At 46.3% G+C, this 57,671-nt stretch carries 53 protein-coding genes (2 of these 53 running past the window's edge); 36 read left to right on the forward strand and 17 right to left on the reverse strand.

What is annotated here, in order from left to right; all coding sequences use genetic code 11:
- The 6 genes from FCL48_RS08515 to FCL48_RS08540 form a co-directional block, all read right to left on the reverse strand.
- Window positions 1-92 carry the 5' end (the start) of an L-lactate permease gene (locus tag FCL48_RS08515; protein WP_136871840.1) on the reverse strand. Its footprint begins 1,600 nt before the window's first position, so only the first 92 of its 1,692 coding nucleotides appear in the window; its start codon is at window positions 90-92; the stop codon falls past the left edge of the window.
- Between the two features lie 440 nt (window positions 93-532).
- A complete protein-coding gene (locus FCL48_RS08520) occupies window positions 533-1,954 on the reverse strand; it encodes a transferase (RefSeq protein WP_136871841.1) in 1,422 nt (473 codons plus the stop codon).
- Between the two features lie 86 nt (window positions 1,955-2,040).
- Window positions 2,041-2,598: a CBS domain-containing protein gene (locus FCL48_RS08525; protein ID WP_169309140.1), complete on the reverse strand. Its 558-nt coding sequence runs from the start codon at window positions 2,596-2,598 to the stop codon at window positions 2,041-2,043.
- Window positions 2,599-2,880: 282 nt separating this feature from the next.
- Window positions 2,881-3,267, reverse strand: a complete 387-nt coding sequence (locus FCL48_RS08530; RefSeq protein ID WP_136871843.1) for a DUF423 domain-containing protein — start codon at window positions 3,265-3,267, stop codon at window positions 2,881-2,883.
- A 167-nt stretch (window positions 3,268-3,434) separates the two neighbouring features.
- Window positions 3,435-3,689: a hypothetical protein gene (locus FCL48_RS08535; protein WP_136871844.1), complete on the reverse strand. Its 255-nt coding sequence runs from the start codon at window positions 3,687-3,689 to the stop codon at window positions 3,435-3,437.
- Window positions 3,690-3,735: 46 nt separating this feature from the next.
- A complete protein-coding gene (locus FCL48_RS08540) occupies window positions 3,736-6,885 on the reverse strand; it encodes an NAD-glutamate dehydrogenase domain-containing protein (RefSeq protein ID WP_136871845.1) in 3,150 nt (1,049 codons plus the stop codon).
- Between the two features lie 1,101 nt (window positions 6,886-7,986).
- Here FCL48_RS08540 and FCL48_RS08550 point away from each other — a divergent pair.
- The 7 genes from FCL48_RS08550 to FCL48_RS08580 all read left to right on the forward strand — a co-directional run bounded on the left by FCL48_RS08550 (window position 7,987) and on the right by FCL48_RS08580 (window position 19,262).
- Window positions 7,987-9,840 carry a long-chain fatty acid--CoA ligase gene (locus FCL48_RS08550; RefSeq protein ID WP_136871847.1) on the forward strand — a complete coding sequence of 618 codons (1,854 nt, stop codon included), beginning with the start codon at window positions 7,987-7,989 and terminating at the stop codon, window positions 9,838-9,840.
- Window position 9,841: 1 nt separating this feature from the next.
- Window positions 9,842-12,229: a 3-hydroxyacyl-CoA dehydrogenase/enoyl-CoA hydratase family protein gene (locus FCL48_RS08555; RefSeq protein ID WP_136871848.1), complete on the forward strand. Its 2,388-nt coding sequence runs from the start codon at window positions 9,842-9,844 to the stop codon at window positions 12,227-12,229.
- Window positions 12,230-12,352: 123 nt separating this feature from the next.
- Complete coding sequence (locus tag FCL48_RS08560; RefSeq protein WP_136871849.1) at window positions 12,353-13,525, forward strand: thiolase family protein; 1,173 nt, start codon at window positions 12,353-12,355, stop codon at window positions 13,523-13,525.
- 19 nt (window positions 13,526-13,544) lie between these two features.
- Window positions 13,545-15,323 carry an acyl-CoA dehydrogenase family protein gene (locus tag FCL48_RS08565; RefSeq protein ID WP_136871850.1) on the forward strand — a complete coding sequence of 593 codons (1,779 nt, stop codon included), beginning with the start codon at window positions 13,545-13,547 and terminating at the stop codon, window positions 15,321-15,323.
- A gap of 37 nt (window positions 15,324-15,360) precedes the next feature.
- On the forward strand, window positions 15,361-16,308 hold the full coding sequence (locus FCL48_RS08570) for an MBL fold metallo-hydrolase (RefSeq protein ID WP_136871851.1): 948 nt from the start codon (window positions 15,361-15,363) through the stop codon (window positions 16,306-16,308).
- Between the two features lie 59 nt (window positions 16,309-16,367).
- Entirely contained in the window at window positions 16,368-18,068 is a 1,701-nt protein-coding gene (locus FCL48_RS08575) for an acyl-CoA dehydrogenase (RefSeq protein ID WP_136871852.1), read from the forward strand.
- A 15-nt stretch (window positions 18,069-18,083) separates the two neighbouring features.
- A complete protein-coding gene (locus FCL48_RS08580; protein ID WP_136871853.1) occupies window positions 18,084-19,262 on the forward strand; it encodes a 4Fe-4S dicluster-binding protein in 1,179 nt (392 codons plus the stop codon).
- 100 nt (window positions 19,263-19,362) lie between these two features.
- Here the strand turns inward: FCL48_RS08580 and FCL48_RS08585 are convergent, their stop codons facing one another.
- Window positions 19,363-20,115: a hypothetical protein gene (locus FCL48_RS08585; RefSeq protein ID WP_136871854.1), complete on the reverse strand. Its 753-nt coding sequence runs from the start codon at window positions 20,113-20,115 to the stop codon at window positions 19,363-19,365.
- Window positions 20,116-20,383: 268 nt separating this feature from the next.
- Between FCL48_RS08585 and FCL48_RS08590 the strand changes: the two genes are divergently transcribed.
- Entirely contained in the window at window positions 20,384-20,593 is a 210-nt protein-coding gene (locus tag FCL48_RS08590) for a hypothetical protein (RefSeq protein ID WP_136871855.1), read from the forward strand.
- A 37-nt stretch (window positions 20,594-20,630) separates the two neighbouring features.
- Window positions 20,631-21,461, forward strand: a complete 831-nt coding sequence (locus FCL48_RS08595) for a uridine kinase (RefSeq protein ID WP_136871856.1) — start codon at window positions 20,631-20,633, stop codon at window positions 21,459-21,461.
- A gap of 118 nt (window positions 21,462-21,579) precedes the next feature.
- Here the strand turns inward: FCL48_RS08595 and FCL48_RS08600 are convergent, their stop codons facing one another.
- Complete coding sequence (locus FCL48_RS08600; RefSeq protein WP_136871857.1) at window positions 21,580-21,987, reverse strand: MerR family transcriptional regulator; 408 nt, start codon at window positions 21,985-21,987, stop codon at window positions 21,580-21,582.
- A 239-nt stretch (window positions 21,988-22,226) separates the two neighbouring features.
- Between FCL48_RS08600 and FCL48_RS08605 the strand changes: the two genes are divergently transcribed.
- The 7 genes from FCL48_RS08605 (at window position 22,227) to FCL48_RS08635 (ending at window position 29,544) form a co-directional block, all read left to right on the forward strand.
- Window positions 22,227-23,372 (forward strand): acyl-CoA dehydrogenase, encoded by a 1,146-nt coding sequence (locus tag FCL48_RS08605; RefSeq protein ID WP_136871858.1) that lies wholly within the window; start codon window positions 22,227-22,229, stop codon window positions 23,370-23,372.
- Between the two features lie 50 nt (window positions 23,373-23,422).
- Window positions 23,423-25,405, forward strand: a complete 1,983-nt coding sequence (locus FCL48_RS08610; RefSeq protein WP_136871859.1) for a heterodisulfide reductase-related iron-sulfur binding cluster — start codon at window positions 23,423-23,425, stop codon at window positions 25,403-25,405.
- A 49-nt stretch (window positions 25,406-25,454) separates the two neighbouring features.
- On the forward strand, window positions 25,455-26,228 hold the full coding sequence (locus FCL48_RS08615) for an electron transfer flavoprotein subunit beta/FixA family protein (RefSeq protein WP_136871860.1): 774 nt from the start codon (window positions 25,455-25,457) through the stop codon (window positions 26,226-26,228).
- An 11-nt stretch (window positions 26,229-26,239) separates the two neighbouring features.
- Entirely contained in the window at window positions 26,240-27,157 is a 918-nt protein-coding gene (locus FCL48_RS08620; RefSeq protein WP_136871861.1) for an electron transfer flavoprotein subunit alpha/FixB family protein, read from the forward strand.
- A gap of 13 nt (window positions 27,158-27,170) precedes the next feature.
- Window positions 27,171-27,482 carry a hypothetical protein gene (locus tag FCL48_RS08625; RefSeq protein ID WP_136871862.1) on the forward strand — a complete coding sequence of 104 codons (312 nt, stop codon included), beginning with the start codon at window positions 27,171-27,173 and terminating at the stop codon, window positions 27,480-27,482.
- A 115-nt stretch (window positions 27,483-27,597) separates the two neighbouring features.
- A complete protein-coding gene (locus tag FCL48_RS08630; RefSeq protein WP_136871863.1) occupies window positions 27,598-28,017 on the forward strand; it encodes a thioesterase family protein in 420 nt (139 codons plus the stop codon).
- 309 nt (window positions 28,018-28,326) lie between these two features.
- Window positions 28,327-29,544, forward strand: coding sequence for an OmpP1/FadL family transporter (locus FCL48_RS08635; RefSeq protein WP_136871864.1), 1,218 nt, complete (start codon window positions 28,327-28,329; stop codon window positions 29,542-29,544).
- 71 nt (window positions 29,545-29,615) lie between these two features.
- On the opposite strand, the gene FCL48_RS08640 is transcribed toward FCL48_RS08635, so the two are convergent.
- Window positions 29,616-30,485 carry a radical SAM protein gene (locus FCL48_RS08640; protein WP_136871865.1) on the reverse strand — a complete coding sequence of 290 codons (870 nt, stop codon included), beginning with the start codon at window positions 30,483-30,485 and terminating at the stop codon, window positions 29,616-29,618.
- Between the two features lie 135 nt (window positions 30,486-30,620).
- Here FCL48_RS08640 and FCL48_RS08645 point away from each other — a divergent pair, with 135 nt between their 5' ends.
- The 3 genes from FCL48_RS08645 (at window position 30,621) to FCL48_RS08655 (ending at window position 35,110) form a co-directional block, all read left to right on the forward strand.
- On the forward strand, window positions 30,621-32,642 hold the full coding sequence (locus FCL48_RS08645; protein WP_136871866.1) for an NADPH-dependent 2,4-dienoyl-CoA reductase: 2,022 nt from the start codon (window positions 30,621-30,623) through the stop codon (window positions 32,640-32,642).
- Between the two features lie 318 nt (window positions 32,643-32,960).
- On the forward strand, window positions 32,961-34,238 hold the full coding sequence (locus tag FCL48_RS08650; protein WP_136871867.1) for a double-cubane-cluster-containing anaerobic reductase: 1,278 nt from the start codon (window positions 32,961-32,963) through the stop codon (window positions 34,236-34,238).
- 110 nt (window positions 34,239-34,348) lie between these two features.
- Window positions 34,349-35,110: an acyl-CoA dehydratase activase gene (locus FCL48_RS08655; protein WP_136871868.1), complete on the forward strand. Its 762-nt coding sequence runs from the start codon at window positions 34,349-34,351 to the stop codon at window positions 35,108-35,110.
- A gap of 3 nt (window positions 35,111-35,113) precedes the next feature.
- Here the strand turns inward: FCL48_RS08655 and FCL48_RS08660 are convergent, their stop codons facing one another.
- Complete coding sequence (locus FCL48_RS08660; protein ID WP_136871869.1) at window positions 35,114-35,872, reverse strand: ThiF family adenylyltransferase; 759 nt, start codon at window positions 35,870-35,872, stop codon at window positions 35,114-35,116.
- A 134-nt stretch (window positions 35,873-36,006) separates the two neighbouring features.
- On the opposite strand from FCL48_RS08660, the gene FCL48_RS08665 reads away from it, so the two are divergent.
- Both FCL48_RS08665 and FCL48_RS08670 read left to right on the forward strand, forming a co-directional pair.
- The gene (locus FCL48_RS08665; RefSeq protein WP_136871870.1) at window positions 36,007-36,399 is read left to right on the forward strand and encodes a YkgJ family cysteine cluster protein; all 393 of its coding nucleotides are present in this window, start codon (window positions 36,007-36,009) and stop codon (window positions 36,397-36,399) included.
- A gap of 345 nt (window positions 36,400-36,744) precedes the next feature.
- Window positions 36,745-37,350: a PEP-CTERM sorting domain-containing protein gene (locus tag FCL48_RS08670; protein ID WP_136871871.1), complete on the forward strand. Its 606-nt coding sequence runs from the start codon at window positions 36,745-36,747 to the stop codon at window positions 37,348-37,350.
- Window positions 37,351-37,433: 83 nt separating this feature from the next.
- Here FCL48_RS08670 and FCL48_RS08675 read toward each other — a convergent pair whose 3' ends face one another.
- The 3 genes from FCL48_RS08675 to FCL48_RS08685 all read right to left on the reverse strand — a co-directional run bounded on the left by FCL48_RS08675 (window position 37,434) and on the right by FCL48_RS08685 (window position 39,901).
- Complete coding sequence (locus FCL48_RS08675; protein WP_136871872.1) at window positions 37,434-37,946, reverse strand: YgjV family protein; 513 nt, start codon at window positions 37,944-37,946, stop codon at window positions 37,434-37,436.
- A gap of 48 nt (window positions 37,947-37,994) precedes the next feature.
- A complete protein-coding gene (locus FCL48_RS08680; RefSeq protein ID WP_136871873.1) occupies window positions 37,995-39,128 on the reverse strand; it encodes a hypothetical protein in 1,134 nt (377 codons plus the stop codon).
- Between the two features lie 197 nt (window positions 39,129-39,325).
- Window positions 39,326-39,901, reverse strand: a complete 576-nt coding sequence (locus FCL48_RS08685) for a helix-turn-helix domain-containing protein (protein ID WP_169309141.1) — start codon at window positions 39,899-39,901, stop codon at window positions 39,326-39,328.
- Between the two features lie 253 nt (window positions 39,902-40,154).
- Here FCL48_RS08685 and FCL48_RS08690 point away from each other — a divergent pair, with 253 nt between their 5' ends.
- From FCL48_RS08690 to FCL48_RS08755, 14 genes are all read left to right on the forward strand, one after another.
- Window positions 40,155-40,928 carry an ABC transporter ATP-binding protein gene (locus tag FCL48_RS08690; RefSeq protein ID WP_136871875.1) on the forward strand — a complete coding sequence of 258 codons (774 nt, stop codon included), beginning with the start codon at window positions 40,155-40,157 and terminating at the stop codon, window positions 40,926-40,928.
- 51 nt (window positions 40,929-40,979) lie between these two features.
- On the forward strand, window positions 40,980-41,759 hold the full coding sequence (locus tag FCL48_RS08695) for an ABC transporter substrate-binding protein (RefSeq protein ID WP_136871876.1): 780 nt from the start codon (window positions 40,980-40,982) through the stop codon (window positions 41,757-41,759).
- 81 nt (window positions 41,760-41,840) lie between these two features.
- Window positions 41,841-42,530: an ABC transporter permease gene (locus FCL48_RS08700; protein ID WP_136871877.1), complete on the forward strand. Its 690-nt coding sequence runs from the start codon at window positions 41,841-41,843 to the stop codon at window positions 42,528-42,530.
- A gap of 3 nt (window positions 42,531-42,533) precedes the next feature.
- Window positions 42,534-43,268, forward strand: a complete 735-nt coding sequence (locus FCL48_RS08705; RefSeq protein ID WP_136871878.1) for an ABC transporter permease — start codon at window positions 42,534-42,536, stop codon at window positions 43,266-43,268.
- A complete protein-coding gene (locus FCL48_RS08710) occupies window positions 43,249-44,403 on the forward strand; it encodes a succinylglutamate desuccinylase/aspartoacylase family protein (protein ID WP_169309142.1) in 1,155 nt (384 codons plus the stop codon). Before FCL48_RS08705 ends, FCL48_RS08710 begins: the two co-directional genes overlap by 20 nt.
- A gap of 33 nt (window positions 44,404-44,436) precedes the next feature.
- Complete coding sequence (locus FCL48_RS08715) at window positions 44,437-44,808, forward strand: YkgJ family cysteine cluster protein (protein WP_136871880.1); 372 nt, start codon at window positions 44,437-44,439, stop codon at window positions 44,806-44,808.
- 146 nt (window positions 44,809-44,954) lie between these two features.
- Entirely contained in the window at window positions 44,955-45,995 is a 1,041-nt protein-coding gene (locus tag FCL48_RS08720) for a low specificity L-threonine aldolase (RefSeq protein ID WP_136871881.1), read from the forward strand.
- A gap of 297 nt (window positions 45,996-46,292) precedes the next feature.
- Window positions 46,293-47,018, forward strand: coding sequence for a hypothetical protein (locus tag FCL48_RS08725; RefSeq protein ID WP_136871882.1), 726 nt, complete (start codon window positions 46,293-46,295; stop codon window positions 47,016-47,018).
- A 95-nt stretch (window positions 47,019-47,113) separates the two neighbouring features.
- Entirely contained in the window at window positions 47,114-47,332 is a 219-nt protein-coding gene (locus FCL48_RS08730; RefSeq protein ID WP_136871883.1) for a DUF1653 domain-containing protein, read from the forward strand.
- A 122-nt stretch (window positions 47,333-47,454) separates the two neighbouring features.
- Window positions 47,455-47,619 carry a YqaE/Pmp3 family membrane protein gene (locus FCL48_RS08735; RefSeq protein WP_136871884.1) on the forward strand — a complete coding sequence of 55 codons (165 nt, stop codon included), beginning with the start codon at window positions 47,455-47,457 and terminating at the stop codon, window positions 47,617-47,619.
- A 248-nt stretch (window positions 47,620-47,867) separates the two neighbouring features.
- Complete coding sequence (locus FCL48_RS08740) at window positions 47,868-48,218, forward strand: DMT family protein (RefSeq protein WP_136871885.1); 351 nt, start codon at window positions 47,868-47,870, stop codon at window positions 48,216-48,218.
- A gap of 251 nt (window positions 48,219-48,469) precedes the next feature.
- The gene (sugE, locus tag FCL48_RS08745) at window positions 48,470-48,790 is read left to right on the forward strand and encodes a quaternary ammonium compound efflux SMR transporter SugE (protein WP_136871886.1); all 321 of its coding nucleotides are present in this window, start codon (window positions 48,470-48,472) and stop codon (window positions 48,788-48,790) included.
- Between the two features lie 368 nt (window positions 48,791-49,158).
- Entirely contained in the window at window positions 49,159-50,388 is a 1,230-nt protein-coding gene (locus FCL48_RS08750; RefSeq protein ID WP_136871887.1) for an FprA family A-type flavoprotein, read from the forward strand.
- Window positions 50,389-50,729: 341 nt separating this feature from the next.
- Entirely contained in the window at window positions 50,730-51,323 is a 594-nt protein-coding gene (locus tag FCL48_RS08755; protein ID WP_136871888.1) for a DUF3786 domain-containing protein, read from the forward strand.
- 113 nt (window positions 51,324-51,436) lie between these two features.
- Here the strand turns inward: FCL48_RS08755 and FCL48_RS08760 are convergent, their stop codons facing one another.
- On the reverse strand, window positions 51,437-52,039 hold the full coding sequence (locus tag FCL48_RS08760) for a MarC family protein (RefSeq protein ID WP_136871889.1): 603 nt from the start codon (window positions 52,037-52,039) through the stop codon (window positions 51,437-51,439).
- 240 nt (window positions 52,040-52,279) lie between these two features.
- Window positions 52,280-53,137, reverse strand: a complete 858-nt coding sequence (locus FCL48_RS08765; protein ID WP_169309143.1) for a HesA/MoeB/ThiF family protein — start codon at window positions 53,135-53,137, stop codon at window positions 52,280-52,282.
- 242 nt (window positions 53,138-53,379) lie between these two features.
- Here FCL48_RS08765 and FCL48_RS08770 point away from each other — a divergent pair, with 242 nt between their 5' ends.
- Window positions 53,380-54,252: a hypothetical protein gene (locus FCL48_RS08770; RefSeq protein ID WP_136871891.1), complete on the forward strand. Its 873-nt coding sequence runs from the start codon at window positions 53,380-53,382 to the stop codon at window positions 54,250-54,252.
- Between the two features lie 253 nt (window positions 54,253-54,505).
- Here FCL48_RS08770 and acnA read toward each other — a convergent pair whose 3' ends face one another.
- Window positions 54,506-57,163 (reverse strand): aconitate hydratase AcnA, encoded by a 2,658-nt coding sequence (gene acnA, locus FCL48_RS08775; protein ID WP_136871892.1) that lies wholly within the window; start codon window positions 57,161-57,163, stop codon window positions 54,506-54,508.
- Window positions 57,164-57,298: 135 nt separating this feature from the next.
- Window positions 57,299-57,671: the 3' portion of a DUF3124 domain-containing protein gene (locus FCL48_RS08780; RefSeq protein WP_136871893.1), read on the reverse strand. It continues 107 nt past the right edge of the window; 373 of the gene's 480 nt are visible here — the last part of the coding sequence; its start codon lies off the right edge, out of view; it ends in the stop codon at window positions 57,299-57,301.

Genomic DNA, 57,671 nt, shown 5'->3' on the forward strand with positions numbered 1-57,671 from the left:
GCACGTCTCGCTGGCCAGTTAAGACCGACGAGTAAGATTGCAGCAACAAGTATCGGTGTTGCCGCCAGAAGAGCTTGAATGGACGTTGGCATATTTTCCTCTTTAAATGTGTTGTGGTGAATCGTCGTTCCTCTGATTTTCCCTGTACATCTCAGCCAGAACTGTACTCACCCATGATTGAAATAAAGGTGCTACCTGCGGACCAATTAAATTGTAAATAACAATAAATTGACATTGGTCTGGAGGGTATTATATGCGGCTATGCCTTGTCAAGCGGTTTTTTGGTATGCAAAAATACATAAAATCAAGGTTTAGCAGGAGCTCTGGCTTGCTGACCATCTAAGTTCCTGCGATTCTTTTTGAATTTTGAGGTAATTGGTAGTACCAATTTTTGATGGTGGTTTTTTTTATTGGGAAAATTAATTGTGCAGAAAAAGAGGACGACTGTCCGAAGTGGGATGGAGCCCATGTCCAATCGTATCTGTTGAAGACTTCAGATGAGGTTGAACATGGGCTGAGGAAAGAGATTATTCTATGGAAGGATTCTTATATTGGGGTACATTCCCATCGATTCTCCGAACTGAAAGGGTTGGATAGTGTTAAGAGAAAGTTTCTGGTTTCTCTGGGCATGGCCGTTGTTTTCCCCGTTGTCGTAGAAGGCGCCGTTGACTTCGAGAATGTGGTGGATTCTGTCTTTCATTGCTTTAACCAGTGCTGCCCCGCTACCTTCAAAATGCATTCGTCCTTTTGTCAGAGGACCTCTATGGGCGGCCAGTTGCTCAAGAGAAAGGCTGTTACTTTCAAGGTCTTTACTGTTTTTGATGAGGCCCCAGACAATATGATTGGCCGGGATGTTGAGAGGTTTATCGCAGTCGATAATGGTATGCGGCATGATAATGCTCTCTTCTCCCACATTAATTCTGGCCTGGGGCTTGCCGAGAACAAAACTGTTAAAGCCGGTGAAAACACCTTTTTGAAGGTCTGTTTCCAAAATCTTTGAGCCGTGGGCAGAAACGTTGTATCCATGTAAAGTGGAATTGACGATGAAACAGTTTTCCTGAGCATTCGCACCCTTGCCAAGGCTTGAATTCTCGATGTAAGCCCGTTGGGAAATAAGGACATTCTCGGCAATCTTAAAATTTGGCAGAATGACAGCATAACGATCAAGTGAAGAGGTTTTTGGAACGATGTCCATCTCTTCGAGATTAACAAAATCGAAAACCCGTTGGAATTTTTCTTCCCGATCGTCGATAAAGTCGATCAATTTACCGAGAGGAACTTTGTCTGAAGAAAGAGTGATGTACTCTTCCAGCTGGTCTTTTGGATATTTGTAGAGGAAGTTGAATTTGCCTGGGCTGTGCAACCAGATGGTGCCGGGGTCGATGTTGAGATGGGATATTTCAACGGCCTGGATATAGGAATATGAGCCGATGGCACAATCGCGCATGGTCGTGAGGTCAACGGTTGCGAAAGGACCAAGGAAACAGCCATCGGATGGTGCGCCGTGGATATTGGCATAATCCATGGAGAGTGTGTCTTTAATGAAAAAACGATCCGGTGTTTCCAGGTCATGGGAGTAGTTGTGTACCAAGGTTTTGATCAGGGCGCTGTCATGTATGTCGATGAGCTCATCTTTTCCAAGGGTAATGGAAAAGCCGTTGGATTGGAAAACATGTCCTTTACGTTTTAGCTCGTCCCCCCTGATGTCACTTTTGTACAAAATTGAATTGCTGACTTTACATTTACCGAGAAAATAGCTGCCGGCCAGAGCGGAATGTTCGAAATGAAGGTCGAGAGGATGGTCCATTGTGATGCCATAGAAGGCATAAAAATTTTTCATCTGATCAATGGCAATCAGATGCTGGGCATAGGGACTGATATCGAATTTTAACTCACGGAGATTGATGTTCACTCTTTGAACTATTCTTTGATAGAGTTTTATAAGTTCATTCATGGGAAACCCTTACGGTAATGGATGGAAGTACAATGGTGTCGTATCTGTACAGTTTTCGTTTTTGACTTGAAAAATCCCATAGCAGACTAAAGTTTCAGTGCTGTCAGTTCACCAAAAACTGCAGTGAAAACGTCGGCGACCCTTAGAATACCCGTGATCCTATCTCCGTTTGTCACAAGCAGTGACAGATGTTTGCCTGAGACAATTTTATGAATGGCCTGATCGATACTACCATTTTCGTCGATATATTCTCCCGGTGAATGGTCTTGCATAAACTCTTCAACTTTTTTATTCGCAGCAGCTGTAAGCGTTTCTGTGTTAATGATTTTACTTTTTTCTCTGTAGACTGTTCTGAGTTGAACGAGGTAATCCTCGCTGAATTTAAACTTTTTTATATCTTCAATATCATGAAGAAAATCAAAATCAGGCTCAATAGCTTTTAAAGCTCTGATCTGGGTGATTTTCCCAACCACATTACCGCTTTTGTCTAAAACGAGGACTGCGCGATGCTGGTACTTGCTTTCTGTGTACATTCCCTGGGCTACTTCCAGGGCCTGTATCGCCTCAATAAGAGGTGTTCCTATCTCTACTGTGGCGTATTCAGAGATGGGAACCATGAGATCTTTCGCAAGATGTTGGTGCATATTGCCTCCTGTCATTCAAAATTTTAAACTGGCAGAACTGCAGTATTATTACATTTAATCTGTAATTGTTATTGTATTGTTGACGGTTTGTCAAAGATTTCCTCGAATTCTGGTTTCCCGGAATTTCAGAAAAGAGGGAGAGAGGCTTGAGTTCTTCCCACTCAAAAGCGGATTGACGCAGGTAAGCCAAGGCTTGTTATCTGTTTCTGCAGCGCTGGGGAATGAGCACCTTGAGGTGAATTGGGTTCTTGTTTTAAGAAAAAGCAACCAAGCTGTAGGATGTTAACTGGCAGGAGAACATGCGAAAAAGCCAGAGACAATCACTAGGGTCCAGCCGAGCATAAGGAAAAATCCTCCCAGCGGGGTGATAAAACCAAAAGGCGCAATGGAGATACAGCTTTTGATCAATACCGAGCCCTGGAAAAGAAGGGTACCTGTGATGAATGCCCAGCCTGCTCTTTGAAATTTTGCATCAGGAAAGAGCTGGTAGAGTATGGCAACGGCGATGAGTGCCAGTCCGTGAAGCACGAGATAATCTGCGGCGAGGTTAAAGTTATCGAGTTTGCCCCGTTCAAAAAGAAATGCTTTGATTGCGTGAGAACTGAGAGATCTTGTAACGATACCAATCAGGGCAAAAACACCTCCTGAGGTGATAAGAAGACGAACCATGGAATTACCTTTTGTTGTTAATTTGTTAAAATTGGTAAAAACACATTGGGTGTCAGTAACAGCCGCAGTGAAATTAAATTCTTAAGCTATCTGTATAACAGCAAAACGGTACAGTAAAGATCGTATCTGACGGATGGGCAGGCTGGCCTGCCCATCAGTCAGACCTTTCAGAAGGGTGCACTCATCTGTGCTGCGTTGAGTGAGGAAAGTCCGGCGGGGGTAATGAGTGAGTAGTTTCCGTCCATGTCACTCTGGATGTGACCGTCCTGGTCCATTCGCAGCAGGAGTAATCTGGTCTCTTTGAGCCCGAGCTCCGCACTGTCTGCAATGGTCTTGATGTCCACAACCTGTGGCTGTGGATTTGTCAGGTTGGCACTAAGGATACTGAGTATTTTCAGTTTGTATTCTTTCATCATCTTCATTGTACACCTCGTCTGTATAAAGAATCTCTGTTGGTCGCTATATGCATTATTGGTTTGGAAGTACTGTCAGGAGCGTCTTTTCCATGTCTGCATCAAATCGCTTTAGAAAATCTTCCCAAGTCGTGCCAAATTTATAATATGCCATGGAGGCCATTTTTTTGCTGAGAATGGCATTGCGATAGGGAATGAGTTCCGGGGTACCAAGATGGTCGGCGATGTATTGAATGCCAAGTTTGTTGGTGAGGACGGGTGGTATGTAATCTTCTAAGATCCGTCTCTGGAGGTCTGTATTGTCCGTCAGCACCTCTATCTTCTCTTCCAACCTGGCCTGAAGGTCAAAGATCAGCTCACTTGTGCTCTCGGAGAGAACAAAGAGCGGGGTTTCCGGGTTGGCCTCATGGAGATGGAGGAGTAAACGGGTTTCCTGTTTTGCGTAGCGGCCAACCAGCATCATGATATCTTTAATGAGGCCCCACTGGGTATCGTGGTCCTCAAGGAGTTCGGTTTCATAGCTGTCACCAAAAAGAAAACCGGTGAGGACTTCTGCAATTGAACTGCTGAAAACCCCGCCTTTATTGGCGCTGCTGTCTTTGATCTGTTTGATGCTGCTGTGGCTGGCGATGTATCTCCTTGCACTGTCATCAAAGAAGACATTGGCTCCCTCAACGATGAATTTCAGTTCGCTGAAGTTGGCGACAAAGCCTTTGACATTGCCTCTGTTGATGGTGTCTTTGAACCCGCCGCAGGGAATGAAAGCTTCAATATTTGCCTGTTGCAGGTATTTCCTGTTTTCCGGGTCGGTGAGAAAGGTCCTGTGGAACAGAGCACAGTCTTCCACGATTCGACCATCGGGAAGGAGTACATTTTTTCCGGAAAGGGGAACCTGGAAACCATTCTCTCCAAGTTGAGCCGCAGGATAGCCCAGGCTGTTCTGACGAGGCTTGGCATTGCGCATAAAACTGATTTTGCGCAGCTCTTTCTTGTCCAGACCATCGGGATCAAAAAGAATGGATCCCCCGTCTATGATCAGGCAGATTTTCCCTTTATAACACTGGATTTCATTTGCACCAAGATCTCCATCCGGGCCACCTGTTATCATCAGGTTAAGAGATGTTTCATCTCTTTGATAATACTCTATAAGAGCTCTGAAAGATGACATGATAGAGGTGGTCGTCATGCCGCTGATTTCTATTTTTTCGCCGATGTTTCTGTAAATTTCTTCCATGTCCCGGGTGATCAAGGAAGGACCGGTTTCATTGAGCAGCTCAACCCCTTTATTGCCAAGATCATAAAGGCCAAAGGCCTGGCCAGAGTCGAGCAGACCATAGGTGTCGTGGGGGATGCCAAAGCTTTTCCCTGTGGTCAGGGTCCGCCAGTGTGAGTAGCCCCGTTCTTTTGCCCGCAGAGAGACACTATCCATCAGCTGGGCTGTACCTTCATCGGGACCAAAGAACACCATTTCTGGTTTTCCGTAATAGTCTACAATGCAATTTTCCGGCAGAAGCATGAGATCCATAATCCCTTCTGTGTAATCGTAAAGAGCTTCATTTGCGGATTTTGCGAAATATGGGTGGGGAATGACCACACCTTTCGAGCCGCTTTCACAGATATCTTTGTGTTTGATGCGCTGTGCTTTGGGACCGAGGGCGTAGTTTAACAGGACGGCGCCGTCAACTTCACTGTCGTAGTTGGATCTCGATATTCTGAGCAGCCGCAAACCTCCACGGGCAATATCAGCTGCCCGCATGTGGGTGCCGCAACCATAATGTCCATTGACGAAGAAGATGGCATACACAAATTGACTGAAAACCAGTGGATCCAGAATACGGTTGTCAAACCTGAAGGAAAAAGAGCGTTTTTCTTCACAGTAAAAGTTCGTCTTCCAGGTACAGGAAACCAGTTTGAACATAAAGCGAAAAATATCGTAGCCGATCTGGTAATCGATGAATCTGCTACGAATGATTTTGTCAAAATCCTGCCATCCCTGGTCTATCTGCTGGTCGGTGAGATGGTCTTTTCTTGCTGGGTTAAAGCGCTTTTCAAATAAAGAGTAGAGTTCCTTGATACAGTCAGGATTTCTGAGGACGGCCTGCTCTATTTTACCGGCTTCGTATGTCGATTTATTTGAGTCCTGGATACGCTTGGCAAAGGCGTCCTGATGGTCTTTTTCCACAAGATGGGTCAGGATATCGCGGTCGGTTGCATTTTCACTCTCCTTGAAAATAAAAAGGTGGGTGAAGTCGATGGCATTTACGGCAAAGAGCATTTCTTTAAAGCTCAGGACTCCGGCGAGGTACATGTCCATCACAGGGCCGACTGGGCAGGAGAGAAAATCCTTGAGATCGGTTACAAGGGCGCTTTCATCGCGTCTGGTCAACTCTCCACGAAGATAGAGGGAGCAGAGGGAGGTCGGATTTCCTGTTTGTCCGGCATAGGGTTCCCAATAGGCACGGACAAGGGTGTAACCACGGTCCAGAAGAATTTTCCGCAGAACAGGTAGCTGTGGTGACTCAAAATCTGATTTAAACATCAGTCTGGTCTCACCACTTTGGGGGAGATTGTACACCTGAACCAGAGGGGTCCGGGCCGCTTCGGTCTGCTGTAAAAACTTTTCGTATCGTCTTCTCGTTGGTTCGGGCGTGACGCTGTAGTCTCCTGCCAGGGCGAACAGAAAGGGAGATTGGGCAAAATCTTCCTGATTAAAATCTGCGACTGTCTCAGGCCGTATGATGTATGTGTAATAGCCATTTTCAGGGCTGTAGTAATATTCTCTTCTGTGTCCTGCGAGCAGTTCCTCAAGAACCGCCTCCATATTGTCGCGTGTCTCTTCGGTTGCAATACGAACGCGTTGTCCTTCAGAGCCGTAGCTGATGAGGTCAAAGTCGATATGGGCCACCCGGCTAAAGAGAGTTGCCCTTCCGTCTACTATCCGGATGTTGGAGGCAATCGACTGGAGGAGTTGGGAGAGGGACTGCTTTTGAATATGTACAAAAAAATATGGGGGTAATCCCAGATCCTGAAGAAGAATTCCCGCTGCAAGGTTAATGCAGTTTGCTGTGAGCAGCCCGTCTGCGGAAAGATCGATAACGGCTTCATAGAGAAGACTGACATCAAGGCCAACGGCGCTTGCTTTGCCGATAATATCCGCTCCATCAGCGGGGTGAGAGACAAGGTCATGTTGAGGCGCTGGGTTCATCGTTTATATCCTCGTATTTTGCCTTTTCAGGGGCTTTATAACTGGTGCCTGTAGAAAAGTTTTATGTAGAGCAAATTATGTAACTCAAGCTAGTACGTATTTGTAATGACACTCAAATATTTTTCCGGTAACTGAAAACTCAGCCGTATTGCAGCCGGCTAATAGAGTTGGAATACATTATAATACAAGCTAAACAGCATCTTTGACAGCATCATCTGCGACCGTGAACAGCTCAATGGCAAGATCCGGGCAGCGGATTTGACACAAACTGCAACAGATACACTCCTCCGGGCGGGTAACCCTGGCCCTGTCATCTGGGTCCAACAGGGGGACCCATTTGGGGAAGAAGCCTAAGCAGAGGCCAAATCTTTGGGCCATTCCAGGTTAACAGTGAGTTCTTTTAATTTTATCTTTGTCATGATATCCCAAAGAAAACCAAGTGAATTCGTATTGTTAAGGCGCGAACCTGAAGCGTATACCCCATGACATGGATATAGCAAAAATTGTACCCATTTCTCGCTCATATAAAGTGTAGGGGTGATAATTCATGTAAGCCCTTGAATATAATAAATATAACTGAATCTGTCGTTGTTGTTGTTACAAGCGGATGCATGTGAAGACTGTTTGTCCGAAAAACTGCGGGTTGATCATTTCATCAAAGTGTGAAAAACAATCGCCTGTAAACTGAAAATAAATGACGTAAATACAATACGAAATTATCGCTGTTGATCATTTCATCAATTCATTGCGGTCAGGGAATTCAGGTGAAAACCTGAGAAAGTACCCGCTCTTGCCTGAAGTTTACGTAAGAACAGTATGTCTGCAGCCCTGAGGGTACTGCCTGACAGAGCGCAGGGCTGGGTCAGTAATGTTTTTTTTATCTTCACAACTGTCTGTAATAAATATAGAATAAGAAAATTCTTGTTGTTTTTTCACCGGAGTCTGATGGGTGATGGTCCGATTAATCGAAGGTGGAAAAATGCAGGATTATTGGTTGACTTAAACGTTAAGGTGAGGTATACAGAAAAACATGAAATATTATTTAACGTAAACGTTACGGTTTGAGTGGAAGTGTGAACAGCATCTGGGGAGAGCGTTCGTATGAACATTATGTCGTATCAGTCAATCCCGGCAGTACTGAGAGAAAACGCACGGAAGTACAGCAAAAAAACCGCGATTAGTTACAAGAAAAAAGGGGGATTTCTCTCTCTGAACTACGAGGAGTTTTATGAACGGGTTTTGATGCTCGCGAGAGGCTTACAAAAAGCGGGGATGCAACCGGGAGACAAGGTTGCTATTTTTTCTGAAAATCGTCTGGGGTGGGCGATTTCTGATTTTGGAATTCAGTGTGCAGGCGGGATTACAGTCCCTATTTATGCCACAAATACTGGTAAACAGGCTGCTTATATTCTCAACCATTGCGGGGCGAAAATTGTCTTTTGCTCCACCAAGGGGCAGTACGAAAAACTGCTTTCAGTCAAAGAAGATATTCCAGGGGTAGAACTGGTGATTGCCTATGAGAGATTTATGGGTGCCCGTTCTTTTCCTGTGTATACCCAGTATCAGTTGTCAGAGGCAGGCACACCTCTTGAGGAGGAGGAGAAGAAGTGTATTGAGGAGCAGATAGACAAGATAACCCAGGATGATATCCTGACAATAATTTATACATCAGGCACAACAGGAGTGCCCAAGGGAGTGCTCCTCACTCAGGGAAATGTAATGGTCAATGCAGATGTTGGCTCGAACCAGCTGGGTGTACCCCAGGAAAATATGACCACTCTCAGTTTTCTGCCCTTAAGCCATGTGCTTGAACGTACAGGCGGCTACTATGCGACTCTGCTCAGTGGTAATCACATTGCCTTTGCCGAGAATGTTTCCGCGGTCATGGAAAATATGATGGAGATACGGCCGACTTCAATGGTAAGTGTTCCAAGACTCTTTGAAAAGATTTATTCCAGGGTGTATGAAAGCGTCCACCAGATGCCACAACTGCGAAGGAACCTTTTCCATAAGGCCATTGAAGTTGGTCGTGAGTATGTGAACAAAAAGTATGTAAAAAAACAACCGCTCGGTCTCCTGCGTCTGAGATATAAATTCTACGATCGATTGATTTTCAAAAAAATACGCTCACGCTTTGGCGGTAAACTGCAGTTTTTTCTCTGCGGTGGCGCTCCTCTCGATAAATCCATCTGCGAGTTTATGTGGATTATCGGCATACCGGTCTTCTGCGGATATGGTCTTACTGAAACAAGTCCTGCGGTTACCATGTGCAGTGCTGGAAATGTTCGTTTTGATTCTGTTGGCAAACTGCTCAGAGACTCCGAAGCCAGACTCGCAGACGATGGTGAACTTCTGGTGAAAGGCCCACAGTTGATGCGTGGCTATTATGATAATGAAGAGGCCACCCGTGAAGTGATGGAGGATGGCTGGTTTAAAACAGGTGATATCGCCCGCATTGATGAGGAAGGGTTTGTCTACATCGTCGACAGAAAAAAAGAACTCATCGTTACCGCAGGTGGTAAAAACATAGCGCCCCAGCCCATCGAAAATGAGTTGAAGCTCGATAAGTATATCTCCCAGGCCATGGTTTATGGAGACAGAAAACCGTATATCGTTGCGATACTCACCCCCAACCTTGAGCGTCTAATTGACTGGGCAAGGCAGGAGAACATTAGCTACATTGATATCGAAGAGCTTGTCAATAATAGAAAGGTCAAGGATCTTTTTGCCGGAAGAATTGATGAAATCAATTCACATTATCCACCCTATAAAACAATTAAATATTTCGCAGTGGTTCCAAGAGATTTCTCGATAGAAGGGGGCGAGCTCACGCCGACTCTGAAACTGAAGAGAAAGGTGATTTATGAGCAGTATAAGGAGATCATAGAAGAGTTGTATGAGGCAAATGGGAGCGGCATTATTGCCCAGCCTAAAAAAATAATATTGGAGAAATAATATGAGGCAGATTAATCGAGTAGCCGTGCTTGGTGCTGGAGTCATGGGAGCGACAATTGCAGCTCATCTGGCCAACGCCGGCCTGGAAGTACTTTTGCTGGATATCGTTCCAAAAGAGCTGAACAAATTCGAGGAGGCCAAGGGCCTGGCACTTACCGATCCAGCTGTCCGCAATCGCATTGCCAGAATGGGGCTTGAAGGGTTGTTAAAAATGAAACCTGCGCCCTTTTATCTGAGTGAGTATGCCTCCCAGATAGAGGTGGGCAATCTTGAAGATGATTTAGCCCGGTTGGGAACCTGTGACTGGGTCATAGAGGTCGTGGTTGAGTATATGCCAATCAAGCTCGATCTGCTGCAGAAACTAGTGCCGCATCTTGGAAAAGATACTATTTTGACAACGAACACCAGCGGTCTTTCTGTCAACGAGATGGCTGCGGTATTGCCTGTAGAAATACAGAAGAATTTTCTGGCAACGCACTTTTTTAACCCGCCTCGCTACATGCGTTTGATGGAAATTGTTCCCTGCAGTGCAACAGACCCTGAAATCGTTTGCGGCCTCAGTGATTTTATAGCCAGACGGCTTGGTAAAGGAATTGTCTTTGCCAAAGATACCACCAACTTTATCGCCAACCGAATCGGAACCTATGCAATCTATAAAGGGATTGAGCATATGGTCGCGATGGGAATGACGGTAGAAGAGGTGGACGCGGTGGCGGGTCCAGCAACTGCAAGGCCAAAGAGCGCTGCATTTAGAACGGCAGATCTGGTCGGTCTGGATACCCTGGCCCACGTGGGCACCAACTCCCATGACCTGCTTCCAGACGATGAGGAGCGGAAAGTGTTTAAACTGCCGGACTTCATGAAGAAGATGATTGACGCAGGGCAGCTTGGAAATAAGACCAAACAGGGCTTTTACAAAAAAGAAATGGTCGATGGGAAAAAACAGATATTTTTCTATGACTACAACAGCGGGGAGTATCAACCTCTTGCAAAGCCGAAATTCCCTTCCGTACTGAGCGTCAAGCAGGTAGACGATCCCGGGCAGAAACTAAAAATGGTCGTGGCGGGTAATGACAAAGGGGCGGAATTTGCCTGGAAGTCTATCCGTGACACCCTGATCTATACCATCAATAGAATACCGGAGATCGCCGACGATGTGGTGAATGTAGACAACGCCATGCGCTGGGGTTTTAACTGGGAGATTGGTCCCTTTGAGATGTTTGACGCCATAGGTGTTCCAGCCTTTGTTAAACGCGCTGAAAAAGATGGTGTGGCATTGCCTGAGGTGCTGAAAGGTCTCAACTCTTTTTATCGTTACAATGAAAGTGGAGAAAAAGAGTACTTTGATCTGGCTACAAAAGCGTATCTGCCGGTACCGGTTAAGGCAGGTCAGATCAAGCTGGAGATCCTGAAAAAGGCTGGAAAGGTTGTCGAGAAAAATGCCAATTGCTCCATCCTTGATCTTGGCGATGGCGTTTTCGGCTTTGAATTCCATTCGAAGATGAATGCCATAAGTGGCGACATCCTGTCCTGGACCCATAAGGCTATTGCCAGAGCGGAATCAGAGGGCGTCGGGCTTGTTATTGCCAATCAGGGGAAAAATTTTTCAGTGGGTGCCAACCTGATGATGATGGCAGTGGCCCTGGCTGAAGGTGCCTATGATGATATCAATATGGTACTCAGAGCCTTCCAGAAAGCCACCATGGCGGTGAAATACTCTAAAATTCCCGTGGTAGCGGCACCTTTTAACATGGCCCTGGGCGGTGGTGCCGAATATTGTCTGCATTCCGACGCGATCAATGCCTATTCGGAGACCTATATGGGTCTTGTAGAGATCGGTGTTGGTCTGTTGCCCGGAGGCGGTGGTACCAAAGAAATGTCCATGCGTGCCATCCAGCTCGCCCAGCAGTATAAATGCGACGTCCAACCATTCATCATTAAAAACTTTGAGCAGATTGCCATGGCCAAGGTCTCCATGGGAGCAGCTGAGCTGTTTGACATGGGCTACATGAGAAATGGTGATTCTGTCAGTATGGATCTCGATAATCTTATCGGTGATGCCAAGCAGAAGGTTTTAGGTCTTGCGGTGAACTATCGGCCAAAGCGCCCTGTTGAGAATCTTCCCGCACCTGGACGGGGGATTGCGGCAGCCATTAAGAGCCAGCTGTGGAATATGCAGATGGGTAACTTTATCAGTAAATACGAAGCAGAGATGGGAACAATCATCGCCCAGGTTATGTGTGGTGGGGATGTAAATCCCGGAACCCTGATCACAGAAGAATATCTGTTGCAGCTTGAGCGGGAAAATTTCCTTAAGCTGATCAGCAATAAGAAAACAGTAGAGCGAATTCAACACATGTTGAAAACCGGCAAGCCTCTTCGTAACTAACCCCGGATATAGGGAAAAACCGGGATAAGTGCCTCGGAAGAGCTGCATACCAAACATATGCAATGCAAAATCGGGGTACTCATCGGTATTGAAAGAAATACGTACCCATAAGGGAGATTTGATATGAAAAAAGCATACATACTGGCGAGCTACAGAACCCCAGGCTGCCGGGCGAATAAAGGTAAACTCAAAGATATGCGTCCCGATGATCTGGCTGCTGTTGCCATAAAAGGTTTGATAGAACGCACGGGAATAGATCCTAAGACGGTTGACGATGTCTATCTGGGCTGCGCCTTTCCCGAGGCGGAGCAGGGGATGAATGTCGGTCGGGTGGCTGCCATGAAAGCGGGGCTGCCCATCGAGGTTCCGGGGCAGACGATCAACCGTTTCTGTTCTTCCGGGCTGCAGACCATATCCAATGCTGCAGAACGGATCATGTGCGGTTTTGCTGACTGTATTATTGCAGGTGGCGTGGAGTCCATGACCTGTGTACCCCTTGGCGGGCTGAAGTACAGTGCTAATCCCGGAATGATGGTGGACTGGCCTGAGGCCTTTGCCTCCATGGGCGTCACCGCAGAACTGGTGGCAGAACAGTACGGTATTGACCGTCTGGCGATGGACACCTTTGCCGCGGCAAGTAATGCAAAGGCGTCCGCTGCAATTAAAAATGGTACTTTTTCAGACGAAATCATTCCCGTGGAGATTGAAAAGGATCTGCTGGTAAATGGTAAGATTCAAAAGACCAAAGAGATGGTCATGGTAGACGATGGTGTTCGGGAAGGTTCCACCGTCGAAAGTCTTGCCAAGGTTCGCTCAGCCTTTAAAATCGGAGGACCGGTAACAGCCGGTAACTCGTCACAGCTCACCGATGGGGCGGCTGTCGCCATGGTTGTCTCTGAAGAGTATTTAAAGAAGATAAAAAAAGATCCTTTTGCAAGGTTTATCGCGTTTACCGCCAAGGGTGTGCCACCTGAGGTCATGGGAATCGGGCCTATTGCGGCCATCCCAGAGGCGCTTCGGCTTGCAGGCCTGACCCTTGATCAGATCGATCTGATAGAACTCAATGAAGCTTTTGCCGCCCAGGCTCTCGCTGTCATCAAGACTCTTGGTCTAAACCCTGATATTATCAACGTCAACGGTGGAGCCATCGCACTTGGTCATCCCCTGGGATGCACCGGTGCAAAACTGACCACAACGCTTCTCCATGAGATGGGACGCAGGAAGGCCAAATACGGTCTGGTTTCCATGTGTATTGGTGGCGGTATGGGTGCTGCTGGCGTTTTTGAAAAATTCTAAATTCCCTGAGGTGATAATAATGGCTGGAAAGTTACTAAAAGGCGGCGAATATCTGATTGCTGAGACTCCATGTGAAGAGGTCTTTACTCCGGAAGATTTTACCGATGAACAACGACAGATTGGAGAGACAACCTCACAATTTGTTGAAAATGAAATTATTCCTCATCTTGAAGAGATTGAAAACAAGAACTTCGATCTTGTTATTGAAGGCATGCAGAAGTGTGGTGAATTAGGGCTTTTGATGATGGATGCACCGGAGAAATTTGGTGGTCTGGAGCTGGACAAGGTCTCTTCCATGCTGGTGGCGGAGAAGATCTCCTATGCAGGACCATGGTCGGTCACCTACACGGCTCACACCGGTATTGGTATCCTGCCGCTTATCTACTTTGGTACCGATGCCCAGAAAGAACAGTATCTGGAAAAAGTCACCTCAGGTGAGTGGATAGCAGCCTATTGTCTGACCGAGCCAGGCTCGGGCAGTGACGCCCTTGGAGCCCAGGCAACTGCCGTGCTTTCTGAAGATGGCAGTCACTATATTCTCAACGGCACCAAGCAGTTTATCACCAACGGTGGTTTTGCCCAGCTCTACACTATTTTTGCAAAGATCGACAAACAGCATTTCACCGCCTTTCTGGTAGAGAGAACCTTTGAGGGTCTCGTGGTCGGCCCTGAAGAGAAAAAGATGGGTATCAAAGGGTCGTCTACCACCCAGATTATTTTGGACAACTGTAAGGTACCGGTCGAAAATCTTCTTGGTGAAAAGGGAAAAGGCCATAAAATTGCCTTCAACGTTCTTAACATTGGTCGCTTTAAGCTGGGTGCCGGTGTCACAGGTGCTGCAAAGATGGCGATGGTCGATGGTATTAAATACGCCAATGAGCGAAAACAGTTTAATACACCAATTGCCAAATTTGGTGCAATTTCAGAAAAGATTGCCGATCTTATGGCCCAGATTTATGCCTCTGAATCACTGGTGTACAGATTTGCCGGAATGCTTGATGACAAGCTTGCGACGATTGATAAAGGTATCGACAACTACTATGAAGAGTATTTGAAAGGTATCGAAGAGTTTGCTCCCGAGTGCGGTATTGCCAAAGTTTTCTGCAGTGAAGTGCTTGCCAAAACGGTGGATGAAGTTGTGCAGATCCACGGTGGATATGGTTTCCTCAGCGAATATCCTGTTGAAGGCTATTACCGCAATGAAAGGATAAACCGTATCTGGGAAGGAACAAATGAGATTAACAGACTGCTTATTCCAGGGATGATTCTCAGAAAAGCGATGAAAGGTGAGATGCCGCTGCAGGCGGAAGCCATGAAGGCGTTTGAGGCGTTAATGACGCCAAGTTTTGAAGAACTTGACGAATCCATCCTGTTTGTTAAAGAAAAAGATCTTATTAAAAATCTCAAGACCCTCTTCCTGATTCTGGCGGGTGCAGGTGTCCAGAAGTTTATGGATAAGATTGCAAATGAGCAGGAGATCCTGATGGCGGCAGCAGATCTCGCTATTCAGATATTTGCTCTGGAAAGTGCGGTTCTCCGCGCAGAGAAGAACTTTGGTAAGGCAAGTGAGCGCAAACAGGAACTCCTTGGCGCTGTCGTTAAAATCTTTGCCTTTGAGGCCGCTGAGACTGCTGCCAAAGCGTCTCGAAAAGGTGCTTTCTATATCGAGGAAGGTGATACGCTTACCATGATTCTGTCAGGGGTGAGACGTTTCACAAAATACGATGCCTCAGGGCTTCTGGCCGCCAAGCGCACTCTGGCTGTTGCGGCATTTGAAGAGGAAAATTATCTTTTCTGATTCTGGGGCGCGGTGATTTTCTCTACAACGGATCAGTATGGTTGATTTTACGCAACACACTATTAACACCCCCTATGTGGTTGGCCCGGTTCACTGCTATACGGCAACAATCAATGGAGAACTTGTACTCTTTGATACCGGGCCTCCCACGAAGGAAGGTTCTTCTTATCTTCAAGAACATATTGATCTGGATAGATTGCGGCATATTATCGTTACCCACTGCCACATAGACCACTATGGTCAGGCGCTGTGGCTGGAAAAACGGTGTGATGCCACAATCTATCTCCCGTATAGAGATGCCTGTAAGGCTCACCAGCACACGAGGCGAATGGGGGAAATGTCGCTGATCTTGTCAGAGATGGGCTTTGATGCAGCCTATCTTGAGGAGCTCGGAAAAGTATTTGCCAGTGGGGCGATTCTGCCGCCTTTTCCTGACAACTACAGCATAGCTGAGACCGATATCCCGGATCATTTAGGGATTGGTGTTCTTGCCTGTCCAGGACATTCTCAAAGTGACCTGGTCTATACCGTGGATGATTACGTTATAAGTGGTGACACCCTCTTAAAAGGCATCTTTCAGTCGCCTCTTCTCGATGTGGATCTGGAAACGGGAGAGCGTTTTCATAACTATTCCGCTTACTGTGACACAATTGTTAAGCTATCTGCTCTGGAGGGAAAAAAGGTACTGCCGGGACACCGTCATAACATTATCAGCATTCAGAACACTCTGGAGTTTTATCTCTCAAAACTACTTGTAAGGGTGCAACAGCTCCATCAGTATCTTGGGGAAGATAATCTGATGCACCTTATTGATAAACTGCTGGGCGGCAGGATGCAGGATGTCTTTCATATCTACCTCAAAGCGTCGGAAATTGTTTTTATGATGGATTTTCTCAAAGACCCGGAACGATTGCGGGCAGCCCTTGAAATTTCTGGCTTATGGCCTGAGGTTCAGGCCTTGTACAAGGCCGCCGTGTTGGAATGAGAGTATCCGTGGTGCAGACAGCCCAGAGGTGACACTTCACCGAGAAAACAGGAGAAAATGTGGAACTATTCAATCCTCAGAAATATAAGCGTTTTCATGCCGATCCCAAGTCAGAAGAGCTGGCCTTAAAAACCATTGCGTTTTTTGAGACAAAAGGCCTTAAAAAAATCAAAGAAGACGATCAGGCCGCCGTCTGGTATGAAGATTTTCTGGAATTTATAGAGAAAGAACAGATCTTTGCCCATTTTCTGACTCCTGCCAGCTACAGTAAGCTCGGGGGGCGCTGGGATATGTATCGGATCAGTGAATTCAACGAGATTCTCGCCTTTTATGGTCTCTGTTACTGGTACGCCTGGCAGGTGACTATTCTAGGCCTTGGCCCCATCTGGATGGGGGAAAATGAAGAGGTCAAACAGAAGACCGCAAGATTGCTTGAAGAAGGCGGCGTGTTTGCTTTTGGCCTCTCAGAGCAGACCCATGGGGCTGATCTCTATTCTTCGGAAATGAAGCTTGTTCCAGATGGTAAGGGCACCTATCTGGCCAAAGGATCCAAATATTATATTGGTAATGGTAACTGTGCAGGCCTGGTCTCCACCTTTGGCAAACTGGAGCCCACCGGTGATTATGTGTTTTTTGTAGTGGATCCCAAGCACGATTGCTATGAATGCGTGAAAAAAATAGCGACCTCAGGTGTCCGGCAGGCGTATGTTGCCGAATACAGACTTGACGACTATCCCATCACAGAAAAAGATATTCTTTCGCTGGGCGAGCTTGCCTGGAATTCATCTCTCAACACCATAAATATAGGTAAGTTTGAGCTGGGCTGCGCTTCTGTGGGGATTGCCACCCACTGTTTTTACGAGGCGCTCAATCATGCAGCAGGTCGAAATCTCTATGGACGCTGGGTGACCGACTTTCCCCATGTGAAAAAACTGTTTTGTGAAAGCTATGCAAGGCTGATTGCAGCAAAGCTGGTGGCCTTCAGAGCGGCAGATTATATGCGGGCTGCCTCAGACGATGACAGGCGCTATCTGCTTTTTAATCCTGTGGTAAAAATGAAAGTGACCGGCCAGGGAGAGCGGGTGGTGCATCTGCTCCATGAAATTATCGCCGCCAAAGGATATGAACAGGATACTTATTTTGAAATGGCCCTGCGCGATGTGGGGATGCTGCCAAAGCTTGAGGGCACAGAGCATGTGAACATGGCCCTTATCATTAAGTTCGTAAAAAACTATTTTTTTGCTCCTCTTTCCTATCCAGCCGTGCCCCAAATGAAAGAGGCTGGAGATGACGAGTATCTTTTCAGACAGAAAACAGGAAAACTGGCGACAGTTTCTTTTCCTGACTACGCAATAGCCTATGAAGGGTTAACGGGCCCCAATGTACTTCTGTTCTTTGAACAGGTTAAACTGTTCAGAGAGTTACTGGTTGCGGCCCCACCGACCGTTGAGCAGGCGAAAAATATCGACTATATGCTTGGGGCAGGAGAGTTGTTCACCCTTGTGGTCTATGCCCAGCTCATCCTTGAAAATGCAAGGATCTATAACACGGATAGCGATGTGATCGAACAGGTTTTCAGCTTTCTTATCAAAGACTATAGTCGTTTCGCCCTACAGATGATTTTGAGCTATGAAAATTCTCCGGAGCAGGAAAAAACTTTCAACCGGATGATTAAAAAACCTGTTAATGATATTGAAGGTTTTGAACGTGTCTGGGAGCGTGTGTACGCTCATAGAGATCAATACATCATGAATATGTAGAGAAAAGGAGTTGTGATGGGTCACCATCTTGATGGAAAAAGCAGCATTGTACCGCTTATTGATCGTCTGAATAAATATCCCATCGGCTTGCCGGATAGTGACAAGTTGCGGAGGATCCTGGCAATTATTTTTAGTGAAGATGAGGCCTTTATTGCTTCGCGCTTTCCACTCACAGAGGCGACTCTGAAGGAACTTGTGCGCTCGACAGGCTGGGAGAGTGGCAAGCTTGAGCCAGCCCTTGATAAAATGGCAGAAAAAGGTCTTGTCTTTGAGTCAAAATATGGAGGTAAAACTTACTATCTTCTGATGCCGGGTCTGATCGGATTTTTTGAGTTTACCTTTATGAAGCAGCGTCAGGATCTGCCTGTGGCGGAGCTTGCCCAGCTCATGGAGGAATATCTTTTTGGCGACCCTGAGCAGAAAATGGGCAGGGAATTCTTTGCCTCAAAAACACCTCTGACGAGAACTCTTGCCTATGAGGAGCACATTCCGGTTTCCTCACAGGTTGCAACCTATGAAAGTGCCCGGGAGATTATTAAAAATGCTGGCTATGGCGCCATTGGCATGTGCTACTGTCGGCATAAAAAAGAGCACTTAGGCAAAAGTTGTGACAAAAATGCCCCCACCAAAGAAATCTGTATCTCTCTGGGTACTGCTGCAAAATTTATGGTTCGCCGCGGCTTTGCCGAAAAACGGAGCACAGATGAGCTGTTGAAGATACTCGAAGGTGCGCGGGATCTCAATCTCACCCACATAACGGACAATATCCGCTACAAACCTTCTTTTATCTGTAACTGCTGCTCCTGTTGCTGTGAGTTGCTTGGTGGCGTGCAGCAGGGTTTTCCCATGGGGGTGGCAAAAACCAACTACACCCTGGCAATCGATGAAGAAACCTGTGTCGGCTGCGGGCTCTGTAAAAAAGCCTGTAACGTTACAGCGCTCGAACTTACCCCTGTTCTGGGGAAGAAGGTGAAAAAACAGATGCGGGTGATGGCGGATAATTGTCTGGGCTGTGGTGCCTGTATCAGTGCCTGTCCTACCCATTCCCTGTCACTGGTGCCCGCCGTTCGTCCTGAGGTCCCTGAAAAGAAAAAGGATCTTATGAAACAGATCCTCAAAGAAAAGAAACGGCTGACGCCTTTTATTGTTCAGACAATTAAAACGAAAATCACGCGGAAATTCGGCTTGGGGTAGGTGAAACTGGGGTTACCTGCCTGTGTAGCAGTCCGGACTACGCGACGGTCCGGGCTGCTGCTCTTTGACTGAAGCTGTAACAGTAAGGATAGGGGGCAGGTTAGAAAATCTTCACTTGCTTGCGGCCGAGGGTTGCCCAGAGAGGACTGCCGTTGTTTGCTGTCAAATCCCGGCAGACGGGAACCACCTGCATATGATTGTGCAGGATGGTTTTGATCTTGTCATCTGTAATTCGAATGGGGCTATTTGCATCGAGCGGTTGGAAGAGTTCATCGACAACAGCGGTTACACAAGGATGGGTACACAGTTTTTCCGGAGTTGTGATCTGACCTACTTCTCCCATGTTGAACCATCCCCGGAATCTGCCGTCGCTGCCCTGCAGACGCAGACCAATCCCTGCCAGAGCACCCACTACCCCATCTCCGGTACCGCCATGTTCAGACAGATGAACATTGGTTTTGTTGGCCAATTGATAGGCCTTATCTTTGTTTAAAATAGTAGTTTTTGCCTGTTCACCAAAATATATGAGTGCCTCTCTGTTGAGTTGCTCACTTTCCCTTGCAACGCAGAGACCCGGATCTGAACCGGGAGCTGAGTGCTGCTTGAGGTAGGTTGAGGTAAAATCGATAATATTATTGTAGGCAGAGTCGTTTATAAAAGCCGTAAAACACATTGAGCTGTTGTGGGAGGTGTAGGGGATGTCATCATGGTAAAAGAGCTGGTGCCGGGTAATATTGGAACAACTCAAAGCAAGGCCTTCTACAATGAGTGATTCGGTGAGGTTTTCCGCAAGCTGCCCCGACCCGATACTCTCAAGGTTGTCTGTATCATCAATACTGAGGTAAATCTGCATATTGTCTCCAAAGTCATGGTGCCTCGCCCTGCAGGCCTTTTAAAAAGTGAAAAAACACTAAACCTTTCGTTTTGTAAGCTGTCAATAATTCCATGTTGAAAGTTTGTCTTTTGCACCTTAAATAACCTTAAATAACTTAAAATAACTTTCATCCTGCACTTGCCAACTGGTTTCACAGCACATACGATATATACAGTCGGGAAGCCGACGAAACGAAACGACACAAGGCATTGCCCTTATGCACTATTTTAAATTTGGAGAAAATATAATGGCAGGAAAAATATTTTACCGTGAACGATCAAAGGCTAAAGAAGGCTCACGTAGTCCCCGTTACCGTATCATTGCAGTAAGCGGTATAGATCTTAAAGTATACGCCGATCACTTAAGGAAAAAAGAAATCGAGCAAATTGCTAAAGAGACCAAGTCGGACCTGATTCTTTTAAAGCGTGATCCAAAATCAGAATCAGAAAAAAAATAGCCATAATTGGAACTTTGCATAGTGGGAGAAATATAATATGGCATTGGTGCGAGAAAAAGATGGTAAAAGACTTCACGTCAAAAGTAACCTGATGGGTGAGAGCCTGGTGAGTAAAGAATTTATCGACCAGCTCGACATTGCCCCTCAGGAGAGACTCTACCCCGATGTAAAACTGATGAAGATTGGTGGGCAGTCTATCTGTGACCGAGGCGCAAAAGCTCTTCCTCAGGTATTAAAAGAGATCGTTCGTAACCGTGCAGATCACAAGATGGTACTCACCACAGGTGGCGGTACCCGGAGTAGACATATCTACACCATCGGGCTTGAAATGGGTATGCCAACAGGGGTTATCGCAAAATTCGGCAGTATGGTTTCTGAGCAGAATGCCTTGATGATTGCAACCTTGCTTTCTCCCTGGGGCGGGGTGCAGATCAGCCATTCCGATATAGTCAAGTTACCCACCTATTTTGCCGAAAATATTATCCCGGTCATGCATGGTATGCCACCTTATGACTATTTTGCCATTAAGCCAAAGGTGGGGCGCATTCCGATTCATCGAACTGATGTTGGACTTGTGATCCTCGCTGATCTTGTCGGTTCAAAGACCGTGCTTTTTATAAAAGATGAGAACGGTCTGTACACCGAAGATCCAAAGAAAAACCCGGATGCAGCTTTTATAGCCGAAATCGGGGCACAGGATCTGCTTGATAACGGCCAGGATGATCTGGTCATTGAGCGTCCCTGTCTGGAGATCATTCAAAACAGTGAAGTACTGGATAAGGTACAGATTGTTAATGGCCTGGTTCCTGGGAATATTACCAGAGCACTCAATGGTGAACATGTGGGGACGTTTATCTATAAGCAGTAAACCATTATTAAAATTATTAGCTGTGTCATCTGCTGGCAGGCTGATCATAAAAAAAGAGAGCCCCTATCGTACGATAGGGGCTCTCTTTTTTTTGCAGAAATCAATATTTTCTATGGGGCTATTTTTTCTTGGCCTTGTCGTTAAGCAGTTCGGTTATGCGAACCCTGTAGTCAACAATATCATTGCGAAGAGACGACAGGTTTGCCATCTTTTCATCAACCCTTGCGATGTGGCTGTCGAGTATCTCAATCAGTTTTGGAGTGATGGTGTCGAAATTTTTTTCGTTGATATCGAAAATATCTGAGAGCTCCTGTATCTCTTTGAGTGAGATGCCCATGGTCTTGAGTTTGAGGATAAATTTGAGGCGCAGGATATCCTCACGATTGTAAGACCGGGTCGCACCATCAAGCCTCTCATTTCTTCCCATCAGGCCTATTTCTTCATAGTATCGAATTGTTCGGGTAGTGATCTTAAGGTTTTTGGCTAATTCACCAATCTGAACGGATTTTAAGTTTGCTGTACTCATTGTCGCTTCCTTTGTGGAGGTGGTATCACCTTTACGTAATATGTTAACGTAAAGGTAGCATGGTCAATGTTTATGTGTCAATTGAAAAAAGATGCATTCTATCACCTGTTGAGGATTGTAGGAGCAAGTGTGAAAGTTTGATTAATTGTCTTGACCTTTACGTAAACATTTTTTATAAAGGAAAAAGATTATGAAGATGTGTGATGTTAAGTTGTAATTTCTCTTAGGGAGAATGAGTTATGATTTTTGAACACACTGAAGAACAGAGTTTGTTGCGTGAGATGGTTCGTGAATTTGCAGAAAAAGAGGTTCTGCCATCGGCCAGGGAGCGTGATGAAAATGAATACTTTGACCGGGCTCTGATGTTTGATCGCCTGGCCGAGCTTGGCCTTACCGGAATAGTTTTTCCAGAAAAATACGGTGGTGCAGGTGCTGATTATATCAGTTATGCCATCGCAGTCGAAGAGCTGTCGCGGGTCTGTGCCTCCACGGGAGTGACCTTGTCAGCCCATCTTTCCCTCGGTTCCAATCCTGTCTATCTTTTTGGTAATGAGCAGCAGAAAGAAAAGTTTTTAATACCTCTTGCCCTTGGAGAAAAGATGGGAGCTTTTGGTCTTACGGAAACCTCTGCTGGCTCAGATGCGGGTGGCACGAAAACCACCGCTGTAAGAGATGGAGACGGCTGGAGAGTAAACGGATCAAAAATCTTTATCACCAACGCGGGTGAAGCCGACACCTATATCGTCTTTGCCAGAACAGACAAACAGGCGGAAAAACACCATGGTATTTCTGCCTTTATCATTGAAAAAGGTAGCCCAGGCTTCTCTTTTGGCAAAAAAGAGCAAAAAATGGGTATCCGATCTTCTCCAACAATGGAGATCGTCTTTGAAAACTGCATTATTCCCGCTGAAAACCTTTTAGGAGAAGAAGGCCAGGGTTTTAAGGTGGCCATGAAAACTTTGGATGGGGGACGAATTGGCATCGCGGCACAGGCCTTGGGTATAGCCCAGGGCGCTCTTGATGCGGCGGTAAGTTATGCCAAAGAGAGGAAGCAGTTTGATAAGCCTATCTGTAGTTTTCAGGGCGTACAGTTTCAGCTGGCCGATATGGCAACGCAAATTGAGGCCGCACGGCTTCTCATTTACAATGCTGGATACAGGGCAAGTAGGGGCCTTGGTTATTCCCAGCAATCTGCCATGGCAAAGCTCATGGCCAGTGAAACGGCGATGAAAGTGACGACCCAGGCGGTTCAGATCCTTGGTGGCTATGGTTATACCCGTGACTTCCCTGTGGAACGCATGATGCGGGATGCAAAAATCACAGAAATCTATGAGGGCACGAGTGAAGTGCAGCGCCTGGTTATCGGTAGTAGTTTGACGAGGTAGTCGCAAACGCAACAATATTGATCTATGACCCACTGTAACTGGAGAAAATAATGGAATACACCAGGGAAATATATTGGAATGTCGGTCACGGGGCCTGGACTCTTGTTCCTATGTACCTGTTGGCTATTTTTGCCATTGGTTTACTGGTAAAGGGCTTTTATGGCCGCGTTAAAATCTATCAACAGGGGCAACCTCTTGTCCGTGATGATCAGCGCCTGAGACGGCTTGTTATGATGCTGCAAAATGTCCTGTTACAGAAAAAAGTCAGCCGGGTGATCTGGCCCGGCCTGCTCCATGGTCTTTTTTTCTGGGGCTTTGGCCTGCTTTTCATCGGTACGACCCTGATCGTTATCCAGGCGGATTTCACCGACCTGCTCTTTGATGTAAAATTTTTAACGGGAACCTTTTATAAACTTTTTTCCATCGTGCTGGATATTGCAGGCCTTGTCTGCATGATTATGCTGGGCGGGCTTCTGGTGCGCCGCTATTTTTATGCCCCCGAAGGGCTGGAGACCAAAAATGACGATGCCATCATGCATAGTCTGCTGTTTGGTATTTTGATTACGGGTTTTCTCATAGAAGGGGCACGAATGGCGGTGACCGAGCTTGGAACCCCTCTTGCTCCGTGGTCTCCCGTTGGTCTTCTGGTTGCAAACGCTATTGTCGGCATGGGTGAAGGCGGTCTTCTTGCCCTGCACAAGGTCACATGGTGGTTTCATCTTCTTCTGGTGATGGCTTTTTTTATTCTCATCCCACTGACTAAATTCAGACACATTCTCACTACGAGCGCCAACTACTTCTTTACTGATCTCGGGCCCAAAGGCAAACTGGTCACCTTAAACCTTGAGGACGAAGATGCGGAAAGTTTTGGGGTCTCGAAAATCGGAGAAATGACCTGGAAAGACATCTTTGACACAGACGCCTGCACCCTCTGTATGCGTTGCCAGGATCGTTGTCCCGCATTTGCAACTGGTAAACCCCTGTCCCCGATGAAGGTTATCAATCAGCTGGGCGAGGTTGCCTTCGATGCGCCTGACAGTGTCCTTGTCGATACCATTGGAAAAGATGTTCTCTGGGCCTGCACAACTTGTCGTGCCTGCCAGGAGATATGTCCTGCGGCAATCGAACATGTTAATAAGATCATAGATCTCAGGCGCTCCATGGTGTTGATGGAAGGCGAGTTTCCTGGGGAAGAGGTGATGGCGGCCATGGAGGCCACGGAAGTGAACGGGAATCCTTTAGGGGTCGGTTATGCTGAACGTGGGGACTGGATCACCGATCTCGGTATTAAGACCCTGGCAGAGGATACAGAGGTCGAAATACTCTTTTTCGTCGGTTGTTATGGCTCCTTTGATAAACGCAATATTGCGGTTGCAAAAAGTTTTGTAAAACTTTGTCAGGCGGCTGACGTTAAGATTGGTATACTCGGTAAAGAGGAGAAGTGCTGCGGTGAGCCCATGCGCAAAATGGGAAATGAGTACCTCTATCAGACCCTGGCAAACGAAAATATTGAGACGTTTAAGAGTTATGGGGTGCAAAAGATTGTAACTGCTTGCCCTCACTGCTTTAATACCTTGAAAAAAGATTATCAGGATCTCGGTTTTGAGGCCGAGGTTATGACCTATACCGTTTTCCTTGAAGAACTGCTCAAAAGTGGCCGGCTGCGCATAAACGCTCAGGACCTCAGTTGCACTTATCATGACTCCTGCTATCTCGGCCGTCATAATGACATCTATGAGGCGCCGAGAAAATTAATCGAGGCCGCTGGAGGAAAACTGGTGGAGATGGAGAAAAACCGAGCAGAGGCCTTTTGCTGCAGCGCGGGTGGCGGGCGCATTTTGGCAGAAGAAAATATCGGTGAGAGGATCAACATCAGGCGGGTGCAGATGGCTGCTGAGACTGGAGCCGATGTTCTGGTTTCAAACTGCCCGTTCTGTTTGACAATGTTTGAGGATGGTGTGAAAGGTGCCGAGCTCGAAGGGACCTTGAAGCCGAAAGATATTGCGGAAATATTGGCTGAACGAATTCAGTAAAAAGACGAACCAATTTCAAATTACTCAGCTCTGAAAACTGGAGGAAATAATGAAAATACTCGTATGCATCAAGCAGGTTCCTGATATGGAATCTAAATTCAAGATAGATGAGCGTGGAACCTGGTATGCAAAGACTGATCTTGCCTGGCGAATGAATGAGTACGATGAATATGCAGTCGAGCAGGCGGTTCAGCTAAAAGAACAGGTGAAGGAAGGAGACATCACGGTACTTTGTATCGGTTCGGATCAGGTCAAGGAAACCATGAAAAAGGCCTTGGCAATGGGTTGTGATCGTGGTGCCCATATCCTTGATGAAGACGTGTCCACCAAAGAGCCCTATATGATAGCAGGCGTTATTGCAGAATATGCAAGAGACAAGGGCTTTGATCTGATTTTTACAGGAATGCAGTCCCAGGACCGTGGCAGCGGTCAGGTTGGCCTGCTCGTGGGTGAGATGCTGGGAATTTCAGGCGTCTCTACGGTGGTTGAATTCTCCTATGCGGATGGAATGGTTGAGGCAAAACGAGAGCTTGAAGGGGGGGTGAAGGCCTGTCTTAAAGTGGCAACCCCTGTGGTGATCACCTGTCAGCTCGGTTTGAATACTCCACGCTATCCCACTTTGCCAAATATCATGAAGGCCAAGAAAAAGGAGTTGCTGACCACAAATATTGCAGAGCTGCTCAAGGTTGATGCCCGTCAGGAAACACTGAAAATGTATTTCCCAGAGAAAAAAGGCGGGGGACAGGTACTCGAAGGCGATGCAGCTGATCTTGCTGACCAACTCATCAAAATACTTAAAGATAAAACCGGCGTTCTTGCTTAGGAGGCGACTTGATGAAATTATTACTTATTGCAGAAAGCAGAGAAGGAAAACTCCTGGGCGGCAGTTACGAACTCATGGCGTTTGCCAAGGTTCTCGGAGCGGAAACCGCAATGTTTCTGGTGGGCAGTGAAGCTGCTTTACCCAAGTACGATGGAAAACTCTACCTGGCCGACGTGGCTGAGGCAAAAGAATATAACCCGGATGCCCATAAGGCGCTGATTCTCGATGTTGTGGCCAAGGAAAATCCCGACTGTGTGGTTTTCTGTCACTCCTCCTACGGCTGGGATCTGGCTCCACGCCTTGCCTTTGCGTTAAAGGCGGCTCAGATCTCAGAGGTTGTTGGGGTGGACAATGGAACAATGGTGGTACCTGTATGTAATGCCAAGCTGCGTCGTGATGTGAAAGTGGGTACGGAAAAAACTGTAATCACCTTGCAGAGCGGCGCGTTCGCCCTGACTGAGGAGCCAACAGGTAGCCCTGCGGTTGAAAAAATAACAGGAGCAACTGACGCAAAGATTGAATTTACCGGCTATGAGCAGGCGGCAGCCGGTGGAGTTGATCTCGGTAAGGCCCAGGTTATTGTCAGTGCGGGACGTGGAATCGGAAAGCCGGAAAACGTTGCGATGGTGGCTGATCTGGCCAAGGCCCTGGGCGGTGAATATGGCGCCAGCAGGCCTGTGGTGGATTCAGAATGGGTAGAACATAACCGTCAGGTCGGTACAACCGGCCAGACAGTGGCGCCAAAACTGTATGTGGCCTGTGGTATTTCAGGAGCCATTCAGCATCTGGCGGGGATGAAGAAATCAGAATTTATCGTGGCCATTAATACGGACAAGGATGCACCTATTGGAGAAGTTGCCGATGTCCTGGTGGTTTCTGATCTCAAACAGTTTGTGCCGATTCTAACGGAAAAAATCAAATCACTGTAGGTGGAGCTTCATTATGGTTGAGGAAATATTTGCAGGCCTGACAAACGCTTTTGTTCCGGGTTCTGTTGGAAAGCCCATGACCTTCTACTTTTCTCTGGGCGACATCAAAAAGACCGTAAAACTCAGCTCGGAATCATGCGAGGTCTGTGAAGGCAAGGTGGTTGATAGTGCGGACTGTGTCTGCAAGACCAGTCCTGAATTTTTCGTTAAGATCTGGGATGAAGATTATCGGCCAGGAATGAAGGATTTTCTCTCGGGGACAATCAAGTCAAATAACCCAAATGCATTACAGGATTTCTTGAGAGGGTTCGGCAAGCCTTCCTGATGCCTTTCTCACCGTAACGCCCCGGTATCTTTGACCGAGGACACCGGGGCGGGGCATCTTTTAGAGGTATGTTTTTAGCCTGTCGGTATATTGGTGCAATTGCAAAGGGAGAAAAATGAAATACTTAACAGAGATAAAGGTGAGGGGATATCATGCCGATTTCTATGGGCATGTCAATAATGCCAGATATCTAGAATTTTTTGAAGAAGATCGATGGGCGGTATTGGAATCAAAAATTGACCTGAGAAAATGGGCAGAACGAGGGCTTATCTTTCTCGTGGTAAATATAAATGTCAATTACAGAAGTGCTGTACCTGTCGGGGCAATCCTTGTGGTTTCCACCGATGTTGCCGAGATCGGGAGGAGAAGTGTGGTCTTGCAACAGAAAATTCTTTTTAAAGGCAGTGATAAAGTGGCAGCAGATGCCCTTATCACCTTTGTTGTGGCCGATAAAAGCGGTAAAGCGGTTGTCATGGAGGGAGAGATTTTAAAGGAAATTGAAAAAATAAAAATCCCTGAAACAGAAACCTGTTGATCTGATGTATTCGCTATGTTCTGTATTCAAAAAGAGCAGGTTCCAGAGTAATGGGCAAAAAACCCTCAACCGATCAGCAATAAAAGGTTTAAGTTATCTTTATAGTTGACATATATTAGGTTTATGTATTAGAAATGAGACACGCCCTAGAGGGAGGGTAAGGTTATCAATGAGGTTCACCTGTACGTAAAGGTCATATATAGATTGGATGCTTCTGAGTTTGGCTATTTGTGGTCAAATCGGAGCTTAGGTATCTGCTGCTTGGTCGGGCAGGTTCGTTGAACTTCTTAATACTGAGGGGAAAAGAGTATGAAGAAAAAATTTTCTGTACTGGCGTTAGCATCTCTTTTTGTTGCTGGTTCTGCAATGGCTTCTGGCTGGCGTATTCCGGAGCAGTCCGTTGATTCAACTGCAAAGGCCGGGGCAAATATTGCATCTGCGGTAAGAGCCGATGCCGCATATTACAATCCGGCTAACATGTCATGGATGGAAGATACCTGGCAGATTCAAGCAGACATGACCTACATTTATCTCTCACCGATTCAATACGAAGATTATAGAACTTCTTTCTATGACAGTGAATCGGAAAGTGAGCACTTTTTTGTTCCCACCGGTTTTATGGTGTCACCAAACTATGGTGGGGCTCGTTTTGGTCTTGCTATTGTCGCACCATATGGATTGGCTAAACAATGGGAAGACCCATATGCAAAAGCGAGTGCTGAAGAATTTTCCCTGGAGGTGATTGAAGTAAATCCTACTGTTTCCTATGCTCTAGGTGATATGGTCTCCATCGCTGCTGGTCCACGTATGCTCTATGCTGACGCAACTGTCTCAAGTGATGCTTCAGGCATTGGTGTACCGTTATCAAGAAGTATGGAAGGGGATACTGTGGAATGGGGCTGGAACGTTGCTCTCGCTGTTAAGCCCTATGACAATTTAAATATATCAGCTACATACAGGTCGAATGTTGATCTGGATTTTGATGAAACTACTGACCTGAACTTGATGGGAACTGTGCTGAGGACTCCTGCATCTGTATCTGTTCCAGCCCCCGCAGTACTGGCTTTTTCAGTAGCTTATGATATTCTCGACAATTTAAATGTTGAATTCACTTATGACAGAACGTTCTGGTCTGAATATGAAGAGCTTGATTTTAATTATTCTCCACAAATTCCAGGAAATCCATTTGAGGCCGCTGTTGCAAGAGACTGGGATGATACGGATGCATTTCGTATAGGCTTAACTTACGGTTTAAACGAAAAAATCGATCTGATGGCTGGATTTGGCTATGATAAGAATCCTATCCCAACGGAGCATGTTGATTTTTCTATTCCTGATTCCGATGCATGGCTCTATTCTGCCGGTCTGCAGTATAAGCTCAACGATAATCTCGATCTTGGTATCGCTATGTTGTACGATTACAAAGAAACCCGTGAGGTTACAGTCGATCCTGCGGGTAGAATCTATGGCGAGTTCACAGATGCCTCTGCTTTTCTTGTAACTGTAGGCGTTAACTACAGGTTCTAAGCGGCGACGTCGATCGTTTTGTACAAACGACCCTCTGTTGCCATGAGCAGCAGGGGGTCGTGTTGTTTGTACTATAGGCCACGCATATATTCAGGCTTTAAGTTTATCTTTCCAGCCAGTGCTTTTTGTATGAGTTGCAGGGTGGCTTCTTTGTCGCCTGGAAGCTTTGCCCGTATGGGGAGGTAGTTTGAGGCATGGTTTGCGTGGAAGTAACCGTTTGAGAGCGTGGTTTCTGAAAACATGATAAAGAGTTCTTCCAACATCTGCTCTGCTCCAGGCAGGACGAAGGTGCCTTTTTCTGCTTCCTGATAGAGTGGCGTGTTTGGGGTGAGCATGAGGCTGAGTGCACCGACAAATTCAGGGTCAATTGCTGTGAGAACTCGCCCTGTTTCTTTTGCATGAATATGGGAACGTTCAAGGCCTGCAACGCCTAAAAGAACGGTGATTGAGAGCTTCATACCAGCTGCGCGAAGCTTTTTACCCATGTCAATCATCTGCTGGCTTGTAGCGCCTTTGTGGATACCAGTCAAGGTGACATCATCGCCCGACTCAAGGCCCATATAGGCAATAGTGAGACCAAGGTTGTAGAGTTCCTGGAGCTGGGCTTCATTTTTCATCTTTATGGATTTGGTGTTGGCGTAGGTACCGACCCTGGTCACCCATGGGAGTTTTTTATGAATCTGTTCAAGGATGGCAAGCAATCGTTTCTGGGGGATGATCAGGGCATCTCCGTCGCAGAGAAAGAGGCGCTCCTGTCTGCGGCAATGCTTAGCTGCAAAGTCGATGTCGGCCATGATCGTTGCCTCATCTTTTATGGAGAAGCGGCTTCCCTTGTACATCCCGCAAAAAGTGCATTTGTTATGGGAACAGCCGGTGGTAACCTGTAGCAGGATAGAGTTTGCTTCACTGGGGGGTCTGAAAATGTTTCCCTGATAATGCATAACCGATACCTTGAGATAAATTATTTGTTGAAGTCGTTGAAAAGAGGTGAACACAACAATAGTTATAGTATAACTATTTAGAGGTGCAAGGAAAAACCAGGTAATACAATTACGTTATGGAGGATTCAGTCGAATATGAAAACGGGAAAAATTGCCTACCCAAACCTGCTACAACCTCTTGATCTGGGATTTACGACTCTCAGAAACCGGGTGCTGATGGGCTCAATGCACACAGGTCTTGAAGAGGAAAAGGGCGGCTTTAAAAAGATGGCTGCTTATTTTGCAGCCCGGGCAGCCGGTGGTGTGGGTCTTATAGTAACAGGGGGTGTTGCCCCTAATCGTGCCGGTTGGGTTTCTCCTTTTTCGATTCGCCTGGCAAAAGCATCCCAGGTGGCGGATCATCAATGTATCACAAAAGCGGTTCATGATGCAGGGGGCAAGATCTGCATGCAGATCCTGCATACCGGAAGATATGGTTATCACCCTCTCTGTGTTGCCCCCAGTGCAATACGGGCTCCCATTAACCGGTTCCGACCACGGGCACTCAGTGAAAAAGGCATAAAAAGTACTATTGCAGACTTTGTCAGATGTGCAAGTCTTGCAAGAGAGTCGGGTTATAACGGGGTAGAAATCATGGGTTCAGAAGGTTATCTTCTGAACCAGTTCATTGCCCGAAAAACCAATAAAAGAGAAGATGACTGGGGTGGGCCTTTTGAAAACAGGGTACGTTTTCCTCTTGAAGTGGTCCGCGGAGTACGCAAAGCTGTTGGTGATGATTTTATCATCATCTATCGTCTCTCCATGCTTGATCTGGTCAAAGATGGTTCCAGCTGGGAAGAGGTTGTCGCTCTTGCTCAATTAATGGAAAAGGCGGGGGTTTCTATCATTAACACAGGTATTGGCTGGCATGAGGCGAGGGTTCCGACCATCGCCACAGTGGTTCCAAGAGCCTGTTATGCCTGGGTTACCAAGAGGCTGATGGGAGAGGTGAATGTCCCTCTGGTTGCCACGAACCGGATAAATATGCCTGATGTGGCCGAATCAGTGCTGGCAGGTGGATGTGCCGATATGGTCAGTATGGCGCGGCCTTTTCTGGCTGATCCCGAATGGGTGAGGAAAACGGTATCTGGGCGTAGTGATGAAATCAACAGTTGCATAGGCTGTAATCAGGCCTGTCTTGATCATATCTTTGCAAGAAAAACCTCAAGCTGCCTGGTTAACCCCAGGGCCTGCCATGAAACGGAACGCCCCTTTATTCCGGCCACACAAAGTAAAAAAATTGCGGTCATTGGAGCAGGACCCGCAGGCCTTGCCTGCGCAACAACTGCTGCGGCCCGAGGTCATAAGGTGACCCTCTATGAGAGAACGGCACATCTCGGTGGCCAGTTCCGTCTGGCGAGACAGATTCCCGGAAAATCGGAGTTTGCTGAGACACTGCGCTACTATAGAAGACAGCTGGAACTCTTTGAGGTAGATGTGCGGTTGGAATCTTCACCTGCTGTTGTAGAACTCAAGGAGTTTGATGAAATTGTTATGAGTACGGGGGTGGTGCCAAGGAAAATCTCTATCCCAGGGATTGATAGCCCAAATGTGTCCTTGTATAACGAAGTCCTTGCTGGAGACAAGGTTCCAGGTCAGAAAGTTGCCATAATAGGGGCAGGAGGCATTGGCTTTGACGTGGCAACTTATCTCCTTCATGACCAGGGAGAAGAAAGTATTCCATCTTTTATGGCGGAATGGGGGGTTGACATGGATTACGCTACCCCTGGTGGTCTTATGAATGTGGAGAAGAGCATCCCCAAACGGACGGTGTATCTACTCCAGCGAAAAACAACAAAGCCTGGTGCAGGTCTTGGTAAAACCACAGGCTGGATACATCGGGCCAGCCTTAAAAAAAATGGGGTGAAGATGCTGACCGGTGTCGAATATCTCTCTGTCGATCCTGGAGGGCTGGCAATTCGGCAGGGTGGTGAAAACCTTCTTCTTGAAGTGGATGACGTCGTCGTCTGTGCAGGTCAGGAATCAGCCCTGGATCTGGTTCATGAACTCGACAGTGCAGGTGTCGCATACCATCTCATCGGTGGAGCCTTGGAGGCAGGAGAACTTGATGCCAAGCGGGCTATATCCCAGGGGGTGGAAATAGCTGACAAGCTTTGATGTGGAGGTAAAGTAACTATTTCATCCAGTAAACTGTCTGTATTATGTATTAAGCTGCTTGGAGGGCATGGGGAGGTAATCAAAAGATTGTCTCCCCTTTTTTATTGGTAATTCCTATTTAGGGTGAATTTGACATAGGTATTACCTGTTGGACAGATTGGTGCAGTATGGGCTATATGCTTCATTTATCGCTGAATATCTGAAGGAAAACAACCTGTTTTTCATGATATTTTTTCTGACGAGTGTGTGTAAAAGACGGAAATCCTGAGCTGTCTTCATGTGTTAAAAATCAAAGATAGATATGAGAGGAGTGGACAAATGGCAGAAGATTACAGACCAATGTGGAAAGAAATGGGCCTCAACCTTGAGGCGCACGATCAGCTTCTGGGAGTATTAGGACAGGCGTATACCGATGTCTTTCTGGCACAGAAGAATCGCCCTGATACAATGGCCTATTTCGACTTTGTCATGAGTGAGGTCCATGGCCTTCGGATCAAGGAATTGCTTGATGAAAAGGCCGCCGGAAGAAAAATTATTGGTTCCTATTGTGTTTTTGTTCCTGAAGAGATCGCCCTTGCTGCTGGCGCTACCTTGGTGGGGCTCTGTTCCGGTGCTGATTTCGCCATGGAAGAGGTAGAAAAACTGCTACCGCGCAATACCTGTGCCCTTATAAAATCCGCCTTTGGTTTCAAAATAGGTAAGGTCTGTCCTTATCTGGAAAGTGCAGATATGGTTGTAGGTGAGAATACCTGCGACGGCAAGAAAAAAGCCTATGAAACCCTGGGACATATGATTGATAACCTTTATGTGATGGATCTGCCCCAGGTTAAGTCCGCCAATGGCAGAGCACTGCTGAAAGCTGAATATCTTCGTTTTAAGGAGGCAGTGGAAGAGCTTACGGGAGTCTCCATTACCAAAGAATCCTTAAGAGAGGGGATCCGGGTGGTAAATGCAAAACGAAAAGCCATGCATCGTCTGCTTGCTCTTCGCAAAGCAGACCCCGCGCCAATCTCAGGTCTCGATGCACTTTTGGCCAATCAGGTCTTTTTCTATGACAATCCTGCACGTTTTACCGAGTCGGTGAATAAAATCTGTGACGAACTGGAGCAGCGTATTGCAAAAGGAGAGGGGGGTTTTAAGGTGAAAACTCCAAGGATCCTCATTTCTGGTTGTCCTCAGGCGGTACCAAACTGGAAACTCCCAATGATTGTAGAGGCATCAGGAGGCGTGATTGTCGGTGAAGAGTCCTGTGTCGGAGAGCGTGGTACCAGAAATCTGACAGATGATAGCGGTGAAACCGTAGACGAGATGATCGAGGCTCTTGTGGATAGATACTTCCAGGTGGATTGCGCTATTTTTACCCCAAATACAGAGCGCCTGGATCACGTCAAGGAGATGGCCCAAATGTATAAAGCCGATGGCGTTATCCACTACGGTCTTCAGTTCTGTCAGCCCTACCTGATGGAAGCGATTCCTGTTGAAAAATCGATGGAGGAAAACGGTATCCCCTGTCTGCGGATTGAAACAGACTACTCCATGGAGGATATGGGGCAGCTGAAAACCCGGGTTGAGGCATTTATTGAACAACTCTCCTGATTCTTGCAGGAGGACAAGACAGGGGCTAGCTGAATTAGTCCACGGGCAATCTTTGTTGTCAATTGACACAAAGATTGCCTCCGGTCAGGAAAAAGAGAAGGTGAGGTATTATGCGTTATGCCGGAATTGATATAGGCTCTCGGACCATTGAACTGGTCGTGGTTGATGAGGCCGGTGACATGGTGGCTAGTTTGCAGGCTGATACGGGTTTTGATCCTATTTCTGAGGCCAAAAAGATGCTTGAACAGGTCGAGTATGACCAGATACTTGCCACAGGCTATGGACGAAACCTCTTTGAGCTCTCCTTTGATGCGCCCACGGTAACAGAAATAAAAGCTCATGCCACCGGAGTTGCCAGACTTTTTCCAGATGCCCGAGCAATTCTTGATATCGGAGGACAGGACAGCAAAGCGATAGTTCTTTTTGATACGGGTAAGGTAAAAAAGTTTGAAATGAATGATCGTTGTGCTGCGGGAACTGGAAAATTTTTGGAAATCATGGCCCGGAGTCTGGGCTTTGACATCGATAACTTTGGAGCTGAAGCTCTTCTTGCCGAAAAAGAGATTAATATTTCAAGCATGTGTACGGTTTTTGCCGAATCAGAGGTGACATCGCTGATAGCAAAAGGAGAGAGCAGAAGGGAAATCGCTCGGGGCCTGCATGACAGTGTCGTCCGGCGCGCCGTGGGGATGATCCGCAGAGTCTCAGCCGATGGAGATGGAGATATTGTCTTTACCGGTGGCGTTGCCAGGAATAGCTGCATGGTCGCTCTTTTGTCAGAAAAACTTGGCCGCACGGTCCTTGTCCCGGATGATCCTCAGTCGATCGGTGCCTACGGCGCTGCCCTTATAGCCAGACAGACCCTGCAGTAGGACTCAATTATCGTCATCTGGAGTCCTGGTGAGTTCGAAGATGGCGAGATTGGCAATGGTGAGTCCAAATATTCCCGTGATTGTGGGAAGACTGCCGAGGATGTTTCTTGACCTGCCACGCTCACTATAAGGAGTCTCTCCTATAGTTGCATCTTCTTCTGGCGGGGTATAATCGAAAGCCACTTTTTCTGTAGAGTAGACGCATTGTATCCCACGGCCAACCTCTCGTCTTCGCAACCTTTTACGCAGATGTTTTGCCAGCGGGCAGTTTGAAGTATCAAAAATGTCACCTGTTCGTATGAGCGTGGGATCCGTACGCAGTGCCGCTCCCATGGAGCTTATTGTGGGAATACCGCGTACATATGCTCCGTGGAGCAGCTGGGTTTTTGGATTCAGGGAATCAATCGCATCGATAAGCAGGTCTGGTCTCGGACTAAAAATCTCCTCCAGGGTTTCCTCACATGCAAAAATGGGGAGTGCCTGGACAATGCAGCCTGGGTTGATATCCATGAGCCGTTCTTTAAGGACATCTACCTTAGGGCGGCCAAGGGTTGATTCCAAAGCAATGATCTGCCTGTTGATATTACTGGTCTGGACGGTGTCAAAATCCACAATACGCAGAGCTTCAACCCCGGCCCGGGCAAGGCCCTCCAGGACATATCCGCCTACTGCGCCCAGGCCTACCACCGCAACTCTTTTTAACTGGAGGCTTTGAAATCGCTTTTTACCAAGGAGTTGCTCTGTTCTTCTGAATCGATTCATATCAATATCTCGTTAGATTCCTGTTTTTTTTCTCTCAAATATGCTAGATACGCCAGTTTTTATTTAAAAACCACACTTGATTCGCCTGCTTGATGCAGACAGAACAGTATAGCGTATTTACCCAGAGAATTCGTATGTTAAAAATTCCCGCTGTTGCAACCCGTGTTGATGATCTTGCCACCTGGGCAAAATATAAGAAAAAAATGTGTGACCGCTGCACAGGTACCTGTTGCAGCCTGCCGGTTGAGGTAAAGGCTGTAGATCTTGTACGACTTGACCTCATCGATGCATTTGAACTTGATGACAATATGAAGCGCATTTTCAAACGGCTCAGCAAAGATGGGCAGGTAGAACACTACCATGAAAAAACCGGGCTTTTTACCCTGACTCGCATGGCAAACGGGGACTGTCTCTATCTTGATCCTGTAAGTCGGCGCTGCACCGTCTATGAAAAGAGGCCTGATACCTGTCGCAACCATCCTCAGGTAGGGCCGCGGCCAGGTTACTGTGCCTTTATTCCGAAATAACGAACCCATTATGTCTGAAAAAGAGAAAGCATTAATTAATGATGAACTATATTTACAAGTATAACAATATGTAATTATTAATAAAATACACACATAAAAGAAGGTGTTATTTGTCGGATTTCTATGGAGTCGCAGCCTGGCAAAATAATTATTGATGAACAAATCAAGCTCTTAGATATCTTTTCCGGTTTTTCATACCACAATGTGGCGCTTTAACTTTCTCTACAGATAAATATGCTTTTATTACTGGCTGTTACGAGATATCATGATTTTCGTGTGATCTGGCATTTTTCTTGCTATTCTGTAGTCAGTCAAGCAGTGTTTGTTGAAATAAAAGGAGAGAGTATGAGATCATATCGTTTAGTAATAGCACTAATCAGTATCGCAGTATTGTTTATAGCAAGTCCTGTTTTCGCATTACCAATGGCTGGTGACACCATAAAAATGCAAAATGATTGGACATCCCCCTATACCATGACACATGATGGTAAAGACTACATTTCGTTCTGTCTGGAAAGTCAGGTATATTTTACCCCTGGTCACGAATATTACGTAGACTCTGTAGGTAATTATGCAGATGGTGGTGGAGGTGGTGCTGTTGATGGTAGGGATGAACTGTCAATCGACACAAAATGGCTGTATGCGGCCTTCGCCTCAGATGTGTTTGGTGGTGTGACTAACGCTGGTCAAAAAGTGCAAAAAGCTATCTGGTATCTGGAAGATGAGATTGGCGGTCAACAGTCGGCTTGGAATGAGTTGAAAGACTTTGATTTTGATGCTTCCGGATGGAACGTTTTCGCAGTAAATATAACAGAGGGTTCGACTTGGGGTGGCGCAGACAGGCAGAGCCAGTTAGTTGGTGTTGCCCCTGTTCCAGAGCCTGCCACTATGCTGCTGTTTGGCGCAGGGTTGCTTGGTCTGGTAGGAGCGAGATACCGTCGCAAGAAGTAAAATTCTAGTTCAACTCAGTGAATACAATGGATCAGGGCCAGAGATGGCTCTGATTTTTTTTTGTCATTTTTTATGCCCTATCTCTACGGAGCGAGGATCTGTTTTTTTGGGCGTAGGTAAAACCTATAGTATCCGACGACATTGGAACTGAGGAAAAACAGCTCAAGGATGACTGCACCGGGCGAGCCTGCAAGAATGTTATGGACCAGCCAGAAACATGTGCCAACAAACATCAGCTTTCGTAATATCCTGTCCTCTTTACAGAAAGAAGCCACGGTACCAAATGTGCCTCCCACGCAGCCAAGAATGGACAACAACCCTTCGTAGGTAATGGTCGCCAGTATCCAGGTTGTCGCAACAAAGAAATACATTAGAACCCTGGAGGTCGAAAAAAGAGAAGTGGCAAAGCGGACAGTAGCTACCAGACCGAGGCCAGCAGCTGTCCAGTGGCCAAGTATCATGTAGTGGCTTGAGATCAGAACACAGGATATCATCAGGCAGAAAACGATATGTTTTCTCTCTTTAAGCTGGAAGGATAATATATCAGTACAAAGAGCAAGCCCTACAAGAATCTGGGACAGGGCAAATGATGACATGCGGGTGGACAGCCTCGGTGGAGTTGATAAAAAACGACGATGTCGCCACTATACCTCTTCCGCTTGGTTTCGTCTATCGCCATCGTTGTCCCTGATATTACTCTGTTCAAGCTCAGAGTCGCTGTATGATCGGTCATACGCATCGCTATTGAAAAAAGATTTAGAATCTGCACGATAGATGCACTGGTGGGATTTCGCTGTTTGGATGATGAGTGTTTTCAGAGCACTTTGCTCATCGGAATTGAGATGGCGCTCAGGGGCATCGAAAAGGAAAATGGGTGTTGGCATTGCAAATTCCTTTGAAACTGTGGTCGCGAGGTGAATTCCATTTCTCAACCTGTCCAGGGATGATTGGTTTCCAGTGGAGACTGTTTGTTGTAGCAAAGAGCTTTCTGGCCTGTATTGTTTAATATAGTCCCAAAACTCATTATGGTCTGTTTTAGAGGGTACAATTGTCGTATCTACTTTTGTTGTCAATGGTGGAGCTATCTCACCATATTCATTGAAATAGATCATGAGCGGGAGTTTCTGGTAGACAATCTCCCGTGCCGCCTGGAAATGTGCCGCCCGTTCAATAAGCGCCGTTGTTTCCTGAAATTCTATATTATTTTGGTGCTCTGGTCCTAGAGACTGAAGGAGAAGCAGCAACCTGTCGGCCAGCTCACCCCTGACTCTGTCAGATTCTTTGAGACTGTCCATGAAAGCTAAGCTTTTCTGGTACTTTTCGGGAAAAGCTGTTTTCAGAGGTCTCATGAGAACTCGCATATTCTCATCAATTTCTTTCCACCGCGTTGACGATGACAACTCTACAAAGTTGAGCCAGCGGCTGTTGTCCATGCGCCTGCCGATCTCAATCCTGTCGGTTTCATAGAGGTTGTGGTCGAGTTTGCCCAGTTCGGTGACGACATCAGGTGTTGCAGCAAAAACACCAAAGACGACGGTCCGTTTTTCCGGTTGAATATGTCTTGTGTGTGACCCAATCTGTTCAAAGTGGGGAAGGAGAGCAAAAGGAACCTTCTTCTTACAGGAAAACGGGGGATGGAGAGTTTGTATGGCTCGCAGAAAAGCTGTACCTGTCCTGCTCTCAGAAAAATAAAACTGGTTGATATGAGCACTCAGTTGAAACCAGCTACTTCTGATAACGGGCCCGCTTCCTCGCAGTTTTGCCTGGATAAGCTTCATGCTCGACTCACGTGTGTTGGTTTAACGTAATAAAATTGTTGATATAATCTATTCTTCTTCCTGTAAAACAGTAAACATTTTTTTGACAATGGTGAAACTATTCCCTTGCAGTGGAAATATAAGCGATAGAAAGCGAACACAACAAATGCCTTGGTCGCCTTATGCATAAAATGTTGGAAAAGAAGATACAGCTCAGATCAGTTCGGTCTGTGGATGATGGCCAAGGCCTTCGCCACTCCGCCTACCCCCCGGTAGCCGTGCGGCACGACAGAGTCGAAGTAGAGGCTGTCGCCGGCCTCAAGGGTAACCACTTTGTCACCGCTGTGGAACTCAAGGATACCTTCGAGAACATAGAGAAACTCTTCGCCTCTGTGATTGTTAAAGACGATATCACCGGCTTCCCGCTCCTCCATGTACACGATAAATGGTTCCATGGCCTTTGTTACCTTGGGGTAGGCTAGGGGGTGGTACTGGTAGCCGATGTGGGAGATATGTTTTCCTTTTGCCAATCCGTATCTGTCATCTTTTCTGACGACGACAATATCCGTTTCCTGGGGAGAGTCCTGGAAAAAATGGCCTATTGCAACGCCGAGAGCTGTGGAGATTTTCAGCAGGGTGGCAATGGGAGGGCTTACAAGATTGTTTTCGATTTGGGAGAGGTTTGGTTTTGACAGTCCTGTGAGTGTGGCGAGGTCCTGAAGAGTCATCTCTCTTTTGTTACGCAGATTTCGGATCTTGGTTCCTATATCGAGTGAAGCGAGCTCTTCTTTCATGTCCATTGGTACAAGGGATTGGTTTTTTTCAATAAGTTAAACCAGTCTGCTGGTCTGTGGATATCACTTTTATGCTAGTATACCCGGATAATTGTGTGGATTCACTCTTTTCATGTACAATTACTCCAGATATAATAATACATTCCGACTCTTTGGGTTTGACTTTAACCGTAATTGTTTATTATATCAGAGGCGCGATCCATGGGTAAAACAATACTATTTTCTCCCCTTCAGCATAGATGTAAAGGGCTTTATGAATACCAGCCAGCACGCGATCTCAGTCGAGCAACTCCATAAAAGCTTTGGTGACAACCAAGTACTCAAAGGAATTAATCTTACGGCAGACAGAGGTGAGGTCATCTCCGTTCTCGGATCCTCCGGTTCTGGTAAAAGTACCTTGCTGCGCTGTATGAACCTGCTCGAAATACCAAACTCAGGTATTGTTCGCGTGGCTGGAGAAGAGGTGTTGATCAAAAAGAACCGCAAAGGCGAGAATCAACCCGCAGATATGAAGCAGGTAGAACGTATCCGCTCAAAACTGGCAATGGTCTTTCAACAGTTTAATCTCTGGGCCCACATGACGATTTTGGATAATGTCATGGAGGCGCCGGTTCATGTACTGAGACAGCGCCGTGCCGAAGTGCGGGAAAGAGCGATCCATTATCTGAACAAGGTTGGTATAGGGGATAAACTCAATGCCTATCCTATTCACCTCTCCGGCGGTCAGCAGCAGCGAGCTGCAATTGCAAGAGCCCTCTGTATAGAGCCGGAGGTTATCCTCTTTGATGAACCCACCTCGGCCCTTGATCCCGAGCTTGTAGGAGAAGTGCTGCAGGTTATGCGGGATCTTGCAGATGAGGGCCGGACTATGATTGTGGTTACCCATGAAATGGGGTTTGCCCGGGAAGTCAGTTCCAGGACTATCTTTTTGGAGCAGGGGTTGATAATAGAAGACGGTACTTCTCAGCAGGTCTTTGACGCACCGAAGACAGAGCGCTTTAAAACATTTATCGCCGCTATGATGTGATGAATGTTAATAAGCGGATTCAAAAAGATAAACTATAAAAGGAGAATGGAAATGAAGAAGTTCATGGTTGTTTTGGCGCTGTGTATGTTTCTTGCCGCAAATGTGCCTGCTATGGCAAAAGAGTGGACGACAGTTCGAATCGGGGTTGAAGGAGCCTATCCTCCATTTAGCTATGTTCAGCCTGACGGTGAACTGGCCGGTTTTGATATCGATATAGCCAAAGCCCTTGTAGAGGCAATGGGTGCCGAGGTTGTACTCGTGGCCCAGGATTGGGATGGTATGATTCCTGCGCTCATGGCCAAAAAGTACGATGCAATCATTGCATCCATGTCGATTACTGAAGAACGCCTGAAGAAAGTGAATTTCAGTAAAAAATACTACAGAACTCCTGCAAAATTTATTGCCAAGAAGGGCTCTGTTCCTACCTTTTCCAAAGAGGCATTGAAAGGCAAAACTGTTGGTGTACAACGTGCAACCATTCATGACCAGTATCTTACTGATGTTTATGGTAAAGATGTTGAAATAAAGCGTTACGGAAGCCAGGATGAAGCCTACCTTGATCTGGTTGCAGGACGTGTTGATATGTTGCTTGCAGACAGTGTTGCTCTCTCCGATGGCTTTTTGAAAAAAGAAGAAGGCAAAGACTATGAGTTTGTTGGTCCGGATCTCAACGATCGCAAATGGTTTGGAGACGGGGCCGGTATAGCCATTCGTAAGCAGGACAAAGATCTTGAAGAACTCTTTAATAAAGCCATCGAGACCATCCGTGCCAACGGTGTATACAAAACCATTCAGGATAAATATTTCGACTTTGATGTATACGGTGACTAATTTGCCGGCTGTATCCTAGTTTCCCTTCCCTGTCGTTGAATCGACAGGGATTTTCTGTATTTTTATCGTAGCCCTTATCCTATGTTTTCACTACACGGTTACGGACCAAGTATCTTTGAGGGCACAATCCTTACCCTTGAAGTATCTCTTGTTTCTCTACTGATTGCTCTGGTACTTGGAATGGCAGGGGCCTTGTCCAAGCTTTCCCGTTCGCCTGTCTTAAAAGGACTCGCTACGGCCTACACCACCGTTATACGTGGTATTCCCGATCTTGTGTTGATGCTGCTGGTCTTTTTTGGTGGCCAGGTCTTTGTCAACCAGGTGGGCCCCCTCGTCGGATACGATGAGTACATCGATATTAACCCCTTTATTGCAGGTGTCATAACCATCGGTTTTATATTCGGTGCGTATATGACCGAAACCTTTCGCGGGGCCATTCTTGCGGTAAACAAAGGTCAACTGGAGGCTGGCTATGCCTATGGTATGAGCAGCTTCAAGGTTTTTAGACGCATCCTTTTCCCCCAAATGGTGCGGCACGCCCTGCCCGGTTTTGGTAATAACTGGCTGGTACTTGTGAAAACGACCGCTCTGGTCTCCATAATCGGGCTCGACGATATGGTCCGTAAAGCGTCCATGGCAGCGGGTGCCACCAGGATGCCCTTCACCTTTTATGTGGTTGTTGCAATTAACTTCCTGCTTATCACAACGGTTTCAATCTACCTGCTTCAATATCTGGAGAACAGATATTCACTTGGGGTGAGGAGGAGTTAGATTATGGATTTTTCGATTATCACCGGCAATATCGATGTGTATCTGGAAGGGTTGAAAAACACGTTGATCCTTGTTTCTCTGTCTCTCATTGCAGGCCTTGCAATGGCAATCCCCCTTGCGGTGCTCAGGGTTATTGGTAATCCTTTTATCCAGTGGCCGATCCGTGCCTTTGTTTATTTCTTCCGGGGTACTCCGCTTCTGGTCCAGATGTTCCTTGTTTATTACGGCTTCGGCCAGTTTGATGCTATGAAAGATAGTTTTCTCTGGCCCTTATTTAAAGAAGCATATTTTTGTGCCTTGCTCACGTTTTCGCTGAATACCTGTGCCTATACCGTTGAGATCTTGCGGGGTTCTATAGTGGCAACACCCCACGGCGAGGTAGAAGCCGCAACAGCGGCTGGCATGTCAAGGTTGTTGATGCTCAGAAGAATAATACTCCCCAGTGCGTTTAGAAGAGCCTTGCCAGCCTACTCCAATGAGATCATTTTCATGCTCCACGGAAGTGCCCTCGCGAGTGTGATTACAATTGTTGATATTACCGGTGCTGCTAGAATCATAAATTCACGGTTTTACAGCCCTTATGAGGCCTTTATAACCGCTGCACTTTTTTATATGGCCATAACCTTTACTATTGTATTTTTTATCAGGCTGCTCGAGAAAAAATGGCATGCCCATCTCCAGCCCGCTGATCAAAGTGTTATTACAATCGAGGCACCCCATGAGAACATTACGGGTTGAGGAGCACACGTTACCAAAGGCTGTAATAGGTAATACCAGAAGTCTTGTCAGTCTGCATTTCGGCCCCGAGGCAAGTCACCGAAAAACCTACATACAGGCAGGACTACATGCAGATGAAGCGCCCGGCTATTTGGTTGCAGTACGGCTGATTGAGATGCTGCGTGAGGCCGATGAAAAGGGACAGATTCAGGAGCAGATCATCGTTGTTCCAGCTGCAAACCCCATTGGTCTCAGCCAGTGGGATACAGACAGTGTAAGAGGGCGCTTTGATCGAACCGATCAGTTGAATTTCAACCGCCATTATGATGATCTTACGGCGGAAATTGCAGAAAAAATAACAGGGAAGCTGGGCCAGGATGCAGCTGAAAATGTTAAACTGATACGAAACTGCAGCAAAGAGATACTTGCCTTACGGACTCCTTTGACCCAGGCAGAGCATCTCAAGCATCTGTTGTTGACTCTTGCCCATGATGCGGACATCGTTCTTGACCTGCACTGTGATCACCAGGCCCTGTTGCATGTCTATGTCGGCACTCCACTCTGGCCGGAATGCGCCGATCTGTCAGCGCAACTTGGAGTTGGCGTGACCTTGCTGGCCGAAGATTCAGGGGATGTGCCATTTGATGAGGCAAACAGCAAGATATGGTGGGAGCTGGCTCAGAAATTTCCCGACTATCCGATTCCTCTCGCCTGCCTGGCTGCCACAGTTGAGCTCCGTGGGTTACTGGATACAGATATTCATCAGACTGAAACTGATGCACTCAATCTTTTTCGGTTTTTGCAAAGAAGGGGCTATATCGCAGGGGATGCCGGTCCGGTTCCCGAGCTGCCGGGAGAGGCTACTCCTCTGGAAGGTGTCGATTATATCAAAGCCAGGGATGCTGGAATTCTGACCTATGTTAAGGTTCTGGGCGACCTGGTGGAAAAAGGTGATGTTATTGCCGAGATTATCGATCCCATTGCGAGTGCAACTTCTACTGTGGATGAGCAGCTCCGTTCCTACGTGACGAGCAGTACAAGTGGAATCTTTTTTGCCCGTAGTGTTGATCGCTTTGCAAGGCCCGGTAAGATCGTTGCAAAGGTTGCAGGCAATAAACCACTTGCTGGTAAAGGTACCAAGCTGCTCACGTCCTGAGTAAAAAGAGTTTAAATTTATGGAGGACTGTTGATGCAGGAAAATAATCAGGGCTCCAGACACAGGGTGTTTTGTAACTATTGTCCCGGGTTCTGCTGTTACCGGTTGCCTGGGTCTATACTTTTTGTCACTGCCATCGATATCAACCGTATCGCACGTCATTTTAACATCACTGATGGTGAGGTGCGAAAGAAGTATATCGAGGGAAGAAATACCTTTAAAGTAAAAGCCGACGGTTCATGTGTTTTTCTGGTCGACGGCAAGTTGAGTAAGCGTTGCAGTATTCATATGGCAAGTCCTCAGCAGTGTAAGGACTTTCCCTATGACCATCCCTGCCCCTATCTCTTCCGAGAGGACCTGCTTGCAGTCATTTCTCCAAAGGTTGAGGCGAGCTATTTACTGTAAACGCCACTGCCGTTGCCTCTTTTTTCTTCTCAATTTTCCAGTAGATTTAGACTCATGCCACTTTGCCGTTGACTGATAATTTACGATTCAATAGAGGTGAACAGTGAGCCAATATTTTCCCGAAAAGTGATAGAAAGGATCAGAATATGTACAGTTTTAGAAACGATTACAGTGAGGGGGCCCACCCTGACATTTTAAATGCCCTTGTTTTGCATAACAGTGCCCAGGAAGAAGGCTATGGATTGGACTCCCACAGCCTGAAGGCAATCGCCTTGTTACGTACGCTGGTCGAGGACCAGAACGCCGATGTACATCTGCTCTCGGGTGGCACCCAGACCAATCTTATTGCCATCAGTTCTTTCCTTCGCCCCCACGAGGCGTGTATCACCGCCACTACAGGTCACATTGCAACCCATGAAACCGGTGCCATTGAGGCAACCGGCCATAAGCTCCTGACAGTCAGTGCACCGGAGGGCAAACTTACCCCTGATCTCATGGAACCGCTTCTACTGGAGCATCATTTTGAGCACATGGTCAAACCACGACTCGTTTATATCTCTAACTCCACGGAGCTTGGAACGGTTTATAGAAAAAACGAACTGGTAAAACTACACGATTATTGTCAGGAGAAAAACCTTCTCATTTACATGGATGGTGCCCGTTTAGGCAATGCCCTGACCTCAGAAGGTACCGATCTTACCATGAGAGATATTTATCAACGAACCGATGCGTTTTTTGTGGGAGGTACAAAGAACGGTGCCCTGCTGGGAGAGGCCTTGATAGTACGAAACACTGACCTTCAAGCAGATCTCCGCTATCTCATCAAACAACGTGGCGGCCTGTTGGCAAAAGGTCGGCTGCTTGGGATTCAGTTTGAAGCATTGTTTAAGGATAATCTCTATTTCGCTCTGGCCCGCCATGCCAATGCCATGGCACAAAACATGGTTGGCGCACTTCAAGAGGCTGGCTGCAGTTTCTGGCTTGATTCGCCTACAAATCAGATCTTTCCCATAATGGACAACAGGGTTATTACTGTCTTAGCTGACAACTATGGATTTTATATATGGGCAAAAATTAACGCAACACACTCGGCCGTCCGTCTGGTGACCTCATGGGCTACCACGAATGAGGCCGTGCAGCAGTTTGTTGTCGATTACAAAAACGCTTTGAACTCCACTGTTGTTTAACTCTGCTTTACAGGAAGACCCGTTTCGTTTGAATAGTAATAGGTGGCGGACATTGTTCAGCTGCAGGGGGCTGTAGGAGGCTGGGACGCGCTATCTGGATTGGTTTGATGATCTATTAGTATGGATTGCCCAAAAGATGCAGCGATTGAACGAGTGTTTTGTGCATCATGTATCTTGATTGTCTTGTGAGCTTAGGGTGTCAGGGTGGAAAAGAATCAGGATATTTACTTGTGTCAGGTGAGTGAGACAGTCTCTTGCGGGGCCTGTTGTGGCTTGTATAATTTACCGGATATCTCAATGGAAAAACTTGAGATGCTGTTGACACAGCGGACGGTGAGCTTTGCGTCAGTTCCCAGAACCGAAGATGAGATTTTTGCATTCAAAAGAAAAAATAATGGGCCGCACAGGCTGTCCCGGCCGTTTCCCGGATTTCATCACTGTCCTTTTCTGGGACTCATCGGTGGTCTCAAAAAACGGGTCGGTTGCCTTCTCCACCCGTCCGTACCTGGGAACAATGGTGTAGATTATCGCTCCCTGAGCTGGTATGGCGAGCAGGCATGTCGTAACTATTTTTGCCCCTCCACCCATAAAATTTCGAGCGTTTTCAAGTTAATTCTCATTCAGTCCATAGACAATTGGTACACTTTCGGACTGATCGTAACCGAGTATGCACTCCTGACCGCCTACTTCAAAGAAATAGAGTCCCGCCTTGGACGGCAAGTCGTGGTGAGTGATTATGTAAACAATATCAAAGCTGCAAATGCTTTGAACGAGTTTGCGAAACTCAAAGCCAACTGGCCATATAGACGTGATGATTGTCCCGGTCCCTGTAATTTCTTTTTTGAAAACGGTTTGTATTCAAGACCTGATTTCTTCCATACACCCCCAGGGGGGTGGCCAACCTCTTACAAAGAAATTTTCCGGGAACTGGATTCGGAATTTTCATCTGAAAAAGACCTTGTTGAGGGGTGCAGATTATTGGACAATCTGTTTGTAAAAACACAGCGAGCAATAGAAAGCTGAGAGGTACGATGTTTTCTGTTATTTCTGTTTGAAACCAATTATAACAATAGCCGTCAGTAACAAGAAGAAACCTATTACTCAATCAAAGTGAAACAATGGTCGCTATACAACCTGGAATTTACAAACACTACAAAAATAAGCAGTACAAAGTAATCTGTGAGGCGACGCACTCAGAGAGCAAAGAACAGCTTGTCGTTTACCAATGTCTGTATGGTGATTACAGCATGTGGGTACGGCCCAAAGAGATGTTTCTTGAGCTGGTAGAGGTCGAGGGAAGGCAAGTGCCACGGTTTGAATATATCTCTGAGCGCTGAATTGGCAACGGCGATACCTACATCCCTGCAGGTTGAGATCTGAGAGAGCAACCAGATTTTGAATAATCTTGAAGCTTTAAAAAAAAATAGGGCCATTTACCCGAGCTGGGAGTGCAAGTTAAATGGGAGTTTTAAAAATTATTTGTGCAATTATTTTTCCACCCGTTGCGGCTTTTCTTCAGGTAGGGTTTGGTAAGCATTTCTGGATAAACATTGTGCTGACGATATTGGGAATCATTCCAGGGATGGTTCATGCTGTATGGATAATTGCAAAAAATAAGAAGTAGGGGATGAGTAAAAAATCTGAACACCTCCCAGCAGATTCACGAGTGACTATGTGTATCATTTTCCAAATTGGGCGAGCCCATGTGGCTTTGAAGACGCCCACACTTCCCGACAAGGCCTGGGCCAGGAGGAGGCCGACTGCCCCTCCACCACTCTTTGATACGGAAAAACTCCTTACTCCACAACAATCTCATTATTTATAAACAATTGCCCGGACTCCTGGGCATTTTCCAAAAAAATTAAAAACTCTATGAATCCGGTACTATCAACAATCTGTCTTCTCATTTTGAGTAATGTTTTTATGACCTTTGCCTGGTACGCGCATCTCAAGGAGCTAAATGGCAGGTTGTGGATTATCGCAGCGCTTGTCAGTTGGGGAATAGCCCTGTTTGAATATCTCTTGCAGGTCCCGGCGAACCGCATTGGCTATACTGTTCTTTCAGTCGGTCAACTAAAGATAATTCAGGAGGTGATTACCCTCAGTGTCTTTGTCCCCTTTTCATTATTCTATTTGAAAGAACCTTTAAAACTTGATTATTTATGGGCAGGATTTTGCTTGGTCGGGGCCGTATTCTTCATGTTTCGCAGTAAATTTGTATAGCAGGTGAAACAGCCGAATCAGGTGTATGGATTTGTTAATAAATTGATGATAAAAATCGTTAAGAGATTGATTCTTCATCTTGCCGCCACTTAAGTTCATAGTGATGTTTCGATGGTTATGGATAGTATTGTATGTAGCGTATTTGAGCTCTATTTGTTGCTCATCTATCATGTTGTTGATTCGAAGTGAGGACGACCTCACCGCTCTAAAATGATTGGGGAAGCCCCCTCCACTCCCAGAGGATAGGATCTATGGCTTGGGTAATTCTCGTTTTTGCGGGGTTGTTTGAAACAGGTTGGGCAATTGGCTTAAAGTATTCAGACGGTTTTACGAAGTTGTGGCCGACCATTTGGACTGTTCTGGCGATGGTTGTCAGCCTGTGGTTGCTTGGTATTGCGTTGAAATCACTTCCGGTTGGTACTGCCTACAGCGTATGGGTTGGTGTCGGGGCCGTTGGTACTGTCGTTCTCGGTATTCTGTTGCTTGGTGAGCCCGTAAACTTTGGGCGGCTGATCAGCATCGCCTTTATTATTGCAGGAATCATCGGACTTAAACTAACGTCATCTGTTTGATAAAACTGAAAATGAAGAAGGCCTTCCGGTGCCTTGAACTGTTGCACATTTTAAATACGACCAAAGGCTCTGCAGCCTTCGATGTTTTTGTCGTTAATGCCCGGTTATCTGCAAGGATGGTTATTTGTTGAGAAAAGGTTTGTACGAATTTCTCGATGACACATCTGAGAAAAGCATTACAATTCTATCGCTGAATTGAACATATCATAACAGGAATACAAGTTGTTGTATAAAGAGTTTTATCTCAACCCAGGTAGATATAAGACCCTTTTTTTCTATATTTATCTTGTGTAATCATCCTTCTATTGAAGGATAGTCAGTCTCAGGATCATTCAATTATTAACGTTTGAAAGTGGAGTAGTAAAGTAATGAAAATTCATAAAGTTGTTGATGATATTTATCGTCTTTCCACAAATATTGAAGATAACAAATATCTGTTTGAAGGTATTTGGCCGATTCCCCATGGCATATCTATTAACGGCTATCTGATCAAAGGGGAAAAAAATGTCATCATCGACTTGACTCAGGATATCTTTGATTTTCCAAAGGAAATTACTCAGCAGATGGAGGGGGTTGAACTGGGCATTGAGGATATTGATATCATTGTCATGAATCACATGGAGCCTGATCATTCCGGCTGGCTGAAGGCTTTTTGCGCACAGAACAGCAAGGCCATGATTTATTGCACCAAAAAAGCAATTCCCCTTTTGCAGGCTTTTGCCTCAGTACCAGCGGAACGTGCCATAGCGATAACCGACGGGATGGTTCTGGAGATTGGCGATTATGAGCTGCAGTTTTTTGATACGCCTAATATTCACTGGCCAGAAACCATGATGACCTACGAAAGAAAACGGGGGATTCTCTTTTCCTGTGATGCCTTTGGCTCATACGGCAGTATTGATGAACATGCAATTTTTGACGATCAGATTTCTGAGGAAAAACATCAGTTTTTCGAAAATGAAGCGCTGCGCTACTATGCCAACATCGTTTCCACCTTTTCCCCCTTCGTGCTCAAAGGTCTTGAGAAGCTGCAAGGCCTGGATATCAAGGTGATCTGCCCTTCCCACGGCATTATCTGGCGCAATAATCCCAGTGTCATTATTGAGCATTACAAGCGTTATGCCTCCTACAGCAAAGGGCCTGCGGAAAGAGAAGTTACCATTGTCTGGAGCAGTATGTACGGTAACACTAAACAGGTGTTGAACATGGTGGTTGAGGTACTGCGAAAGAGAAAGATCCCTGTGCATATCTTTCAGGTGCCTGGCGATGAAATAGGCTATATTCTTGCCAGCGCCTGGAAGTCCGCGGGTCTGATATTTGGTATGCCTACCTATGAATATAAAATGTTTCCTCCCATGGCACACACCATTGAAGAACTGATGGTTAAAAAAGTTTCAAAAAAGAAAGTGTTCCGTTTTGGTTCATACGGTTGGGTCGGTGGTGCACAAAAAGATTTTGAAACAAAGACCGAAAAATCTGGATGGGATATTTTGGGCCACTATGAATGGCAGGGGGCACCAACTGAGGAGGACCAGCAGGCCATCAAAACCGCAGTGGAAGGGTATTGTGATGCCTTGATTGAATTTACCGAAAAATAAGCTGTGATCGTGCAGGGTACGTCTTTATGCGTTCTCTATACGGATGATGTGTCCACGTTACCGTCCCAAAACGGTCTGTAATCTACCACAGACCGTTTTTCAGTAACTCAGTTGGTACCCCGAGAACAAGGGTGGCTGTCATTTAAACCCATCTCAAGTGGATGCCTTTAGAGGTCCATCGGGTAAAGCGGCTTCCTGTCTTCAGGTAAGTGTGATTTTTGCGGGAAGTGCAAAAAGCTTCTTAAGCTGGTATCACGAGCTGTAGCGACAATGTCTTTTTATGGGAGTTTTGACGATTGGGTTGGAGTGTCGAATGCTATGGGTTGTATTGGTGATAAAATATGACAGAATTTATTGCAAATATTCATTTTCAGGCGCTCGCTGAAAAAGATCCGCAGGATGTCTGCCGTCGTACAGGCTGTCATTATAATGTAGCAGACGCCTGCTATAGCTTGCCTGTATGGGGGAGCACATGTACCATATATCCCCATTCCTCTGTTATTCACTATCGAGAACAAAAGGATCAGCTGTTCCATGAGTATTTTTCTCTTTTTGCAATGCACTATCTTCTCGGGGCAAAAAATATCGAGATATCAGGTAAGTGGGTTTCAGAAAAAGATTTTGCAGGGGGCACAACATTTTTTCGCGGCCCCCATGAAATTCCAACGCATTTAATATCACAGAAGTACCTCAATACGGTCAGTGGATTTGTAAAGAGGTGTGAGCTATTGCGGGGGGGCCCTCTGGATATGGCCGATGCTGCCTATTGTTTCAAGATCACTTCTGGCATCCCGGTGGCGGTATTATACTGGGCTGGCGATGAGGATTTCCCTGCGGAGTCGAAAATCCTCTATGACAGCACCATTGTTGAACACCTTGCCCTGGATATAGTTTATGCCCTGGCAGTAGGGATCTGCCATAGATTGGCAGGCTGATTGTCGTGGAGGTCTATCCTCAGCAATACCTTATTGGCTTGCGATAGAGATAATAGATGAGCGCCTGCTCATTAGCGCTCATCATCGAATTTTGTCATATTTGAGGCATACCCTCAGTTGAGATGGAGAAAATTCTGTACACCGGTGAAGATAATCTGCGCTGCAATGGCGGAGACAAAAAGGCCTGTTATTTTGGGCAGGATGACCAGCCCCTGTTCTCCGATGAGGCGCTTTACACTGGATGAGAGATAGAGGATGATGCCCACACTTATGACCGCGAGAAAAACGGCAATTCCAATTATAAGTTTTTCTGTCAGGCTCTCCGCCTCCGCACCGGTGACCAGCAGCATCCCGATAACGCCAGGGCCGACGGTCATGGGCATAGCAAGGGGAACAATTGCTATATCACTGCTGTTGGCATGTTTTTTAGTGTCATCTTTTTCAGCAATCATCGTTATCGCTGAAAGAAAAAGGATAGTTCCTGCTCCAATTCTAAAGGCATCAAGTGTGATTCCGAAGAGCTCAAAAATATATTTTCCAAAAAGATAAAAAACGAAAGAGCTGATCATGACACCAACAGTCACCCGAACAGCTGTCCTTTTCTTTTCGATGTCATCAAAATCTTTGGTCAAAGATATGAAAGCCGAAAGTACAAAGAATGGTGTGAGAATGAAAAATATTTTCAGGTAAAAATTAATAAAAGTCTGTACTATCAATGTGTTACTCCGTGTAAATTTTCTTGTGTAATTGTCTTGCGGGAAAGTCCCGGTAGTAGGATAATATTGAATATTAATCAGGACTCTCTATAAAAAGATATGCGGGAACAATGTACACTGTGAAGCTTGAGTATTCAAAAATATTTATCAAGCTTTATTTTAGGTGAATGTAAAACGATTGGGTCAACAGATGTACCTTGGTCTGTCTGTTACAGGGCAATGACATGCCTTTTATGCCTTCTACACACCCCTTATATGCTGGACACTATAATCGCTCAGGTCTGCGAAGAGCAGATTGCCGCGTAAACAGGACTTTTTGCCAAGAATGATATTGACTACTTCAGCGCATTCAATGGAAGCCATGAATGCGGCGGTATAGGCAAGAGTTCCAAGGGAGGCCTCTACGCCCCTCTGAGGGGCTTTTTCCGGGTCGCCATAGACAGTTTTCAGACTATTTTTACCTGGCTCGATTAATGTTGCCTGACCGCTGCAACCGGCAATGGCTGCAGAGACCATGGGGATATTGAGTCCCTTACATATTTTTTCGAGAACGAATCGGTCTGTTATTGTGTCCAGGCAGTCGATGACACAGTCTACTGTTGCCAGGAGTTCAGGGCCATTTTCCTGATTTAAAAAAAATGCATGGCCGGTGATGCGGGTGGCTGGATTCAGCTGGCCAACTCTGGTTGTTGCCACCTCAGCTTTTGAGGTGCCGAGATTAGAAGTCGTGCAAAGCTGCTGGCGATTGAGGTTCGTTTCATCAAAAACATCACCATCAATCAAGGTGAGGTTGCCGACTCCAAGTCGGGCCAGGAGTTCGGTCACAGCGCCTCCAAGTCCACCGAGACCAATAACTGCAACACTTGCCCTGTGGAGCTTTTGCTGGTCCCTGAGGGAGAGAAAACGCTGGTTGCGTGAAAATCGTATTGGAGTTATGCCACAGGCAAGGGCAAGACCCTCAATGTCATAGAGTTCAGCACCTGTTCTTTGTGCAATTTCCAATTCTTTTATCAGGCTGATTCCATGATATACGCTACCGTCCGGTCTCTGTTTCTCTTCAGAACAGTCCTTGAGAAGAGTACGTATCTTTTCTCTCATAGATTGCATGTTTTTGTATTTGCCTTTGTGGTATAGTTGATACCAACTTCATCAGTTGGTAAAGGTTATCGGTTGCAACGAAAAAAGCAGGTCGTTTCAGTCTAGATGATACAGGGATTTGCAACTCATCATAGATTATAGTATAAAAGCGGATACAAAGAACCCCATTGTCGGTTGGTGTTTTTTCAGACAGCGTGGAGAAACATTTAGGTTTGGCAACTATACAGTATTGGATTGATTATATGAAAACAGATAAATCTAAAAGAAGGTTTTTCAAAAAGTTACAAAAAAAAATATCCGGTGCTCAGGAGGATAAGTCAGTTGCTACGCAACAATTGGCCGGGGAAGAAATGCAGCACATGCTTGAGCTCTTTGAGGCGGTCAAAAGAAATCCCGGACATTTGACGGGATGGGATTTTGATAGAGCGTTTGATTTTATTGAAAGATATCCTGATACCGGTCAGGCGGAGATCCTGATCGGCCAAATGTATGCGACGACTGGAACGCAACTCAAAGGCCTGAGTTATGCCAGTGCTGTCAAGGTTATTGAGCGGATGCCCGGTCATGCAGGAACGGACTCTATCATCAAGGGAATGTATAAAATTGAGGAAGATTACATCGAAGAGCTTCGTTCGGATGTTATTGCCCAAATGCTGACGATTATCCCTGATCATCCCCTGGCAGAGCAGTTGACCACGGCGCTGGCGCGTAAAAATCTGACCAATGCCTATGATTTCATCACTGCAAACCCTGATAATGTCTACACCAGAACCTTGATCAAGGCGATGTTTGATCGAGATCCAAATATTGCTATTCTTCTGTTACAAGAGAAGTTGGATCATCCACAAGTAACCAGTATTTTTGATGGAATCTACAATATTACCGATGAGAAATCGCTTAAAAAGCTGACCCCCAATGCTATCATCTTTATCCTCGAGGTCGCACCTGATCATCCCAAAGTTAAAGAGATGCTGGAAATAATGGTGGAGAGCAACTACGTTAAAGCCTATGATTTTGCAATGACGCATCCGGATCATTCACTGGTTGAGGATTTGAAAAAATATATCATTACCCGTAAACCGGAATTAAAGACACTCTTCGACAACCGTCAGTGAGTCGGTTTCCGTTTTTCTCTTGGGCAAATCGAATAATCGGTAAAAAACAAACGGCCCCGAATCTTATAAAAGATTCGGGGCCGTTTGTTTTCTTTGTCTCTGTTGCCGGGCTTATTCGAGCAAGGAGTATTTTTAGTGCCTTACTGTTGAAAGCTTGTCATAAAAAACAAGAAACGAACAAGCACTTTTAACATTAAGGACTTGAATATATCACCAAGGCACTTATCCCGGCTTACTTTCCCGTTTACCGGGGTTAGTCCGCCTTAATCATCTCTCTCAGGACGTAGGGCAGGATGCCACCATGGAGGAAGTAGGTGACGTCAACCTCAGTGTCAAGGCGCGCAGTGACCTCAAAATCGAGGGTCGAGCCATCTTCCCTTTTGGCGGTGACCTTGAGGCTCTTTCGAGGACTGATATCAGCGAGCCCCTCTATACTGAACAGCTCGGTTCCGGTGAGGCCAAGGGATTGAATAGATTCTCCTTCTTTGAAAACAAGCGGTAACAGCCCCATACCCACAAGATTATTACGGTGAATCCGCTCAAAAGACTCGGCTATAACAGCTCGTATTCCTAATAGATTTGCTCCTTTTGCCGCCCAATCCCTGGAGGAACCGGTTCCGTACTCCTTGCCTGCAAGGACGATAAGTGGTATCGACTCATTTCGGTAGGCAACGGATGCATCGTAATTAAACATCTCCCTCATTTCAGGTTGTTTGAGGGTGAACGCACCTTCTTTTGGAGCAATCATCTTGTTTTTTATACGAATATTACCAAAAGTGCCCCGCATCATCACTTCGTGATTGCCCCGCCTTGAACCATAGGAGTTAAAGTCTACAGGGTTAACACCTTGTTCCATGAGATACTGACCGGCAGGATACTCTTCAGGGATCGCGCCAGCAGGAGAAATATGGTCGGTTGTGACGGTGTCACCAAGCAGTAAAAACGTGCGTGCATCCACGATATCTTTTGCTGCAGCAGGCGTCAGGCTGAAACTGTCAAAGTAGGGGGGCTTTTTGATATAGGTGGATTGAGGGTCCCAGTTATAGGTCGTGCCTTCTTTTACGGGAAGCTTTTTCCAGAATTCATCTCCATCGAAGATAGCTTTGTATTCGGTTAAAAAAGCCTGCTGTGTTACATATTTGTCGACGAGTTCCTGAATCTCTTCCGCTTTTGGCCAGAGATCAGCGAGATATACAGGTTCACCGTTAGGGTCATACGACAGAGGCTCTGAGGTAAGATCGATATCCACTCTTCCAGCTATGGCAAAGGCCAGTACCAGCATTGGAGAAGCGAGGTAGTTGGATTGAATCTTCTGATGAATCCTCGCCTCGAAATTTCTATTGCCCGAGAGAACCGCCGCAACGTTGAGGTGGTTGTTGGTAATGACCTGTTCAAGCTCAGGGTTGAGTGGCCCGCTGTTACCAATACAGGTTGTGCAGCCAAAGGCGGTTATGTGAAAACCAAGGGCTTCATAATAGGGCATAAGACCACTCTGATTGAGGTAGTTGCTGACGACTTTGGAGCCTGGGGCAAAGGAAGTCTTGACGTAACCGGGTACCTTGAGCCCGCGTTTTACTGCTTCCTTGGCGATAAGACCTGCACCAAGGAGAACGTGTGGATTTGAGGTGTTCGTGCAGGAAGTAATCGCAGCGATAACAACGCTGCCATCTCCAATTTTTTCTGCCTTGTTGTTCATCATAAATTCGATGGGCTTTTGCAGCTTCCTGTCAGAGAGGGCTTTGAATGCTGTTGCCATTTGTGACAGGGGAACACGGTCCTGGGGTCTTGCGGGGCCTGCAAGAGAAGGTTCGACACTGTTGAGGTCAAACTCGATGACTTGAGTGTACTCTCTTTTATCACTCTCTTCGTAAAAAAGGCCACTGCCCTTGGCTACCGCCTCAGTAACCGCCGCATGGTGGTTTCTGCCGGTGAGCTTGAGGTATTCTATGGTTTTGTCATCAATGGGGAAAAAACCCAGTGTGGCGCCGTACTCAGGGGTCATATTGGAAATGGTGGCTCTGTCAGGTATGGATAGGTTTTGCATTCCAGGGCCAAAATACTCGACGAATTTCTCGACCACCTTTGCTTTACGTAACAGTTCGGTGAGGGTCAGCACCAGATCTGTTGCCGTGATTCCGGCTTTGAGTTTTCCAACCATCCGGACACCAACGACCTCGGGAATGGACATATAGTAGGGTTGCCCGAGCATGACTGCTTCTGCCTCAATGCCACCTACTCCCCAACCCATAACTCCGATTCCGTTGATCATGGTGGTGTGGGAATCAAGTCCTACAACTGTGTCAGGATAGGCGATTTTCGTCTCTCCATCCTCTTCAGTTATGGTGACCCTGCCAAGGTGCTCTAGGTTGACCTGGTGACAGATGCCCGAATTTGGAGGGACAACCTTGAAATTGTCAAAACTTGATTGTGCCCATTTAAAGACGGCATAGCGCTCACCATTACGTTCATATTCCTTGGAAACATTACTGGTGAGACTGTTGTGGGTCCCGGAAAAGTCGACCTGAACGGAATGGTCTGCGACCAGCTCGACGGGCACCTTTGGATTGACAATGGCAGGATCATGGCCGAGATCTTTTACCGCATCGCGAAGGGCTGCTATGTCGACGACGGCAGGGACTCCTGTGAAATCCTGCATAAGAACGCGGGCCGGGTGGTAGGGGATTTCGACAGGTTGATCATAGTTCTTTTGCCAATTGGTAATAGTGGTTAAATCCTTTTCGGTTACTATTTTACCATCCAGTTTTCGCAGCAGGTTTTCAACGAGAATACGAATGGTGTAGGGGAGTCTGTCTATATTACCAACGCCTTTTTTTGCGAGTTCACGCAGGTCAAAAAAGTTGTAGCTTGCATCATTGACCTGTATTTGCTGCATGAAGTCTTTCTTGATCATATTCTCCTCACAAATGGTGATGTTGCGTTTTTAAGTACAGGTTGAAAAGCAGGTTTCGGCCCTGAAAGCTGTCGTGTATGGGAGGTCTGTTCCAGCAGTATTCCGGGGTGATAACGTTTTATGCCGCTGTTGTTTCTATTCTAATGGTTGTCCCCTTGAAGTAAAGGATATCCCCAGTTGTGACTGAGTACCGATCATGACCGTTTCAACTATGGGGGGGTTGGTTGGTTCCAGAGCTTTCCAGGTAACGATGAAATTTGCCCCTGAGCCGCCGGTATTATCTTTTTGGGGAACGACAAAACGTTCAGAGCCGAGGGGACCGAGGGCGAGGGGCTTAGAAATATACTTTTTAACGAGTGCACCTTCGGTCTCATAGTAGTCAACTGTGGTAATCTCTATGGAGTTTTTCGGATCGATGTTACGGATACTGAGAGTGACGGAAAGGAGCAGTGGGGACTCCTTGTTGCCGTGGTATATATGTGAGTAGGCAGGAATATAGATATCCTGT

The sequence above is a fragment of the Desulforhopalus sp. IMCC35007 genome (assembly GCF_005116575.1).
GTDB lineage: Bacteria > Desulfobacterota > Desulfobulbia > Desulfobulbales > Desulfocapsaceae > Desulforhopalus_A.

Excerpts from the sequence above, each read along its gene's own strand:
- FCL48_RS08565 (WP_136871850.1), top strand. The coding sequence starts at position 13,545 with ATGGCTGGAAAGTTACTAAAAGGCGGCGAATATCTGATTGCTGAGACT.
- FCL48_RS08580 (WP_136871853.1), top strand. The coding sequence starts at position 18,084 with ATGGGTCACCATCTTGATGGAAAAAGCAGCATTGTACCGCTTATTGAT.
- FCL48_RS08585 (WP_136871854.1), bottom strand. The coding sequence starts at position 20,115 with ATGCAGATTTACCTCAGTATTGATGATACAGACAACCTTGAGAGTATC.
- FCL48_RS08630 (WP_136871863.1), top strand. The coding sequence starts at position 27,598 with ATGAAATACTTAACAGAGATAAAGGTGAGGGGATATCATGCCGATTTC.
- FCL48_RS08570 (WP_136871851.1), top strand. The coding sequence starts at position 15,361 with ATGGTTGATTTTACGCAACACACTATTAACACCCCCTATGTGGTTGGC.
- FCL48_RS08755 (WP_136871888.1), top strand. The coding sequence starts at position 50,730 with ATGACAGAATTTATTGCAAATATTCATTTTCAGGCGCTCGCTGAAAAA.
- FCL48_RS08615 (WP_136871860.1), top strand. The coding sequence starts at position 25,455 with ATGAAAATACTCGTATGCATCAAGCAGGTTCCTGATATGGAATCTAAA.
- FCL48_RS08655 (WP_136871868.1), top strand. The coding sequence starts at position 34,349 with ATGCGTTATGCCGGAATTGATATAGGCTCTCGGACCATTGAACTGGTC.
- FCL48_RS08725 (WP_136871882.1), top strand. The coding sequence starts at position 46,293 with ATGGAAAAACTTGAGATGCTGTTGACACAGCGGACGGTGAGCTTTGCG.
- FCL48_RS08595 (WP_136871856.1), top strand. The coding sequence starts at position 20,631 with ATGGCATTGGTGCGAGAAAAAGATGGTAAAAGACTTCACGTCAAAAGT.
- FCL48_RS08605 (WP_136871858.1), top strand. The coding sequence starts at position 22,227 with ATGATTTTTGAACACACTGAAGAACAGAGTTTGTTGCGTGAGATGGTT.
- FCL48_RS08640 (WP_136871865.1), bottom strand. The coding sequence starts at position 30,485 with ATGCATTATCAGGGAAACATTTTCAGACCCCCCAGTGAAGCAAACTCT.
- FCL48_RS08670 (WP_136871871.1), top strand. The coding sequence starts at position 36,745 with ATGAGATCATATCGTTTAGTAATAGCACTAATCAGTATCGCAGTATTG.
- FCL48_RS08525 (WP_169309140.1), bottom strand. The coding sequence starts at position 2,598 with ATGCACCAACATCTTGCGAAAGATCTCATGGTTCCCATCTCTGAATAC.
- FCL48_RS08710 (WP_169309142.1), top strand. The coding sequence starts at position 43,249 with ATGAGAACATTACGGGTTGAGGAGCACACGTTACCAAAGGCTGTAATA.
- FCL48_RS08665 (WP_136871870.1), top strand. The coding sequence starts at position 36,007 with ATGTTAAAAATTCCCGCTGTTGCAACCCGTGTTGATGATCTTGCCACC.
- FCL48_RS08690 (WP_136871875.1), top strand. The coding sequence starts at position 40,155 with ATGAATACCAGCCAGCACGCGATCTCAGTCGAGCAACTCCATAAAAGC.
- FCL48_RS08660 (WP_136871869.1), bottom strand. The coding sequence starts at position 35,872 with ATGAATCGATTCAGAAGAACAGAGCAACTCCTTGGTAAAAAGCGATTT.
- FCL48_RS08705 (WP_136871878.1), top strand. The coding sequence starts at position 42,534 with ATGGATTTTTCGATTATCACCGGCAATATCGATGTGTATCTGGAAGGG.
- FCL48_RS08635 (WP_136871864.1), top strand. The coding sequence starts at position 28,327 with ATGAAGAAAAAATTTTCTGTACTGGCGTTAGCATCTCTTTTTGTTGCT.
- FCL48_RS08680 (WP_136871873.1), bottom strand. The coding sequence starts at position 39,128 with ATGAAGCTTATCCAGGCAAAACTGCGAGGAAGCGGGCCCGTTATCAGA.
- FCL48_RS08550 (WP_136871847.1), top strand. The coding sequence starts at position 7,987 with ATGAACATTATGTCGTATCAGTCAATCCCGGCAGTACTGAGAGAAAAC.
- FCL48_RS08645 (WP_136871866.1), top strand. The coding sequence starts at position 30,621 with ATGAAAACGGGAAAAATTGCCTACCCAAACCTGCTACAACCTCTTGAT.
- FCL48_RS08620 (WP_136871861.1), top strand. The coding sequence starts at position 26,240 with ATGAAATTATTACTTATTGCAGAAAGCAGAGAAGGAAAACTCCTGGGC.
- FCL48_RS08625 (WP_136871862.1), top strand. The coding sequence starts at position 27,171 with ATGGTTGAGGAAATATTTGCAGGCCTGACAAACGCTTTTGTTCCGGGT.
- acnA (WP_136871892.1), bottom strand. The coding sequence starts at position 57,163 with ATGATCAAGAAAGACTTCATGCAGCAAATACAGGTCAATGATGCAAGC.
- FCL48_RS08530 (WP_136871843.1), bottom strand. The coding sequence starts at position 3,267 with ATGGTTCGTCTTCTTATCACCTCAGGAGGTGTTTTTGCCCTGATTGGT.
- FCL48_RS08650 (WP_136871867.1), top strand. The coding sequence starts at position 32,961 with ATGGCAGAAGATTACAGACCAATGTGGAAAGAAATGGGCCTCAACCTT.
- FCL48_RS08560 (WP_136871849.1), top strand. The coding sequence starts at position 12,353 with ATGAAAAAAGCATACATACTGGCGAGCTACAGAACCCCAGGCTGCCGG.
- FCL48_RS08535 (WP_136871844.1), bottom strand. The coding sequence starts at position 3,689 with ATGAAGATGATGAAAGAATACAAACTGAAAATACTCAGTATCCTTAGT.
- FCL48_RS08590 (WP_136871855.1), top strand. The coding sequence starts at position 20,384 with ATGGCAGGAAAAATATTTTACCGTGAACGATCAAAGGCTAAAGAAGGC.
- FCL48_RS08735 (WP_136871884.1), top strand. The coding sequence starts at position 47,455 with ATGGGAGTTTTAAAAATTATTTGTGCAATTATTTTTCCACCCGTTGCG.
- FCL48_RS08720 (WP_136871881.1), top strand. The coding sequence starts at position 44,955 with ATGTACAGTTTTAGAAACGATTACAGTGAGGGGGCCCACCCTGACATT.
- FCL48_RS08610 (WP_136871859.1), top strand. The coding sequence starts at position 23,423 with ATGGAATACACCAGGGAAATATATTGGAATGTCGGTCACGGGGCCTGG.
- FCL48_RS08695 (WP_136871876.1), top strand. The coding sequence starts at position 40,980 with ATGAAGAAGTTCATGGTTGTTTTGGCGCTGTGTATGTTTCTTGCCGCA.
- FCL48_RS08715 (WP_136871880.1), top strand. The coding sequence starts at position 44,437 with ATGCAGGAAAATAATCAGGGCTCCAGACACAGGGTGTTTTGTAACTAT.
- FCL48_RS08700 (WP_136871877.1), top strand. The coding sequence starts at position 41,841 with ATGTTTTCACTACACGGTTACGGACCAAGTATCTTTGAGGGCACAATC.
- FCL48_RS08750 (WP_136871887.1), top strand. The coding sequence starts at position 49,159 with ATGAAAATTCATAAAGTTGTTGATGATATTTATCGTCTTTCCACAAAT.
- FCL48_RS08730 (WP_136871883.1), top strand. The coding sequence starts at position 47,114 with ATGGTCGCTATACAACCTGGAATTTACAAACACTACAAAAATAAGCAG.
- sugE (WP_136871886.1), top strand. The coding sequence starts at position 48,470 with ATGGCTTGGGTAATTCTCGTTTTTGCGGGGTTGTTTGAAACAGGTTGG.
- FCL48_RS08685 (WP_169309141.1), bottom strand. The coding sequence starts at position 39,901 with ATGAAAGAAGAGCTCGCTTCACTCGATATAGGAACCAAGATCCGAAAT.
- FCL48_RS08765 (WP_169309143.1), bottom strand. The coding sequence starts at position 53,137 with ATGAGAGAAAAGATACGTACTCTTCTCAAGGACTGTTCTGAAGAGAAA.
- FCL48_RS08740 (WP_136871885.1), top strand. The coding sequence starts at position 47,868 with ATGAATCCGGTACTATCAACAATCTGTCTTCTCATTTTGAGTAATGTT.
- FCL48_RS08675 (WP_136871872.1), bottom strand. The coding sequence starts at position 37,946 with ATGTCATCATTTGCCCTGTCCCAGATTCTTGTAGGGCTTGCTCTTTGT.
- FCL48_RS08540 (WP_136871845.1), bottom strand. The coding sequence starts at position 6,885 with ATGAACCCAGCGCCTCAACATGACCTTGTCTCTCACCCCGCTGATGGA.
- FCL48_RS08555 (WP_136871848.1), top strand. The coding sequence starts at position 9,842 with ATGAGGCAGATTAATCGAGTAGCCGTGCTTGGTGCTGGAGTCATGGGA.
- FCL48_RS08600 (WP_136871857.1), bottom strand. The coding sequence starts at position 21,987 with ATGAGTACAGCAAACTTAAAATCCGTTCAGATTGGTGAATTAGCCAAA.
- FCL48_RS08770 (WP_136871891.1), top strand. The coding sequence starts at position 53,380 with ATGAAAACAGATAAATCTAAAAGAAGGTTTTTCAAAAAGTTACAAAAA.
- FCL48_RS08520 (WP_136871841.1), bottom strand. The coding sequence starts at position 1,954 with ATGAATGAACTTATAAAACTCTATCAAAGAATAGTTCAAAGAGTGAAC.